Consider the following 55,538-nt stretch of genomic DNA (forward strand, 5'->3'; position numbering starts at 1 on the left):
CAAATCCAAATTTGTGGTTTGACCATGACTTTAATTCCATTTTCTTTGAGGACTTTGATATACTGAGTAGCACCTTCACGAGTCTCTCCAAACCACTGTCGCTCCGTATTGTGAATGATATTTGGATTGTCCAAAGACCGTATAAACCCAAAAGGCATCACCGCGGCAAAGTTTGCGTTGACATTCAGCACATGTTGTACCTCTGTATTGTCTGTCGGATTCCTGGCAGCGACATAACTCACACCATTGATCAACTGCTTTTGCTGTTGGGCGCAACTCCAAGTCACCGCGCCAAGCAATCCAACAATAAAAATCTTTAGGGTAGCCTTCATCTGCAATTTTATTTGCAGATGAATTTACAAAATACCCACGGTTAAAACACCGCTCTTAACCCAATATTAAAGGTTTCTCCAAGTCCTGTATCGTTCCCACGAACAAAGTTGGTATACAGCCCTTCTATATTGAGTTCTTTGGTCAATTGGTATTTTACACCACCTCCAACGGCAGTAAAGTCTTGTGAAAAATCACTTCCCAGATCGATCAACTGAGAATGTTGTGCCAAAGCAAGTACCGTAAACTTGCTGCTCGGGAAGTAACTCAAGAATACTCCTGGAGTTAGCCTCAAACTGTTATTGGCAAAACTGGCATCCTTATCTCCAAAGTTCAATTCAGAATTCAGCTCCGTAAATAACTGCCAGTCTCCTCCAGGGAATGTATAGTCATAAAAGAAGCGGTTCTGCCAAATGAATCCGTCCTGATCCAAAAAGACACCGTCTTCTACCTCATTATCTACTAAAGGAATAAAGAACGAACTCTGGATGGAGAAGTTGTTCACGTTCTTAAGCGGAACAAATTTTACCGAGGGAGCAATAGAAGTTAATCCCGAACGGGCCGTTCCGCGTTCTCCGTCAAATTGAAACACCTCTAAAGCGCCGCGATCTGCAATCACATTACTTCTAAATTCTAAGATCACACCCAGGTTCCAACGGCGATTTTCACCAGCACCGGTATAGGCTTCTAAGGTTGATGTGAAGAAGGTTTCACGGGGCTCAGTACCATCTGTAAAGGTACTTTCTGTTTGGGTGTATAGGTTGTTAAACCATTTGAGGTCGTACTGACCTTTACCAATCAATTTAGAAGGGGTTAAGGTTTGAATTACGGAACCCTCTGTTTGATCGTCATCTTGGGCGCTTAGCCCTAAGCTAATCAGTCCTAAGAAGAACGTTAGCAATATTTTCTTTTGCATAGTTGTTTTTTTAGTTTGTGCTTCTTGTGGTTCAAGAGTTATCGTATCAAACTCTTGAACACACAGAAGACTTTGGATATGTATTATTGAGCGTTCAGACGCCAGTCATAGCTGTAATAGCTGATCTTGGCTCCATCCGCGATGGGTGTAGTTCGGTACTTGTTCAAAAACCCAACTAGGGTTTGATCCTTCGTCACAAAATCTTCCTTGTACCACTTAAAAATCTCAGAAACTCCAACCTTCTTGCCCTTCACTTTGATAAAGTTTGGGTTGTTGACCGCCAGTTTGGTTTGTTGCTCCAAAAGCGAGTCTACATTGGCTGGAGTATAGGCCTGACTGATGAGCGGGGGGCATCCTTGCGCACCACAGACCAAGACAAAATGCACACGCGCGTCATTAAATACGGCGCGTAGCTTTTTATTTTCAATATCAGTTAAGGTGATCTTTTCTCCTCCGACGGCGTATTTGGTCTTATCAAAAAAGCCGGCTTTATCTAGTGGAGAATTGATCGGGTAGTTGTCAATGATCCCTTTGATCACTACCAAGTTGTAGGTATTGATCCAAAAGGCACGATACGTATCGGCATCTGAGGCATTAACCTTAATATCTCGGGCTTGATCCAAGAGCGCATTCAAGGCAGATGGATCGGCATTGATTCCTTTATAATCTACTTTTCCGTCCGTGACATGAGCAGCAAAAAAACGCTCCGATCCACTAAAGAAATCTTCTGTAGATTGAGCTACAGCCATCCCTGGAAGCAGCAACCATAGTAATGTTATATAGATTAAACTTTTCATAGTTCTTTTTGGTTTTGATGCCTTTTAGGTCGAAGGGTACAAACCATTACTTACAACATATTTTGAAAAATTTTGCGTAGTAATAAATCTCAATTCCTTACAAGGCTTCCAAAATTTAAAGCCATTCTAAATTGCTGATCTGTGTAATGTTACTAACTTTAAGTACGACTGATCGCTCAACTAACTCTCCAAAAATGGAACACATTGTAATCATTGGCAACGGTATTTCCGGCATAACTACAGCGCGTCATATCCGCAAGTTATCCGACCATAAAATAACCGTCATCTCTGCCGAAACCGACCATTTCTTTTCACGTACTGCCCTGATGTATATCTATATGGGACATATGAAATACGAACACACCAAACCCTATGAGGATTGGTTTTGGAAGGAAAACAGAATCGATCTTAAACGCGGATTCGTGGAATCTGTAAACACTGCTCAAAAAAGCCTGCAATTTGCAGACGGCAGCAGTATGAACTATGATAAACTGGTATTGGCTACCGGCTCTAAACCGAATAAGTTCGGCTGGCCCGGCCAAGATTTGGATGGCGTACAAGGATTGTATTCCAAACAAGACTTAGATGCTTTAGAAGTCAATGCTCCTAATAATAAAGTCTGCCAGCGTGCGGTGATCGTAGGTGGTGGACTTATTGGTATTGAATTGGCAGAAATGCTCAGTACTCGTGGAATTCCAGTGACCTTTTTAGTTCGAGAAGAGAGTTTTTGGAACGGCGTATTGCCCAGCGGAGAAAGCGCTATGATCAACCGACATATTGTAAGCCATCACATTGATTTGAGATTGGGCAGCAACCTGCGTGAAATCCTCGCTGATGAAAACGGCCGTGCACGCGCAGTTGTGATCGATGAAACTGGTGAGGAACTGGCCTGTGACCTTGTTGGACTGACTGCAGGAGTATCCCCAAATATTGACTTCTTAAAGGACAGCGGCATTGAATTAGGCCGCGGAATCAAGGTAAACCGTTTGTTGGAGACCTCAGCAAAAGACGTTTATGCTATTGGAGATTGCGCTGAGCAACGAGAAGCTATTGGCAACAGACGCCCCATTGAAGCCGTGTGGTACACTGGGCGTATGATGGGAGAAACGCTGGCCCAGACCCTCTGCGGAAATCCTACGGAGTACAAGCCCGGCCATTGGTTCAATTCTGCCAAGTTCTTTGATATTGAATACCAAACTTACGGTTGGGTTTTTAGTGATCGCAACAAAGCAGACCACGAACAACACTTCCACTGGGCCCATGAAGACGATACCAAATGCATCACCGTGGCCTATCACAAAGACTCGCGCTTGTTTTTAGGGATCAACACTTTTGGGATCCGCATGCGTCATGAAGTCTTTGACCGCTGGCTCACAGAAGGCCGCGATGTGGACTACGTCATGTCCCACTTAAAGCAAGCGAACTTTGACCCCGAGTTCTTTGCACATTTTGAAAACAATATTAATCAGGCATTCGCCGCACAATTACAAACCGCATAATCATGAGTAGAGTTGATAAATCGATGAGCTTGGCTGGAGGACCTCCAGTAGCTATGAAAACAGGTCAAAAAGTTGGAACCCTGCTCGGTTTGTTCGGTTTGGGCATTCTCACCTTAGCAACGTTCAATGTAAGCCTTCCCAACCAAGGATTGTGGCTCGCGCTAGCCTTATTGTCTATAGGCGGAGGTATTTTAGTCTACAGCAAATCCTTATATAAAGACACCCTTCCGGGGATAAAGAATCACGGAGTTTGGTTAAAGTCGGTTTCAAGCCGAGGCTTTTGGGCCTGGGTGGCCGGAATTGCCTTAACCGGCTTCTATATTGTCCTTTACTTTTTTGCTGAGCTTTTGGGACAAGGCAGCGGAGGCGCTGAAAATACAGGACTCATCGGTCTTTTTGATCCTTTGAGTTACGCCTTGAAAGGACAACCTGCTAGCCAGTGGTTTGTTTACGGAACGCTATATACGCTGGCCATTCTTGCCTTCGGAATCAAATTTATCTGGAAATATCGCCACAACAGTTATGAAAAGATACGTACCGGGAGTGTAATGTTCTTTCAAACCGTCTTTGCCTTTTTGATTCCAGAGATCATGGCGCGATTGAATGGCGATCTACCCTATTACGACCTCAAGAACGTATGGCCTTTAAACTACTACCTTTTTGACCAGTGGAATGTAGACGGGCTATTGATCAATGGTAGTTTTGGATTGACCTTACTGATCTGGGGAATCGCTTCTATTTTGGTGATCACACCTATACTAACCTACCGTTACGGAAAGCGTTGGTATTGCAGTTGGGTATGTGGTTGTGGAGGTTTGGCAGAAACTGCTGGAGACTCCTTCAGACAGCTCAGTGACAAATCCAGATCTGCTTGGCGTGTGGAACGCTGGGTGGTACATTCTGTATTGGTGTTCGCCGTAGTGACCACAACTGGTGTTATTCACTCGTATTTAGGCGATGGCAGCCAGTACTGGTTTAGCCGTGGTACTTTCTTAATCGCCGTAGGAGTGGTGCTTACCCTTCTCTTTGGATTGATTTGGAAGTACAAAAGACACGAACTTAAAAAAGACGCTCGTTACGGCGCAATAGGATATTTAGTCATCATTTTAGCACTTATTGGACTGCACTTCAGTGCTGCGTCAGACAACTTATTGATCTTCCAAACCCATGAGGTGCGATCTACCTACGGTTTCTTGATTGGATCTGTATTCAGTGGTGTAATCGGAACTGGGTTCTATCCTATCTTCGGGAATCGCGTTTGGTGCCGAATGGGTTGTCCAATGGCTGCCATTCTAGGTTTGCAACAACGTTTATTCTCTAAATTTAGAATCACCACTAACGGCGGTCAATGTATTTCCTGCGGAAACTGTTCTACCTATTGTGAAATGGGAATCGACGTTCGCGCTTACGCGCAAAAAGGTGCCAATATTGTACGTGCCAGTTGTGTTGGCTGCGGAATCTGTTCGGCAGTATGTCCACGCGGTGTGCTAAAATTAGAGAACACCGATACCCAAGGACGTATCAATTCTAATGATGTATTGTTAGGAAATGATGTGGATCTTATGGACTTAGTAAATCAACGTTAAAAAAGTTGAAAATTTATTGAAGAAAATCGTTAGGGTCAACCCGAGGCTTCGTCTAAGGTTGTGTAATGAAACTTCAAAAAACCATAATCTTTTGCAGCTTGCTTTTCCTTCTGGGAATGCAAGCTGCATTTGGTATGGAGAAGTCCTACCACAAAAGCTATTATCCCGATGGAACCATCAAAGCAGAAGGCTGGTTGATGGACACTCAAAAAGTTGACTTTTGGATCTATTACCATCCCAACGGAAAGGTAGCCTCAAAAGGACATTATAAAGCCGATATCATGCACGGTTACTGGCACTTCTATTATCCGCAGGGAAAATTGAAAAAAGAGGGGCACTTTGTCTTGGGAAGCATAGAGAATTGGTGGATTTTTTACGAACTTGGCAGCCGTAAAAAGAGCAAGTTTCAATTCAAAAACAACCAAAAAAACGGGTTTTGCCTGCGATATGAAGGCAGTAAACTCATTTTAGCCGAGAAGTATATTGCCGACAAAAAGTAGGACAATGGACTTCAGTTCGTGCTTTTAAATGAGATAATCCCGACGTTTCGTTTCGATGAATCCCCGTATTAAAGTCATTATTCCCGCCTATAATGAAGAAGATTCCATAGGCAAAGTCATTGCAGACATCCCTGAGCTGGTTCAAGAGGTGATCGTGGTAAGCAACAATTCCACAGACCAAACTGAAGCCAATGCCGCTGAGGCCGGCGCGACAGTGCTTAAAGAAACGCGCAAAGGTTATGGTTATGCCTGTTTAAAAGGAATGCACTATATCGCAGAATCTGAAACCTTGCCGGATATCGTTGTGTTTTTAGATGGAGATTACAGTGATTACCCTGAGGAACTCACTAATCTTGTGGCTCCAATTATTGAGGACGATATTGATTTTGTCATTGGCGCTCGGGTTCCAGAATTACGGGAAGCTGGTTCCATGACTGGACCTCAAGTCTTTGGGAATTGGTTGGCCACTTCTTTAATGAAGCTGTTTTTTAGATCGAGCTTTACAGATTTAGGCCCATTTAGAGCGATCAAATACGAAAAGCTCTTGGCTTTGAACATGGAAGACAAAACCTACGGCTGGACCGTGGAAATGCAACTCAAAGCCTTAAAAAAGAAATACAGTTATCGCGAACTTCCAGTGAAGTATCGCAACAGAATAGGGGTTTCCAAGGTTTCCGGAACGGTAAAAGGTGCTATCTTTGCTGGCGTAAAAATCTTGGGTTGGATTTTTAAATACAGTCTTAAAGGATGATACTTGAAACGCTAATATTGATTGTCTATTCGGCAGCCTTGATCATGATCTTCATGTACGCCTTGGCACAGCTGAATCTGCTTTTCAATTATCTGCGTGCTCGCAAAACTCAAAAGGACTCTCCCAAGTTTGACCTCAATAAAAGTGATGAAGTTCCCTACGTCACTGTTCAGCTTCCTGTGTACAACGAGATGTACGTGATGGAACGACTACTGAGCAATATTGCCAAATTAGAATATCCGAAAGACAAACTGGAAATTCAGGTTTTGGACGACTCCACCGATGAGTCCTTTGCCAAAACTGCAGCCCAAGTTGCCGAACTACAAAAAACTGGTTTAGATATCATTCACCTGAGTCGTGAAGATCGGGTTGGCTTTAAGGCAGGGGCCCTCAAAGAAGGTCTAAAAACCGCCAAAGGGGAATACATCGCGATTTTTGATGCGGATTTCCTACCACAACCGGATTGGCTTAAAAAGACGATACCTTACTTTAAAGACGAGCAAGTTGGTGTTGTGCAAACCCGTTGGGGGCACCTCAATAGAGATTACTCATTACTCACTCGTGTACAAGCCTTTGCTTTGGATGCGCACTTTACCCTGGAACAGGTGGGGCGTAATTCTCAAGGACATTTTATAAACTTCAACGGCACGGCCGGTGTTTGGCGCAAGCAATGCATCATTGACGCCGGAAACTGGGAAGGCGATACCTTAACGGAAGACCTTGACCTTTCTTACCGCGCGCAACTCAAAGACTGGAAGTTCAAATATTTGGAGGAAGTGGAAACACCGGCAGAATTGCCCGTGGTTATTTCTGCAGCCCGCTCACAACAATTCCGTTGGAACAAGGGAGGCGCAGAGAACTTTAGAAAAATGCTTTCGCGTCTTTTAAAAAGCCAAAACATCTCAGCCAAAACTAAAGTACATGGCATACTGCATCTGTTGAACAGTACCATGTTCTTAAACGTTTTGATCGTAGCCATTTTGAGTATTCCTATCCTCTACATAAAAAATGAATATGAACACCTCAAGGTATACTTTGTGGTGATGAGTTTCTTTGTGATCAGTACGGTGATCTTCTTTATTTGTTATTGGTTCACCTATCGGAATATTTACGGTGGTGGTTGGAAGAACTTCCTGGAATACGTCGGGATGTTCTTTACATTCTTCTCCGTAGCCATGGGCTTTTCCCTGCACAATTCAATCGCTGTGCTGGAAGGGCATTTGGGTAAAAAGAGCGAGTTTATCAGAACGCCAAAGTTCAACATCAGCAGTTTAAAAGACAGCTGGAAAGGCAATAAATACCTTAGAAAGAACCTGTCTCCAAACATCATCATTGAAGGCTTGTTGATGCTCTATTTTGGATTTGGAATGTACCTGGCCTTTGTTGTGGGCGACCAAGGTGGTGATTTTGGACTCTTTCCCTTCCACCTGATGCTTTTTATTGGCTTCGGATATGTATTCTTTAAAAGCTTGTTTAGTCGGGCTTAGAACTCTACATCTACGGTGACTTCTTCACCTTCGCGTTGTACAGTAACCTTAGTGGATTGTCCTTTTTCAAAAGACGATAGTGCGCGCATATAACTCATCATATCCGTCACTAAGGAATCTCCCATTTTAATAACGATGTCTCCTTTGATTAGTCCGGCTTTCTGTGCTGGACGATCTTCTGAAACCCCGTCAATGCACATCCCTGTTCCGCTGTAGAGGTAATCAGGCACGACACCAAGACCAACCTTGAAACGAGGCACTTCCTCACTTTCATTCTTGGTTTTTCTAAAGGCTAGATCTCCCTGCGTACTGAGGTCTTTGATCAGATCCAAAATAAAACCAGAGATGCTTTCCATGCCTTCATAATTGAGCTTTTCAGCGTCATCACCAGGTTTGTGATAATCTTCATGCTGCCCGGTAAAGAAATGCAATACAGGAATATCTTGCAGATAGAAGGAAGTATGATCTGACGGCCCTACACCTGATTCGTGTTCTGAGATCTGAAAACGGTCGTTATTATTGACAAAAATTGTTTGCTTGAAAATAGGTGAAGTTCCAACACCATGTACAGCCAGTTGCTTGTCTTCATTCAATCGACCAACCATATCCATATTGATCATATAGGTGACCTTTTCGAGATCAATGGTTGGATTCTTCACAAAGAAGTTAGAGCCCAATAGGCCCAATTCCTCTCCGGAGAAAGCAATGAACAAATAATTATTCTTGGTCATAGCGCTGTCTTGAACCTTCTTGGCGAGATTAAGCATAATTGCAACTCCACTGGCATTATCATCAGCGCCATTGTGAATAGCAGCCTCACCACGGTGCAACGAGCCTTCACCTCCCATACCTAAATGATCGTAATGCGCTCCAATTACTACAGTAGTTTCTGCTTGATTGTCCAAATAACCAATTACGTTGGTCCCAGTAATGGTCCCATCTGAGGCAATGGTATCAAAAGTGGCCTCGCGATGCGGATCGTTGGAAGGAGTAAAACTGAAGGTCTGGTAATATCCGCCGGCTCCTTTTGGTTCTAAACCAAGGGCTCCATAGCGCATTTGAATATAACCCGCAGCCATGAGCTCATAGGGAGTTCCAGTATCTCTTCCCTTTAAAGAATCCGAAGCTAAAAAAGCCACATCATCTTTCATGCTCACAGGAGTTTCAACCTCATTTTTACAACCGATCAAGGCGATTGCTGCTAGGATGCCAATAATTGCCCTCATATCCTTATTTTTACACAAAATTAGTTCAAAAATGATCCGTATCCCAATCTTTGCTTTACTATTATTACTGATTGGTTGTAAGCAAAATACAAGCGAAACCCCTGCTGAGAATCTCAGTGACGCTACTCCAAAAACTGAGGAGCGCCCAAACATGATGGAAATGAGTTCTGATACCCTCATTTACCCAGAAGAGAAATACTTTAAAAGCATCAAACAGGTGACCTTTGGTGGAAACAATGCCGAAGCTTACTGGAGTTTTGACGACAAGCAAATGGTGTTTCAAGCAGATTTCGGCAAATGGGGTGTGGAATGCGACCAAATGTTCTTATTGAATGTAGGGGAAGATTTGATGGACAAACAACCACCAATGGTTTCTACAGGAAATGGACGTACCACCTGTTCGTATTTCTTACCCGACAACGAACACATCATTTATGCTTCTACGCATTTAGTGGATGAAAATTGCCCGGAAGTTCCATTGCGAGAGAATGGAAAATACGTTTGGCCCGTTTACGATTCCTTTGACATTTTTGTGGCCGATTTAGAAGGAAACATCACGGCACAGCTTACCAACGAGCCTGGTTATGATGCAGAACCAACGGTATCACCTCAGGGAGATCGTATAGTATTCACTTCAACGCGTTCTGGAGACCTGGAGCTTTACACCATGAATTTAGACGGAAGCGATGTAGTGCAGATCACCGACGAACTCGGTTATGACGGAGGCGCCATCTTCTCTCCTGACGGAACCAAACTTAATTTCAGATCCAGCCGACCAAAAACAGAGGCGGAGATCAAAGAATACAAGGACTTATTAGCTCGCGGATTGGTGCAACCTACCGAGATGGAGCTTTACATTTGTAATGCAGACGGTTCTGATCTGCGTCAGTTGACCAACTTAGGAAATGCCAACTGGAGTCCGTTCTTCCACCCTTCTGGGGAAAAGATCATCTTTTCCAGTAATCATGAAAACGCCGGTGGATTTCCTTTCAATTTATACATGATTGATCTGGACGGACGCAACTTAGAGCGCATCACACACGGAAAGACTTTTGACGCCTTCCCAGTTTTCTCTAACGACGGACGCTACTTGGCTTTCTCGTCTAACAGAAACAATGGCGGAACACGAGACACCAACTTGTTCATTGCTGAGTGGAAAGACTAATTCTTGAACGCGCTTAAAACATATCTACAAGGGTCGCCTGCAGCCGTGCTGGCGATCCTTTTTAGTTTAGTAGCCTATTATTTCATGGGCTATGAATTAGACCGCTCCGACTTTGGCCAATTGATGGGGGGCGTAGTCATTTTATTTGCAGCCGCAGGGCTTTTGATCTATAATCCCAAGCTTAAGTTTTGGCATTTGGTTTTGATCGGTTTGGCCTTTAGGTTGATTCTGATTGTGGTCACGCCTAATTTATCACAGGACTTTTACCGCTTTATTTGGGACGGAAGAATCATATTGGCTGGTCTCAATCCTTACGATTTTACTGTTTTTGAAATTCTAACGGAGCAATACATCAGTAGCTTTCAAGACCCTGTAAGCATCCCAGATGCGCAAACGCTATTTAACGGAATGGGAGATCTCAATGCGAGCCATTACAGCAACTATCCGCCTCTAAACCAAGGATTCTTTGTGCTGGCAGCGTGGTTAGGAGGAAACTCTATCTTGGGTACAGCAGTAGCCATGCGGGTCTTGCTTATTCTTGCAGACTTGGGGATTCTCTGGATCGGCAAAAAGGCTTTGGAATACCTCAAAATGGACAGCAAGCGCATCTTTTGGTATTTTTTAAATCCCTACATCATCATTGAACTCACTGGCAACCTTCATTTTGAAGGCAGCATGTTGTTCTTTCTATTAGCTGGGATCTATCTGCTACTGCGCAAACACTATGTTTTGGCAGGTTGTATGATTGGCTTTTCTATTTCTGTTAAGCTGATTCCGCTGATGCTGTTGCCGCTGTTCTTCCGCTATTTCATTCCCAAAAAGACTTTTCAAGGTGGTTTTAAAAATCTCTTTGAGTTCTACGGCTTTGCTTTGATCGTTGCAGCCGGGAGCTTTTTGGCCTTTTTGTCAATGGACTTCTTGGATAACTTTTCCAAGTCCATTGGTCTTTGGTTCCAAACCTTTGAATTCAATGCGAGTGTGTATTATATCATTCGATGGATAGGCTATCAAACTGTAGGTTGGAATATTATTGCCGATGTGGGCAAGATCCTACCGTTGATCATTATTGGCGTGTTGTGTTTGCTCGGCTTGTTTAGAAAGATCAGCAGTCCAAAAGACCTGTTTAGCGGTCTTCTGTTGGCGATTAGCTTTTACTTCTTGCTCTCTACTACCGTGCATCCTTGGTATGTGGCTACTCCACTGTTACTCTCCATCTTTACGCGCTACCGATTTGCCTTGGTTTGGTCCTTGATGATCTTCTTATCCTACAGCGCATACGGCCATCTAGGCTTTGATGAAAAGCTGTCTATGGTCGCGATAGAATACCTGGTAGTACTCGCGGTATTTATCTGGGATTTAAAGCGGATTGGGTTTAGAGCATCTTCAAGTACGCCACTTCCTGCTCGGTCAAATGACGCCAACGGCCTCGAGGTAGATCCTTCTTAGTTAAACTCCCAATGGTCACACAATCCATACGCACCACTTGATATCCGAAGTGCTCAAAAATGGTACGCACAATGCTGGTTCCGGTATGTTTGATCTTTAAACCAACCTCTTTCTTTGGTGCTTTATCCACATAAGAGATGTCTTCTACCATCACCTCTTTGTTGTCGATCTTAAAACCTTCTTTGATCTTACGCAGATCTTCTGCTTTTAAGTTCTTGTCCAACTCAATATGAAACAAGCGTCCTGGTGCTTTAGGTGAATTGGTGAATTTAGTATTGATGCTCGCGTCGTTAGTAAAGAGTAACAAACCTGTTGCATTACGTCCTAAACGTCCAATGGGCTTGATGTTAGCCTTAGTGCTATTCCCGACCAAATCCATAACAGTATTACCCTTTTCTTCACTAGTGGTAGTCGCAAAGCCTTTAGGTTTGTTCAACAAGACATAGGCATTGGGTTCTGGTTGAATACGCGCACCGTCAAAACGCACTTCGTCTCCCGGTTGTACGCGGAATCCCATTTGATCAATTACTTTTCCATTGACCATGACCTGACCCGTGGCAATATACATATCGGCCTCACGGCGGGAACAAACTCCGCTGTTAGCGATATACTTATTCAAACGAATCCCCGATTGCTCTTTGGACTCCGCTTTTTTAGCTGGTGACTTTTTAAAGTTACCGCCTTTGTTTTTGGGATTGCCTTTTCTACCTCCGCGCTGCATGTCTTAAATTTTGCCGCAAAGATAGTATAAAGGGCAATGCAAAAATTTTTAATCGTTAAAACTTGCTGTAGACTGTCTGGCTCTATTGACTTGAAGCTGAGTCACGTCAGGACGCGAATAATGACCAACTGGATCAAAATTCTGTCGCTCTTGCAAAACCCGCTCATAGTCAAGTTCTGCGTAAATATTACCCTCTTCATGCAAAACGGGAGGAATGATCCACTCGCCATCGGGACCGGCAATAGCGCTTCCGCCATTGGCCATAACATCCGGGGCATTTTTAAGCAACTCTTCTAAATAAGGGGTATCCTTTGGAAAATCCGAAGGGCGCATCAAAGCAGAAACTGAGATCACAAAACTGCGGCCTTCACGCGCCATGAATCTAGTGATGTCTTTGGTGTTGTGATCACTTCCCGGCCACACGGCTATATGCAGGTCTTCTCCTTGCGCATAGAGAGACGCACGCGGCAGAGGCATCCAATTCTCCCAGCAATTCAAGCCTCCGGCCGTGAAACGCTTTAAAGGATGTACTCGCAAACCATGGCCATCTCCTGGTGACCAAGTGAGTCGCTCATCGTAGGTAGGTTGTAATTTTCTATGTACCGATTGGATTTTTCCTTGTTGATCAATGTAGACCAGTGAAGCATAAATACTCTTCCCTCCTCGATCTAATGGACGCTCAATGATTCCTAGATAAACGGCTATTTGATGTTTGGCAGCTAAAGCGCATACAGCATCGAGTTCTCCTTTTTCAATACAAATTGCATTATTCACATAATGGGCATGCAGGGTTTTGTTGATGTCTAAATTCCAGCCAGCACCATGAGTCAAGGCCAACCAAAAAGGGTAACCAGGAACCACGCCTTCTCCAAACACGATCAGCTCTGTGCCTTCCTTAGCGGCCTGATTCATATGGTCCATGACCTTATCTAGGGTTGCTGATTTATTCAACCAAACCGGCGCAATCTGCGCCATGGCTACTTTTAGGGTGTTTGAATTGCTCATTATAAAAATCGTTTCAGAATCAGATCGACATTGATCAGTACTATACTAAAGACGCCCAGGACTATGATTCCTTTCAAAAGGCCGTGTAAAATTAAGTAATGTAATTTTTGCTTGGAGCGCCAAAGGACAATCAAAAATAAGATCAAAGCCAGTGCGCTTGCGTAAAAGTAATAGTCCATATAACCCACCTCAAAATACCTCAACAGTAAGGCAATGGGTATTAGCGTAGTCAAACAAAGAGCTGAGATCAGGCCTTTTGCAACACGCTCTCCATAAACCACAGGGACTGTTTTATAGTTCAAGGTGAGGTCTCCAGTTAAGTTTTCAAGGTCTTTGACAACCTCCCGCATCCACAGTAATAAAAACAAAAAGGTCGCGTGCACAAAGATCACCGTATCAAAATTGCTGTAATAGATAAACACGGCAAAGAATGGAGTCACAGAAAGCATAGCGGCAATGATATTGCCCAGTCCTGTAATTCTCTTAAACTTATGCGAGTACAGCCAAATCCCAAAAATATAGGCCGAAAAGAAGATCACCGCTCTAAAGGACACATAACTGGCAAAGATCACCGAGAAGAAGTTCAGCACAAAGTACACGCCGAGTTTGGTACGCTGACTTACCAGACGATCCAGCATAGACTTTCGCGGTCGGTTGATCAGATCCTTTTCACTGTCGTAAAAATTATTGATAATATATCCAGACGCTATCGCTACCGATGAGGCCAAGACCAACATTAGCAAATTGGGATCAAAAACCACCTCCTTTAAAGGTAATTGAGGGGCCAAAATGTAAATGGAAGTCAAGTATTGAGCGAGGATTAATACGAGAACATTATAGCCGCGTACCACAGAAAACAAACTCAGTGCCTTGGTAATAAGCAGTTTGTTTTTGCGAGACAACATCCTGTTGTGAACTATTGAAAGTTGGGGGTATTTCTTTTAAAAGGTATAGACTACCTCTAGCTTATGGCCTTGCAAAGCTTTGCGTGCCTTATCCATGTCTTGAGTGAACCCTAACATATAGCCTCCACCTCCAGAACCACAAAGTTTGAGGTAATAAGCATTGGTTTCAATTCCTTTCTTCCAAAGGGTATGAAACTCCTTAGGGATCATCGGCTTGAAGTTATCCAAAACAACTTTTGAAAGGTCTTTTACATTTCTGAATAAAGAACTCACATCACCTTTTAAGAAGTCTTCAACACAGGCATCAGTATGCTTGACAAACTGATCCTTAAGCATTTTTCTAAAGCCTTCTTGCTTCATGTTTTCCATAAAGATCTGCACCATAGGAGCAGTTTCTCCGGTGGTTCCGCTGTCTAATAAGAAAACGGCTCCTTGACCTTGCTGGTCTTGAGAAGGGATGCCCGCAGGCTCAATGCTGTCTTTGGAATTGATTAAAATAGGCAGGCTCAAATAGCTGTTCAATGGATCCAAACCAGATGATTTGCCGTGGAAAAAGGATTCCATAGCACCAAAGATCTGCTTGAGTTGTAAAAGCTTCTCTCTGGTTAGGTTTTCCAATACAGTGATCTTCTCACTGGCGTATTTATCATAGACCGCAGCTACTAATGCACCGCTACTTCCAACTCCGTATCCCTCTGGGATGCTTGAATCAAAATACAAGCCGTTGGCAACGTCTGCTTCTAAAGCTTCTATATCAAATTGAACCAATTCCGGCTGCTGTTGCTGCAAGTCTTTGAGATGTGCTGCAAAGCGCTCTAAGCTTTGATTGGATCTACGTGTAGCCACAGTTTTGTGCGCGTCAATCTTTAAAGCTCCGTTATAAAAGTTATACGGAATAGATAGTCCTTTCGAATCCTTGATGATGCCATATTCACCAAAGAGCAAGATTTTAGAATAAAAGAGCGGTCCTCTCATGATATAGTATTGGGCGAAGATTAGCTCAAAACGTTACAACTAACCTCTTATTACAAAAATACAATATGATTTTGACATTAACAGTAAAATACTGACAATTTAAATCGCTGAGGACTATAGTCTTACCGCGCCTTGACCTACTTGATCGTGGATATATGCACCTTCTTTACAATGGGCTTTAAGCTCATTTTCAATCAAATCTTGAACCTGCTGTTTGTGCTGAGCTGGATACAAAAGATGCACATTAGCACCTGCATCTAGCGTAAAGCAAGCAGGAATACCAGTCTCTTTCCTAAAGCTCCAGATCCTATTGATTATGGCCAGAGTGGCCGGTTTCATCAGAATGAAATAAGGCGAAGACGTCAACATCATTGCATGAAGACTCAATGCTTCAGATTCCACCAAAGCAATAAAGGCGTCAAGATCTCCTGAAGCTAAAATTGGCTTAATCGTTTGCATATTGGTATTTGCTTGATCAAATCGTTGTTCGGCAAATGGGTGGCCGTGCATCAAACCGTGACCTACGGTACTACTCACTACTTTCTCACCAGTATCTACCAAAAGGACCGTGTCACAGAAATCGTGAAAGACTTCGTGCACAGCTTCAGGGTAAGGAATCGCGAAGAGATCGCTAGAACCTGCAATTTCTTGATGTTCACCCCAGACTGCCAAACCGCCGTCTATACTTCGCGCGGCACTTCCGGAACCCAATCGAGCTAAAAAGGAAGCCTTCTTTTTAAAATCTTCCTCGGAAGGACCATTTCCACTGAGTTGAGCTTCCAAGTCTAATAAACATAATGCGAGAGCGCTCATTCCGCTGGCAGAAGAGGCTATTCCACTACTATGAGGAAAACTGTTACTGGTGTGCACGGTGAAGCTGTAATCCTCCAAAAAAGGAAGATAGGGCATAGCTATGGTGAAGAACTTTTCAATTTTAGGAACAAAATCTGCTTGCGCTTTACCATCTAAGAGGACCGTGATGTCAAAGCCCTTCCCTTGTTTAGATTGAAATTCCAAACGCGTAGACGTAGCGCAATGGTCCAAGGTAAAACTGATTGAAGTATTCTTAGGCAATTGTTGTCCGTATTTACCCCAATACTTGATCAAGGCGATGTTACTCGGAGATTTCCAGGCCACAGAACCTGATTCAACAAAATTGGTATAGGGTTTTGGAACGAATTCCTGATGCAATGCTGACATGGCACAAAGATACTGATATTGGAAGGAATCGGTGGAGGTTGAAAAAAGGAGAAATTTGATTGAAATTCTTTTTTGTACATTTATAAAATGAACGTTCATTCATAAATGAAAAAAGATCGCTTACTTAACACCGCTACTTCACTTGCTGCCCAACAGGGACTGCATGCAACTTCCATGAAGTCCATTGCGAGGCAAGCCAATATAGCCGTGGGGACCATTTACCAATTCTACACCTCCAAGGATGAGCTTTACGGGAACCTGCTTGATCAGTTCTATCAGAAATTGAACAATAGCATGGAAATCTTAGATTTGGAACTGGACTTTATCCCTTTAATGGAGCAAGCATACCAGAGTTTATTTGATGCCTTAAAGGAAGATCCAACCGCCTTTGAGCTCTTTCTGCAATTACGCACCTTAAACAACTATACTCCCTTTGCCAGAGCACAGCAAGAACAACTGGAGCAGCATTTGGCCAAAATTGCGGAAGTAGGAAAGTCGGCGGTGCTGATCAAGAACTTTTCAAATAAAACAGCAGGTAAATTATTCTTTGAACAAATTTGCACGCATGCCAAGTTGGCCATAGACCAACCTCATGAACAGGCCTGGAACACACCACAACTCTTTACTAAGGCTGCAATATCGAGTTTGCTTAAAGACTAGTTGCGATTCCTTGGGCGATCAAGTAACCACCCGTCCAAGCATTTTGAAAATTAAAGCCACCCGTAAGCGCATCCACATCAATTACTTCACCTGCTAAGTGTAACCCAGGGACAATACGACTTTCAAAAGATTTGAAATTGATCTCATTAAGTGCCACTCCTCCTGCGGTCACAAACTCATCTTTATAGGTGCTTTTTCCAATTACAGCATAGGTATCACCAAGAATGGTGTTACTGAGTTCTTCCAATTTTTTGTTGGATTGATCACTCCAAAGACCCTTGGAATCCAGTCCAGAACGCTCTAAAAGGTAGTTCCAGAGTCGTTTGGGCATCTCCAAGGTATTGCCATTGCTTAATTGTTGTTTAGCTCGATCCAAACGCAGCTTTTTAAAGACTTCTTGCAATTGCTCCGGATGCATATCTACCCATCTAACCTTGATGCTGAAGTTATATCCACAGGCTGACAGCTCTCTGGCCGCAACCGCAGAAAGCTTCAAGATTCCAGGGCCGCTCAATCCCCAATGGGTTACCAAGACTGGGCCGCTTTGAGAAAGCCAAGGTTTCTGATTTGCATCCAACAGTTGTACCTCTGCAGGCTGACTCAGCCCTTGCAGGGCCAACAAATCAGGCTCGTTTATATTGAAGGTAAACAAAGATGGAACTGGAGAAACTATTGTATGTCCTTTCTTGGAAAGCAGTTGCCAGATCTTTTTGGAACTTCCAGCCGTGATTACCAAGCGTTTTGTAGTATACTTAGCTAGCGCCGTGTTTACTTGAAATCCAGTTTCGACAGTTTCAAAATCGACTACATTCTGAGAAAGTTTTACTTCAATATTGAACCGATTTGCTTCGGATTCCAAGCAGTCAATAATGGTTTGAGAACTATCGGTTACAGGAAACATTCGGCCGTCCTCCTCAATTTTAAGCGGCACCCCTCGCTCTTCAAACCAAGCGACAGTATCGCCAGTCATAAACTTGTGAAAGGGACCTAGTAATTCCTTTTCTCCTCTCGGGTAATAGGTCGTTAAGGTTTTTGGATCAAATTCTGCATGGGTTACATTGCAACGTCCGCCGCCTGAAATTCTAACTTTTTGCAGAACCGCTTTTGATTTTTCCAAGATCATGATCTTGAGCTCTGGACGGGCTTCTGCCAAATTGATCGCGGTGAAAAAGCCGGCTGCTCCACCTCCAACAATCACAACATCGTAGGTGAAATTTTCCATTGCTTAAAGATTGAGAACGGTGTGTAGCATACTCGCATAATCAGGGATACGCCCTACATTCTGCAACTTTATGGCGGCAGTTTTAAGACCTGTACTCATACATTCTCTCGGCGCCATTTCCTTGAGATGTGCAAACAAGAATCCGCTCCAAAAAGCATCTCCTGCACCGGTTGCATCCATGATTTTCTCCACTTTCATTGCGGGTAGCTCTATCGGATCTTCCTCCGGTTGTGAAAGCATAGCTCCCTTTTTTCCCAAAGTCAAACAGATCATTTTGGCACCCCAATCATGCAGGGTTTTAAACAGCTCATCAGGTGCCATGGCATAACCAAAAATTCGCTCCACATCGTCTAAACTGGCTTTGATCAATGGATTCATGGCGCAGTAATTCTTGACAACTTCTAAGGCCTCCGCACGGTCTGGCCAAATGGAAGGCGCATAATTGATATCAATACTCAAGGTAGCACCAGCAGCATGAGCCTGGGCCGCTGCAGCAAGGATACTGGATCTTGCAGGTTGTCTACTCAATCCAAAGCAGCTGCAGTGGAACAAACGAGTATTTTTAAGGTTTTCCGTTGGAAGTTGATCTTCACTGATTTGGAAATCTGCTCCACGCATCGGGATAAACTCCGGACTGCCCTCAGTTCGGGAGACAAAGATCACCGTGGTTGGATGGGCGTCCACCTCTTGCAATCCATCTAGGTTGATCTCAGCTTCCTCAAAACGAGCTTTGATATAGGTGCCAAAACCGTCTTTACCAATAGCAGCGATCAAGCCTACATTCAATCCGAATCGGGCCAAATTCATCGCAACATTGGTAGGCGAACCTCCCAAATATCTGTGATAATCTTTGATTTCTGAGATGGGTTTTTCCTTTTGGTTTCCGATGAAATCAATCAAAGTCTCACCGGCACAAATGATATCTAGTTGTTGGTTCTGTGACATCTTAAAATAAATGTTCAGGAGGAGTTAAGGCGTTGAGCTCCTCGCGTAATTGGTCTGTTAAAAAAGTAAGGCCGTATTGGAAAGAAGCATTCATCCATCCAAAGCCTTCGGTTGTAATGTATTCAAATTCTGTCCCCACGTTTCCGTATTCAGCAAAGACTAAATGGGTGGCTTGGACCACGTCATATTTCTCCGGAATGGTTCCGTTATAATCGGTCGCATTGCGGACAATCATGTATAGCCAGCGATACACCACTTCATGCAATTGCCCAGTGTATCCATAGTCATCAAGGCCTTTCCAGATCATCATCTGATGCGGTGCCCAACCGTTGGGATAATCCCACTGACGCTGTGGCCTTTCAGGACCAACAGCTCCTCGACTTTCACCATCACAAGAGGCAATTCCGCCTTTCTCCAAGAGCTTGGGCAATAGATTTGCAACCAAAGATCTCGCTTGCTGCTCAGAGGCCATTCCACACCAAAGAGGTGTTAATGCGGTGGCAGAATTAAAGACGACCTGCTCTTGTTTCTGAACATCATAATCGTAATAAACTCCGTCTGATTCGTTCCACAGATACTGATCCACCAGATCTCTGCGTTTTACTGCTGCCTGTTCAAATTGCTTGCTGTGATAGACTTTATCTCCAACCACAAAATGATCATCAAAGACGGATTTGATCAGCTCGGCAAAGTCAGTCTCATACTTATACAAAAAGGCATTGAGCTCTACCAAGGCCATATCAGCGCAGCGGCCTTCTATTCTGTAGGAAGTATCGTGGCCAGACTCACGAACGGTCCGATCATGAATAAAATAGGCATCCAACTCAGAGTTGATTATGGAACCATTTGCATAGGCTTCTATAAAAGCTTCAATACTCAAACCAGCTTGGTCTGCATAGGGTTTTAGAACGGCGTCGTAATGTCCAAATTCTGCCTCGGGCGTGATCCCGATTCCTTCGGCCAAAAATCGATTCAAACCAATTGCAGTAAGGCGCTTTCCTGGAGCCATCCAAACAGTTTCGTATTCCTTTATGGCCGTTGCCAAATGTGAGGCTAGCCATTGTACATCCTTGTTTTTCTCAAAGACCTCTCTAATCTGACTGGAATAAAATGGCGGTTGTGTTCGAGTTAAATAATAAGAACGGTTGGCATTGAGAATCTTGCCGTAATGTTCAATTTGGTATTGGAAATTATCTGCCATGGACTGTGCTAAATGGGACTTCCCATCCAAGTGCAAACCAATACTTTCAAAATAGGAATCCCAACCGTACATTTCATTAAAACGACCCCCGGGTACTACAAATGGAGCTCCGAGAACAACATCGCCCTCTTGGCACAAGCGCAAGGCCAGAATCCCGGGTTTGTCGTTTAGATCTGCCACATAACGCGCAGAAATATCTTCTGGTAGGCGAACCACTTCAATAGGATGAGCCGCTTCTAATGCCTTGTAATAATCATAGGCCATCTGATCTTGATAGGGCACATATACTTTGAGTTGCTGTTCCGCTAAAAATTCGTTCTTAGTATCTGAGACAAGAGCCGCTATTCCATCGGCATCTATACTGCGTGTGAGGCCATCCCAAAAATAATTTCGAATCATTCTAGAAACTCGATCTGCTGGTGGTTCCTCTAATTTGCTTAAAGGAATTGTTGCCACTGATTGATCACCGCGCCCGGCAATGACCAATTCTTGCAACAGATTGGACAGGGCATAAGTGCCTTTTAGGGTATGGATAGTGCCTGAAGTGCTGGTCAAGGCAAAGGACTTGGGTCCTTGATCATTGATGGTGATCTTTTTGTCGCCATCAGTATCTTCTTGAGTCAAAAGCTCCTTAAGCGTTTGCGCAATATTGACTTTGAATTCCATGAAACTTTCGTCTGATTTAAGCCGTTAAGGCTTTTTGTTTTTGAATCATGCGGTAAAATATCCAGATCGCAATCAAGATCAAAGTCACCGGAACCAGCGCAAAATAGAAAGCAGTAGCTCCGTCATAAGCCTCAAAAACGTGCCCTGTGATAATAGAACCTGTGGTGCCTCCTAAAGCAGAGAAGATCACTATAAGCCCAGAGACCGAACTGTGCATATGCTTGGGTTGCGAACTGAGTATTGTGGAATTGATCGTTGGATAGATCGGCGCCAAAAAGAAGCCCAATAAAGGCATCAAATAGACTACCAAAGGTGCATTGGTCCAACTGATGTCTCCACTCACCTCGCTGTTTCCTGCCAAAGGTAAAGCCAGTAATATGATCGCAGCTACGGCAATTAAACAGACCGATAATACATAGATCCATTTGATTCGAGCCAATACCGCACCCGAGGCGAATCGACCGATCATCGTTGCGCCTCCTAATACGGCTCCAGCTTGTATGGCCATAGAAGAAGGCGTGTTTAGAATATCTTGATAAAAGGTAGGGAACCAAGTTTGGAAGCTCTGCTCGATTAGCACATACAAGAATACGCTCACAATAAACACCAACACCAATGGCTTAGCAATAGTTGCGAACATCTCGTAGAAATCCTCAGATAAACTTCTGGATTCGATCTTTGCTTCACTTTCATCCAATTTAGAGAACCACAGCACCACTAAGGCCAAAAGTGACAATGCGCCTAGGAACCAATACATATTGTACCATTCTTGTGACTTCGGATTGGCATCGTCAACAAACAAACTAAAGGCGACGTTTCCAACCAGGATTCCAGCCATAAAAAAGGCCTCCAAAACGCTCATAAAACTAGCGTGTTGTTTGGCATCATCAGTAACCAAACCAATGGTTGCAAAAACTGAAACTTTAATCAGTGCGAAGGAAATTCCAATGGCCATAAAGAGGACTTTGAAATACCAAAAAGCATCTGTAAAAGGCATCAAACAGCAACATCCTGCAACTAGAATGAGTCCAATGACCATGGAGCGTTTTAGTCCAATCTTAGGCAAAAAGGAAGCCAGCAAAAAAGATGTTATTGCAATTGGCAGATCTTTAAAACCCTCTAAGACACTCGCGGCATCTTTGGTGATTTCATAATTGCGTTGCACTTGAAGGATCACCGTTCCCACGCTGTTCAATAGGATCGCAAAAACGAAATAATTGAGCAGTAATGCGACTTTAATTCCCAGTCCTTTCATTAGGCTTCGTTTTGAGCTTTTTTCACATTGAGTCGCATGGCTAATGCCGCGGAAATGATAAAGAACACTCCAGCAAACAATATGGCATTAACCGCGTTTCCACCCATCAAATGCTCCAAGATTGGTCCGAAGGTCAAGGTTTGAATTCCCATCGGGATTACAATCATCATGTTCAAAATACCCATATACACCCCACGTCTGTCTTGAGGAACAATTTTAGAAACCATGGAATAGGGTATCCCCATCATGGCCGCCCAACCAATACCGAACAGGATCATTGGGAATAATACCGTGACAGAATCATTGATATGCGGAATGGCCAGCAGAGCCAAACCGGTTCCTAACAAACTCAAGGCGTAAATCTTCTTGCCACCAAATCGAACCATAAGCGGCACTAAGGCTAAGGCAACGATCATGGTGGTAATATTGTACGTACTGCTCATTTTTGCAGCCTGCGCAAGGGCCTCAGACTTATCAAAGCCCATAGTTTTTTCAAACATCGGCGCAATCATCTGCCAGTAACAGAACAAAGCATACCACTGGAATAGATAGACTCCAGAGAGCTTCCACATGAACTTAGGCATGTCTTTTACGGCTTCTTTAATCTCTAAGAAAGGCTGCCGCACTTTTTGCATAAAAGGCAGCTTTTTCTGCCGTTTAATTTCTTCGTATTCTTCGTCGGATGGAGGTATTTCTGGAGTGGTATAAACCGACCAGCCAATGGTTATCACAGAGAGCGCCGCTCCTATAAAGAAGGAGTAATACAACCAGGTAGGTATGGTCCCTGCAGTTTCCACAGCATCACCGCCAAACCAGTCTTGGAAGAGAAAGATCGATAGATTCGCAATTACAATTCCCGCTCCCACAAAAAGACTCTGCATTTGATACCCCAGACTCAGTTGCTTTTCTGGTAATTTATCTCCCACAAAGGCGCGGTAAGGCTCCATAGCCATATTGTTTCCAACATCAAGGATCCAAAGCAATCCAACAGCGAACCACAATTCTGGACTGTACGGGAACAAGAAAAGACAAATACTACCTAAAAGCGCACCAATCAAAAAGAAGGGTTTACGCCTTCCCCATTTGGGAGACCAGGTTTTATCAGAAATAGCACCAATAATGGGCTGTACGATCAGACCAGTAACAGGACCGGCAATATTGAGCAAGGGCAGGTCTTCTGGCTGCGCTCCCAAGAAAGAAAAGATGGGATTGATCGCGGTTTGCTGCAATCCAAAACTGAATTGGATGCCCAAAAAACCAACATTCATATTAAAGATCTGCCAAAAAGATAGTTGCGGCTTCGGAATCTTAGAAATGATACTCATACCTGTTTATTTAGTTGCCAATGAGTACCTAATATCTGCAATTTTTTAGGCATTTCTAAGAATACCTCCCACAAATTGAGATATAGGCAACGAAAACGTTATCGAAAGGGCGAATTGTTAATTTTAGTGGAAGACTGTTGTGCGCTCTTTGGCCTGTATCATTCGGAGCGCTTCTTGCATAAAGATCACACCCGATGCGCTGTAGCCCATTTGAGTTTTACCACCTAGAGTTTTGCTGATGGGATTGTAGTATTCCTGATACGCCCAGTCTGATTTTGTAAGCAACTCTTGCTCAAAAGCACCAATGATCTCGGAAACTAATTCTGATTCACCTTGTGCCGCCAATCCTAGGGTAAATAAGCCCATCCACACGGGCCAAACACCTCCATTGTGAAAATCCCCCGGATGGTTTTTAAAACTATAGGAGTAATTGGTCTTAAGCATATTCCAGTCGTAAGAATCTTTATTGATCACCGGCCAGAACGCTGGAATTAAACAGGCGCCTGTCTCTTGCTTAAACCCGCTAACACCTACGCGCAAAGCTTCTTTTTGAGCCTCACTTAAATCCCAATACAACAAAGCTAAGGCATTGCCTCCAGCATCAAAGCGGAGGTCGTATAAGCCGGGTAAAACAAAGGCTGCGAAATTCTGAACGCCTTTATTAAGGGCATCCTCAAATCCTGCTTTATGGTGGGCTAAGTCGCTATTTTTAGCCTCTGGCCAAAAATTGATCAGACTCTTTCTGTCAACGTCAAAACCACGATCATAACCCAAATCGGCGAGGGCCTTTTCCCCTATCATCCGCAGTAAATTATCATAAAGCGTATAACCATGAACGGGGTATTCGTCTGCCCAATTCCCGCTCAAAGGCGTATAGAGCCAACCCTTGTTGTTGAATTCTAAGTTGACCAAATATGATCTGGTTTTAAGCACATTTGATTTAATGCGATTCCAGGTAGTCTCGTCTCCAGTATGTTTGAAATACAAACAAGCCCCGAGAATAAACCAAGTATTGGCATCAATACGTCCAACCAGTGAGCCATAAGAGACCTTGCCATTTCTGGGATCTACATTCGAGGGAATGATTCCTTCTTCGGACTGATTTTCCGCCAGGGTTAAAAGAGAGTTCTTAAATGCTTCTAGGTGTTTAGGAGCCTTAGTGATCAAAGCAGCCATACCACAAACCATTGAGTCACGTGACCAAATACGTTTGTAATTGTCCTCATCCAGGGTGCTAGCCAAAAACCCATTAGGCGTAGAAAGGTTATCTAGAAGTTGCCAAGCAATGGTTTTCTGGGCTGAGATCATCGCACAGTTATTTTGTCATCACACTAATCGCGAAGCCACCACCGGCAGCCATAGGAATAGTTACTTTTGAGTTTTTGGTTACTTCCATAGTCTCAATCGCATAGGCTGTTGGATTGTCATCCCAATGCGCGCCATCACCGTCTTTGTAAATGGTAGCTGTATAGGTTTTGCCTTCTGGCAAAAAGTCAAAGTTTACTTCTTGAGCCCGTACGGTTTCACCTGTAATTCCACCGACAAACCAGTTGTCAGATCCTCTTTCTTGTCTGGCAATTACCACGTAATCTCCAACTTCTCCGTCAAGAACTACGGACTGTTCCCAGTCTACAGCAACATCACGGATGAATTGGAAGGCTGGATGAATTTCTCCATCCACCATATAGTGCTCAGGCAGGTCTGCTACCATTTGAATTGGGCTGTAGATCACCACATATAATGCAAGCTGTTGCGCTAAGGTTGTATTGAGTTGGTTGGTTGTTTTGTACTCGTCAAACTTGATGTTGAATACTCCAGGAGTGAAATCAATGGGGCCCGAAAGCATACGGGTAAAAGCTACCGTTGGCAAGTGGCTTGGCGGATTTCCTCCGTCTGGAGACCAGGCGTTAAACTCCTGTCCGCGCAGTCCTTCTCTAGAAATTGCATTTGGATAGGTTCTGCGTTTCCCAGTACCTTTAATAGGCTCGTGGGCGTTAATAGCGATCTTCTTTTTAGCTGCTTCTGTTAATACTTTGTGGTAGTGATTGACCATCCACTGTCCGTGGTGATACTCCCCTTCTGGAATGATCTTCCCGACATAACCCGTCTTTACGGAATTCATCCCGTTCTCCTTCATAAAATTGTACGCCACCTCCATTTGCTTCTCATAAGTACGCGGCGCCGCAGAAGTCTCGTGGTGCATGATCACCTCAACGCCTTTTTCTTTAGCGTAGGCCATTACAGCATCAAAATCATAATCTGGATAAGGGGTCATAAAGTCAAACACTCCTTCTCTATCGGTAGTATTGATCCACTGATCCCAGCCGGTATTCCAACCTTCAACCAAGAGGCCTTTGACACCGTTTTCTGAAGCAAAATCGATATAACGCATAGCATTTTCCGTAGTTGCTCCATGACGAGAAGAATTCTTAGCCCCTTCAATATAAGTGTTCATGTCTTGGCTGCCTTCCATATCCCAGGTCGATTTACCAATGTGCATCTCCCACCAGATCCCAACGTACTTCATCGGGGTAAAATAGCTCACATCTCCGATCTCGTTAGGCTCATTGAGGTTGACAATCAAATTGGATTCGATAAGGTCTCCAGCAGATTCTCCGATCTGCATGGTTCGCCATGGCGTAGTGAAAGGAACAGTCAATTTGGCTTTCCCGCCTAGTCTTTCCGAACCTACCAACTCCGAAGTCATTTTGAAGTTTTGCGTGTCTACCTTCAGCGTCATTCCAGCATAGTTGGTCAAGTCTGCCTCGTGGAAGCTCAAATAAAGCCCCTCATCCGTTTTCATGGTTACAGGCGTATTCACAGCGTTCTCGGGAATATAAGTAGCTACCAGCGCCGGATGGTCTCGCATTGCAATGGCATCAATAGCGCTGAACTTACTATTGCTGTACAGCTGTTCGTAAATGTCCCAATCTCCAGGCAACCACCACACATTATGATCGCCAGTAAGGGCAAATTCCGTATGCTCGTCCAAGAGCAATATATCCGTCATATATTCCTGTTCCGGGAATTCAAATCGCAGACCAAAACCGTCGTTAAATACGCGAATAAAAATATTGAACTTTCTTGGGGAATCCCCTTGTTCACTATAACTCATTTTGAGCTCGTTATAGTTGTTTTCAACCTCACGCTGCTCCCCCCAGGGCATTTCCCAAGTCTCTTCCTTGGAACTGGTGGTAGCACCTTCAATAATCATATTCTTTCCAAGATACTCTTGCCCTTCAAACTCAAAACCAACAGCAGAGGTATCGATAATAGTCTTTCCCTTATAGCTCACAGTGTATATAGGCGTACCTTCCGCATTTAAGGCAGTGTTAACCATCAAATTGCCATCCGGAGAGGTAATACTACTTAGGGTTTGTTCTTTTGAACAAGAAATTGAAAAAATCACCAGAGTAATTAATGCGATCATCACACTAGTAAAAGTTCTCATAGATTATTGGTTTTTAAAAGGGAGATAGATCTCGGCTTCCCATTTAAGTGCATCACCACCCATATGCGGGTCACTCTTGTACACTTCAAAAGGCAAAGCTTCTACCTCAAGATTCCTATTTTCCGCAGCTCTTAGTAGCCAATACCATGACTTTTCAGAGATGCTGTAGTTTCCATTAAAAATAGTCTTTATTCCGCTAAAAGCCTGAACCTCTTTAAATTTCACGATCGGAGAGGCTACCAAACTATCACTTGGTTTTATCGGAAAACAAAAGTCAAAGGAAATACTGTCTGTCTTTTGGTCCCAACGCGTCACTTGTAAAAAAGGATCTCCTTGCAGTTCAAGTTCGTTGGTGTTGATATAACCCATGACATCGGCAATATTGCCCATCATGGTGCGTGCCTTTTGTTTGGCCGTGGTCTTCACAGAAACATAGGCACAAAAACGAGCGTCCACCTGTCCCTCAGTAATCTCATTGACTCGGTAGCGTTCCCGGTAGTTCACCCATTCGGTTGCGAGGTCCTCAACGGTCTTTATACTGCGCTTGACAAAATCCGTTTTATAAACTGGCGCATAAAAGTTCTGAACCCAAGTATTCTTGAGATCAGTGATATAAGCAGTTACCTTGGTCGTGCTATCACTCTGTGGTTCTATTTCCCAACGATATTCAAAAAGAGAGTCTTTTAGGCGGACCTTCTGCTGATAGGACTCGTAAGGAACTCTTGAGATCAGTTCTACACTGGAACTATCGGTCTCACCAGGAATAGCAAGCCAAGCACCCAAGTTGCTGTACACCAAGCCCGCAGGATCTTTAGTGACAAAACTGATGCGGTAATTGTACGGCTTGATCAAAAAGTGCCAGGACAAAAGCAGCACTAAAGCCAGCGCCAATACCGTCCAAAATCCACTTTTTTTACTCATTGGTCCAGTTTAGTTTTTCAATAACTAAACCACCTACACTTTTTCCTTGGTCGATGCCATTCTCCACCGCTGCGCGATAGTGAATTCCGCCGTACATGCGACTAATGGCCGCTTCCTTGGCCGCAGCATCAAATGAGGCAAAGGAACGAGCTGGCAGACCATAGGCCATTTCTGTATCGTCTAAAAAGGCGAATTCATCTCCAAAAACATCGGTCAAAACAGTTGCCGCAGCATTAGAAACCACAGAGTGTCCACTGGTGTACTCCGGGAACGGAGGCGTTTGCAAAATAGGCTCCCAGTTCTCATCAATGTGTTTGTTGATCAAAGTTTCTGGACGCACTAAATTAGAGCGGTACTTTTCTGCCCAGCAGTTTATAAAACCGTCAAACAAGGCGATTGAGGTTTTAGTATAAGCATAGATCGTTTTATTGAGATCTGCATCAGCTTGCTTACAAGCAATCTTGGCAATTCCCATCCAGTGGGCGCCAGGAGTGATCTTTTTAGTGGCGAACATCAAGTGGCCACGAGTTACCGAAACATAAGGATTACAATCCCAGTATTGCGCGATCTCCACCTCTTCTGATTTGTCACCAGAGGCCGTGATCTCCTCACTGATATCATAAACTTCCTTGAGCTCTTTGTAGAACGCACTACCCGGTTCCAAGGAGAACTTCGGGTGGTTTTTAGGCTTGAACTGAGCAGCCGAATCCAAAACCATTGGACGGATCTTATTCCAATGCGGTTCAATACCTTCCATATAGGCTGGAGGCGTTGGTTGCCAACGCGCAGGATCGTCAATATCTACGGTGAATTTAGGCATGGTACGCGTTTGCTTGTACATATCCCCATCCAGCCATGCTTTGATGTGATCGGCCACGGCCAATCCGTATTCTTTTGAACGCGCAAACTGCTTTGGATTCTTAGCTTCCCATTGAGCGTAAATACTGTCTGCATAAGTCTGCATCATATCCTCAGAAAAGATGAGTGATTTACTGATCTCCATATGCGCCACTAAAGCAGCTACCCCTGGAACGATCGTATCGTTGTTGATTCTTGGAACCGGAGTTAGCCCTGGCAATTGGAGCGCTAATGATTTATACTTTGGATCCGCTTGAGCCATGATCTCATAAGCTGCTACATTTGGATAGGCATAGATTCTACTCGCCACAGGAGGAGAAAAGATATCGTGAACCATGACCTGCGTAACTTGATCTGCAGCACTTTGGAAATCTGCAGCCTCAACCGTCAAAGGTTCGTAGATCACAGGGGTATCTTCTACTTTATCACCACCATTATCCTTACAAGCCACAAGACTTAAAAACAGGAAACTGGCAAAAAAAGCAAGGCTAAGGGTTCTGTTCATAAGATTCAATTTCATAAATCTGTGTTTTATCATTATTGAAGACTGCTAGTAAATACGGCTGACTGCCTATTTTTATAATCCGTAAATGTCGCAACGATTTTCTTAAAAACGCTAATTCTTGCGACCAAATTAGCTGCGGATCTTCCCCAGGAACAATCAAGGTTCCCGGCTGCGAATCATAGCGCCCGTGAAACGGAATTACACCATCGTAATTTCCGCCTAAAAGAAGCTGCTCAGAACCGTCATTGAAGAAGTCAAAGACCACTCCTGCCATTAAGGGTGCTAATTGCAGTTTTGAGCCGAATGCTACAAAATTATAACCTCCACCGTCATTTCGCAAATAACCAGAGGCTAACTCGTGCACTTTAAAGGTTTGAGCTTGAGCCAAGGCTTCTTCCCCCATCACCTCAGCGATGGATTTTCCAGCAAAATCTGAGAAATTAGGAAACTTCTTTTTCAGGCTAACCATTTGCCCTGCGAGTTCATCCAAAGACAGTAATGGGTAATACGTAATGCCGGTTTTTTGCGCCAAGACAGTCTCTGTGGCTCCATTAGCATCAAAATCCGCGTAATACATCAGTAGCGGATCGTCAGCACTAGCTTTAAACTTCGCGTTGAGTCCCCAGTTGCCCAATACCAAATCTTGATCACCATCCGCGTCTATATCAAAGGGAATCACGAACTGCCATAGGCCGTTTAAGTTTTTATCCGTAAGCGGATCCGCTTCAGTAAAAGCTCCGTCTTTAAACCTAAAGAAACGCGGACGCATCCACTCGCCTACTACAATCAGATCTTGAGTTCCATCGGCATCAAAATCATGCCAGAGGGCATCGGTTACCATTCCCAAATCTGCAAAGACCTCCGGAACCGAACGCTCTAACTTGCCGTTATTATTGATCAATAAATACGATTGCGGTTGACTCCCGAAATCATTAGTCACGGCATAATCTCCAACAAAGACATCCACATCTCCATCGGCATCAAAATCATAAGGAGCTATTACGCTAGCATTGGAATAAGTCTCTGGCAATACGATGGCAGCATCTGGCTGGGTTGATGAAATCAAACGCTCCTTTAATGGATCAGCTTTACCGCTAAAATCAGCACCTGCCGAACCTAAAAGCAATGCAGAAGTGCCGTCACCATTTATATCTATAAAACTGGCAGCTACTTCTTCATAGACCTTGTCCGCCTCCAGTTGTGGAAGTTCAATAGCAGTGATCCCAGATTCTTCAAGGCGATACATACCTGCCTTTTCAAATTTGGAACTCCCTATAAAAAGTTCTGTGATTCCGTCCTTATCCCAATCCCCAAGGGCAAGCGCTGGGCCTTTATCTGAAAGCCTGTAGGGTAAGAGTTTTTGACGGTTAAAATCGAGGTAATTGTCTTCTTTATGCGTGTGATTGAGCCCTAAGTCATCAGGCACCAAAGTGAAAACGGATTGGTTTACCGTTTTTGTTTCGATACGATCCGATGACGTAGATTGATCGTTTGAATTAAACCGAAGTCGTTGACCTAAAGCCACACTGCGTTGGATTTGTCTTTTTCCACCAGGCCAGATCACCACTAAAGAGTCCAAGGCGGTACTGTCCGATAGCCCAAATTCTATCAAAGGTTCGCTGCTTGCTTGGAATCCACGAGCAGTATAAAGTTCTTTGTAATACATTTTCCCTTGCTGATACGCAAAGGCTTTAGCACCAATAGCGAAAGGATTCTCCCCGCTTCCTTGCAATTCTAATTGTATATAGTTGCCTGTGGATTCGATATCATTGCGATACACCAAAAGTGGCGCGTTCAGCACATTACTAACCACGTCCATATCTCCATCAGCGTCTAGATCTGCAAGCACGGTGGCACCCGCAATCTGCGCATCCTTTCCGATCCAAGCTTCTGATTGATCGGAAAATTTGAGCTCTGCACTCCCACGAAATACCTTATTGGAAATGGCTCCAGAAGGCATCATCTCCAAGGCCTTTTGATCCATCAACTTGGCATTGTCTCTGCTCTCATCAATGGCTCCGGAAGACACAAATCGAATGAAATCCAAGTCATTCGGTCGCTTGGGAATGCCGTTAGAGATCCAAAGGTCTTGATAGCCGTCTTGGTCAAAATCGTGAAACAAAGCTGCCCAACTCCAATCAGTTGCAGCGACTCCACTCATTAGTGCGGTCTCAACAAAATTACCGTCCGGTTGGTTGAGAAAGAGCATGTTTCGGCTAAATTGATAGTGGTATCCGTATTGCAGCAGGCGCATACGTTGGGTTTGAAAATTCTCATCACCCTCAGAGGCTTTTACCACAGCTTCTTCTTCGGGAAGCATGTCTAAGGTGATCAAATCCGGACGACCGTCGTTGTTGATGTCAGCAGCGTCATTCCCCATAGAGAACCGCGAGACGTGGCCAAAGGCTTCACGCAGTTGTTCGCTAAAGGTCCCGTCGGTATTGTTGATGTAGTAGTAATCGTCTTCGTGAAAATCGTTTCCGATGTAAAGGTCAGGATAACCGTCATTATTGAAGTCGGCCACAGCGACACCCAAGCCATAACTGCTGATCCCGCCATAAATTCCTGCCTCCTCACTGACATCCGTAAAGACACCACCGTCATTGCGCATCAAACGATCTCCGGTCTTCTCGTTGCGCTTTTCTCGCTGACTGGAACGCCCAAAAGAGCCTTGTGTATGCACCGCATGATTGAGTAAATACAGATCGAGGTCTCCATCTAAATCATAATCCAGAAAGGCCGCAGAGGTGCCGTAAGTTTGAGCGTCCAAACCGTATTTGGCCGCTTCTTCTTTAAAAGTGCCATCGCCTTGGTTGACAAAAAGTTCGTGATGACCAGTGAATCCATTGATGCCTACAACCGCACAGACATAGATGTCCAAAAGTCCATCGGCATTGATGTCTACCATGATAGCTCCGGTATTCCAACTGCTGCTTCCCGCAACGCCAGCAGACTCAGGAGCTTCTTCAAACTGAAAATTACCTTTGTTGAAATACAATTTATTGGGCCCCATATTAGCCGACGCATAGAGATCCGGAAGGCCGTCACCGTTGACATCGCCTACAGCTAGTCCTCCGCCGTTATAGAAATAGAGATAATCCAGAATATTAAGACTATCGGTTTCTACTAAGGTGTTGGCAAAAGAGATACCCGTGCTATCCGCAGGAAGCTGTTTAAAGGCCAAAGAAGGTGCTTGGTCTCGCTCCGTGCAGGACCACAAAAAGAAGAGTCCAGCAAGCAAGCTCCATTTACTCATTCAAACGATGAATTATAGGTTCCGAGTCGTTAATAGCGGTGATCATAAATCGATTGCCATTGGCGTCAGAGAAGATTTGCATATGTTTAACCTCGTCCTTCACAAAGAATCCAGAATCCTCATACTCTTGCCAAGCAAAGTTACCTGCTCCATCATTGAGTAAGACGCTACCGTAATTGGCATCCAATCGGGAATACTGAGGTTTGAATTCATAGTTGTTCCCTCCGAGCAGTAAATCCAAAGTTCCGTCTTTGTTCAAGTCTGTACATTGAATTCCACAAACACAAGAAAGCTGAGCGCGTGCTGGTAAAGCAACGAATTTGAATTTTCCATCTCCTTCATTGATCGCCACCATGTTTTGAGAAGTCACCACCTCTTTCACCAAAGCACGACCCAATACCGCTGGAGTAAAGAGTTCTTGGATGCTCTTCTTGGCGTATTCTGAGGCGCGAAGGTTTTCCTTTTTAAGCGATACCATTTGGTTCACAATTTCCTTCTTTTGGTGGATCGGCATATCACGACCGTCCAAGGTTTGTGTAACCAGCTGTTCAATGGTTCCGTTATTGTCAAAGTCACTGATCCAGATCTTCATTGGACTCTCTGCCGTTGGCTTGTAGTGGATGTTCTCTCCTTGGTTTCCTAACACAAGGTCAAGATCTCCATCACCGTCCAGGTCTGCCGCCTCAACTGCGTTCCACCAACCGGTTTGCTGCTCCAAGTCTGTAGTGACCATATTGAGCACACCATCTTGCAACTGATAAACCATAGGTGCTCCCCAATCAGAAACGGTTAAAAGTTCTTTGGTTTCATCGCCCAAAAGATCGATCCACACGGCATCCGTGATCATCCCGCTCAAGCGAGAAAGGTTCTTCAATACCTTAGCGCTGGCTAATTGAAATTGTCCTCCCCCTGTATTCTCTAAGAAGACAGAAGATGGATCAATACCGTAAATCCCGATCACAGAACGAGCTGCTAGGAATACGTCCATATCGCCATCACCGTCGTAATCATAAGGAGCTATAGCCGAGATATTCGTAGTTCCCGGCGGTAAATTCAAGGCTGCTTTTTGAAAAACACCATTACCGTTATTGATATATATTCTAGCGGTCAAAGAAGTGTTCTCGTCACGCTGATTACCTCCAGAACCAACCATGAGGTCAAGATCACCGTCTCCATCCATATCAAAGAAACTCGCTGCCGTGTCCTCAAACTCCGCATCTGCCGCTAGACCAGGCTGTTTTAAAGCACGCATATTTCCATTTCCACTGTGGAGATAGATCATGCCCGCTTGCCCTTTGGCTCCTCCGATGAAAACATCCTCATGCCCGTCGGCATTAATATCTGCAACGGCTAAGGCTGGGCCTTCTTGAGACACCTTTTTATAGATCATCCCTTCATAGTCAAAGTCCTCGTAGTTATTCTCTTCGTGCGCCGCCAGGCTAGTTTCCATTTCACTGATAAAGGTGGTCTTTGCCTCTGGCTTTGAAGGATTATAGGTAACAGTGGCCGCTTCCATATCGAAATCATAAGTCGAATTGGCAGCCAAATTAGTACGTACATCCGTACGGTCGTCTGGCCAGATCACGCGTAGTGAATCTATTGTAGTCGCCTTACCCAATCCAATGGTCATTGGATGTTCCATAGAAGATTGGAATCCTCTGGACGGAACCAATTCTTGAAGTACCTCTTGTCCGTCATAGTACATGCGTACTCGTGTACCAATAGCAAAGCGGTTTGCCGCTGTCCCTTTGAATCGAAGCTTAATATAGTTGTTATCTAACTGCTCCGAATTGTTGCGGTAGAGGAAGGAAGCCATATTCACATTGTTGACCACCAAATCCAAGTCACCGTCATTATCTAAATCTCCATAGGCAGCACCGTTAGACAATCCAGGCTCACCCAAGCCCCATTTAACGGCCTTGTTGTCAAAGGTCAGATCACGTTGGTTGTGGTAAGCGTAGTTAGGTACAGGCACAACCGGCATCTTATCAATGATACTATCGATAGCTTCTTTTTTACCCGTCAGAGCCATTTTCTGAATGATCTCATTGGCAAAGAAATCCACGAAGTCCAAGTCTGTAAGGTCATGATTCACCCCGTTGGTCACAAAAATATCGCGGTAACCGTCGTTGTCCATATCAAACATCAAACCAGACCAACTCCAGTCCGTAGCCGAAACACCGCTGTAATAAGCGATCTCAGAAAAGCTCCCGTTACCGTTGTTGAGCTGTAAGGTGTTCTGTATGTACTGCTGATAGAAATCTTTACTCTGCTTGAGTTTAAAGACGTTGTAGCCCTCAAATTCCATAACAGATTTTACGCGCTGATCGCCATCGGGCAACATATCGGTAATGAAGATGTCTTGATTTCCATCGTTGTTGATGTCTGCCATATCAATACCCATAGCAGAAAGGCAAAGGTGGTTCATCCAATTCTTGATGTCTTCTGTAAAAGTTCCATCTTGATTATTGATGTAGAGGTAATCACGCTCGTAGAAGTCATTGGAAACATAAATGTCAGGCCAAAGGTCATTGTTGATGTCGGTGACCATAACTCCCAATCCAAAACCGATCAAACTTCCGTAGATACCAGCCTCTTCACTGACCTCCGTGAAAGTGCCGCCATCATTACGCAAAAGCATATCTCCAACTCCGCGGAACATTTTAGGCACGTCCCAATCTTGAGCGCGAACATCACGTTGGTGCGCAAATCCTAAGGAAGTCACCGGAATATTACTGTTGATGAGAATATAGGCGTCCAGCTCTCCGTCTTTCTCGTACTCAAAGAAAGTCGCGTGGGTAGAAAAGCCCGTCTCTGCCAAATTGAATTCTGCCGCTTTCTCTGTAAAGGTTAGATCGCCATTGTTGATGTAAAGATCGTTGTCGTGATTATCGCCTTCCATGTTTCCGGCATTACTCACGTAAATATCCAAAAGACCGTCCTGGTTAATGTCTACCATATTTACTCCTGTAGACCAAGGTTTGTTCCCGGCAACACCAGCAGTCTCTGTAATGTCTTTGAATTTAAAATTCCCTTCATTGAGGAAGAGTTTGTTCGGACCCATATTGGCGGTCATATAGATATCCGCCAGTCCATCGTTGTTGATGTCGCCAATAGCGACACCGCCACCGTTGTAAAAGTTTCGGTATTTGAAGATGTTGAAATCCTTTTGATTCACCACAGTATTGGTGAAATCAAATCCGGTCTCCGCTGGGTCTGTCTTGGTAAAAAGGGTGTCACTAACAATAGCGGCGTCCTTTTCTTGGGGATTGTCCTCACAAGAGGTAAAGATTAGCCCTAAAAGGCCAAAAGTCAATAAGTATTTATTCATTGGGTACTTGAATAACATCATTTGATATTTCTAAAACAACCGCTTTGCCATTGTTACGGGTAACAATCACATGCGGTCGGTCATTTATAGTTATTGGTTGTATTGCTCTGTAGCTCCCTGCCAAATTTAAATTCGGATCGTTGACAGCTGTAAAGCCTGTTTTAGGATCAAAGAGCAATAGTGCACCTTTCAGGGCGTCTAAACGTCCTATTTGCGTGCTGACCTCAGTGCGGTTCCCTACGAGGAAAACATCGGGAAAACCGTCTGAGTTAAAGTCATTTACAAAGATATCATTCACTGCGGATATTTGCGCAGCAAATGGTAGTATAGTTGTGTTAAAATTACCGTTTCCGAGGTTTTCAAAGTAAGTAGAGGCAAGGGTTTCTACAGATTTTGTCGTTGCAGCACTCCAAAGGGCTTCTGGGAGGATGTCTTTGGTTTTCGCTCCGGCAAAATCAGCATAGGACAAATAGTTCTTATTGATCTGCGGAATTTGTTTGGCAAGCTCATCTTTAGAAGGCAAAAGGGTCTCTTGGCCTTGATAATTATAGGTGATGAGTGTTTCTTCGGATCCATTGCCGTTAAAGTCACCACGATAGAGTTTTAAAGGATCTTGAACGCTCGCAGTAAGTCTGGAATTAAGTCCCCAATTCCCTGCGACGATATCTAAATCCCCGTCCGCATCAAAATCAGCAACAACGGCAGTTTCCCACAGCCCGGAACTGATAGAGAAAACGGAAGGACTTTGATCCTCCAGCACGCCTTTATTGTTGATATAGAGTTGTGGAGCCATCCAATGACCTATCACTAAAGCATCGGGCCAATCGTCTCCATTAAAATCATCCCAAACAATTTCTTTCACCTTTCCGAGGTCTGCCCAATCAGGCGCCCTCTGAGCGGTGACGTCAATAAATTTCCCATCACCTTCATTGGACAACAATACTTGAGTAGCGCTCGCTCCAAAATCTTTTGCCTTTCCATCCACAGCAATGCTGAGATCTAAGTCACCATCCAGGTCAAAATCAATTGCCGCAACACTTGCTGCATTGAAGGAAAGACCTGCGAAGGCGGTGTCATCCTTTAACATTCCATCATCAGTATTCCAATAAAGCCTAGGTTGAATGGCTTTCCCATCTGTGAATTCATTTCCTCCACTGACCACGACCAAATCGGGACGGCCATCGCTATTGAAATCGGCAAAAACAGCCGCAACGTCTTCTGATAGTCTATCTGAAGAAAGGTCCATTCGAGAATCTGCTATAAAACTGCCATCGGATTGTTGCAATTGAAGCTCAGATGCCTGTCCTTTAGCGCCGCAGAAAAAAACGTCTTCAAGACCGTCACCATTGACATCTGCAACAGCTACTCCAGGCCCTTCATTGGTACTTGCATAGGCGATGAGCGGATCCAAGTTGAACTCTAATGAAGCATTTTCCTTGTGGGTGAAGAGTTCGATAGCTGTATTCTCGAGATAGGACTCGTCTCCAGTCCACGAAACGCCTGCATGCATAAACTTGTCATATCTCGAAACCCTGAGTTTAGTATTTATTTTAGGGTCGTAGAATGCTGTATTCCCTGGAATTTCTCCTGTCCAGGATATAATGACAGAATCAATTTTGGTATCTCTGCCCAAGCCAAAATGCAAGTTCGTATCCATGGCGCTTTGATATCCACGCGTTGGAAACACTTCCTGATATTGAATCCCCGATGCTGTATATACACGAACTCGAGCACCAATAGCCCGCCCATTGTTGTTTGGAAGGCTATCTTTCGCATTCAAGTGACCATAATCGTAAAGGCGTAGCTGCCAATAATTGGTAGAATCTTTCTCTCTAGTAAGATTCCTATAAACCGTTGCCGGTTGATTCACGTTGTTGGAAACTATATCTAGATCTCCATCATTGTCTAAATCCGCATAAATACTACCATTGCTAAAGGTCGGCACTCCGGCCACCCAATCTTTGGATTGATCCGAGAATTGTTGCCCATTTTCATTTTTATAGAAGTAGTTGAGCGTGTTCTTTTCTGGGATCTTTGCTACAAAGGCCATGTCTTCTTGCGTCATACCTTTACCCAGACGCTTCTGAATGGCCTCATCTGCAATGAAATTGATGAAATCCATATCGTTAGTAGCACCAACAATTCCGTTGCTAATAAAAATATCCTTGAGCCCGTCATTATCAAAATCTGCAATAAGTGGCGCCCAGGACCATTCAGTCGCAGAAATACCACTCAAAAATGCGGTCTCATTAAAACGCATATTACCTTGATTGAAGTGCAAGGCATTTTGCATGTACTGCGGCGCATAACCGTTACGCAGGTAGTTGTTATAGGTGGAATACCCGAATTCAACCCCAGAGGACTTATAGGTTTGCAGATCTTCTGGCAGCATGTCCACAGAGAGAATATCCGTGAGGCCGTCGTTGTTGAGATCGGCGAGATCTACTCCCATAGTGTAGTGAGAGGTATGCCCTAGTGGGTTTTGATCACTGCTGATATGCTCTTGAAAGACATGATCAAAATTATTCAAATAGAGGTAGTCGTTCTCAAAGAAATCGTTGCCAACATAGATATCTGGCAGTCGGTCATAATTCAAATAACCTATACCCAGCCCTAGTCCATATCCAATAGGGCTTTGGTAGATTCCCGCCTCCTGTGAAATATTGCGGTAAACACCGTTTTCATTGACATAAAGTCGATCCCCAGAAAGCGAATCGATTTGCTTGCGTTTACTGCCTCGTCCATAATTACTGTTTGGATTGACGGTATGGTTCATTAAAAACACATCCAAATCGCCATCTTGGTCGTAATCAAAAAAGGAAGCCTGAGTGGAATAACCTTTGAAGTCAAGGCCATATTCTGCCGCCTGTTCTTTAAAGCTTGGTATGCCGTCATCAGACACCCCTTGATTGACAAACAGTTTATTACCACCCGATTCTGGATCCAAGGGAGCCACTTTGCACACATAGAGATCCAAGAAGCCATCATTGTTTATGTCTACCGTGGTTACTCCTGTGCTCCAACCGGTTCCATCTAAGACTCCTGCAGTCTTGGCTATTTCTTTGAACTTAAAATTCCCTTGATTTAGATAGAGTGCATTTGGACCTTCATTGGCAGTGAAGTATAAATCAACAAGACCATCATTATTGAAATCTCCTGCTGCCAAACCGCCACCATTGTAGTAATAGATATAATTGAGGATGTTTCGCTCGGGACGATTCAGCAGTTTATTCTCAAATTCGATTCCACTGCTGTCTGCAGCAACGATCTCAAAACGGTAATCTTTAGCTACTTCTGGTTTTGAATCACAAGCCACAATCAGCAACAAAAAAAGACCTGTAAAGACAGGTAAGAAGTGAAGATATTTAGAGGATAGTCGCTTCATTCGAAAGTGACCGAAATGTACGTAATCGCCAAGAAATATGCGAAAAATCAACCCGGATAATGGAGGAGAATTTTTAGAATGAGCCTTAACAATGCAAGAAAATATTGCTTTTTGGAGATTCTATCGTAGTTGGGCTACTTTAGGATCGAAAGAAGCAGTGAAACAAATATTTTAAAGCAGTTTGAAGGCGTAATGAAAATTCAAATTCATTATCCGGGTATAAAAAAACAGGCTCCCAAAAGGAGCCTGTTTCTATCTTGAAAAAGGAAAATTCTAGTATCCTTCGTTCTGAACCAAGTTAGGGTTAGAAAGAAGTGCGTTAATTGGAATAGGATACAAGTTTCTGAAGGTCGCCCCTACAGAAGCAGCATCTTTGAATTCCCAGTCACGAGTAAATTGTCCGAAACGCAACAAGTCATTACGTCTCCAGAACTCGTACCATAGCTCACGTCCACGCTCAGCTAACATATCAGCTTCTGATACACTTCCAAGTGGAGAAGCTCCACGAAGTGCTCTAAGCTCGTTAACCATAGCAGTAGCGTCTCCGCCCATACGCATCATAGCCTCAGCTTTCATCAAGTGAGCATCTGCGTAACGGAATACGATCTCGTGAGAAGTAAACGATCCGTTTACTGGGTGATACTTGATCATACGTACACCAGTAGCTTCACCGTTACCTTGAAGACCAGGAAGCTCCTTAGTAAATACTAGGTTGTTTCCAGGACGGTCTTTAAGTGGAGTTCCGTCTTCGTTGTACTGTTGGTTGATCAAGAATCCATATCCAATACCTAAGTTAGTATCGTCTGCATTAGATGCATCTGGCACCCATCCACGACGCTCTTCTTGACCGTCACCTACGTAGTTAGATGTTGGGTTTCCTTCAAAGGCATCGTAGAACTCAGCCAAAGTAGTAAATCCGTTCCATCCACCACCAGCGTTGTCTGGAGCGTTGATGTTGTAGTGCATACCATTCCAGATACGGTTACCTACAGAGGTAACAGCCCACCAGATGGTTTCGTTATCTACATCTTGCTTAAATAGATCAAAATATCCAGCTTGCAATGCAAATCCATCAGCAGCGATAGCATCAACAGCGTCGATTACCGCTTGATAGTCTGAATTGTCAATAGAACCTTTGTGACGCTCAGCGTTAAGTCGCAACTTAGCCAACATAAAGTTAGCCGCAGCTTGAGAAGCACGGTTGGTCTCTGCACTTGGTCCTGTAGCAGGAAGATCTGGCAATGCAGTTGTCAAATCATTCAAGATGAAATCGTAAGCTTCAGCAGCTGAAAGAACAACAGGGTCTACCTCTGGTCCATCATCTACGTTTCTGAAAGGAGCAACTCCCCAGAAGTCTAATACGAAATACATACTAAATGCACGTAGGAACTTCGCTTCCGCAGCTTGTTGAGCTGTCGGGCTTGAACGAGAATCGATAACTTCCGAAGCACGGAATACGTTCTGGTTCAAGTTGTTCCAAGTGTTCAAAATGTACTGGTGTGTTGGAGACCAAGTGTGCGCGTGAAGCGTACGCCAGATTCCGTTATCACCCCAGTCAGTACCACGAGTTGGTACTAAGGTCTCATCAGTTGATACTTCGTTCAAAGCGAAGAAGTTCGCCTGATCACCAAGTTGCCCGTAAACATCGTTATATACGTTGTTAAGAGCTGCCTCAGCGTTTACCCCGTCAAAACCAACAGATTCGTCAGTAAGTACAGAGTCAGTTGCCTCAATCTCTAAGTCGGTACAAGAAATTGCCAAAAGAGAAACGAGGGCCATCGCTAGTAGCGATCTTGTGTTCATCAAAATGTTTCTTTTCATAATAATTTTAGAATTTAGCATTTATACCAAATGAAATTGTTCTCGGTCTTGGGAACGCCGTGTAATCGATACCGTATACTGGGAATCCGTTCAATAGATCTCCACCACCTGGTGATACAGAAACTTCAGGATCAAGACCAGAGTAGTCAGTGATCACGAACAAGTTCTGTCCGATTAGCGACAGTTGTAAAGCGTCAAACAATCCATCTTCTTCCATCGGCACGTTGTATGACAACGTTGCGTTCTGAAGTCTTACAAAATCCCCAGCTTCTAGGAATCTTGTTGAAACATCTGCAGCAGCATCAAACGACTCACCAGAAGTCAATGTCTCTGGCAATACGTTACGACCCCCTCTAAATGCACCAGCCGTAAAGAATGCGTTTGCTGTGTTGTTGTAGATGTAGTGTCCGAACTGACCGTTAAAGAATGCCGATAACGTCCAGTTTTTATAGTTAAATGTAGTAGAGAGACCAGCAGTAATGTCTGGCAAAGCGCTCTTTCCTACGAACTTTTGTACGTCTCCTTCAGGATACAAAGGTTGTCCTGTAGTAGCGTCGAATCCACCAAACTCTCTCAAGAAGTATGAGAAAAGTGGCTGTCCTTCTTGCAGCTGCTGAGCAAATGCAAGAGATAGACCTTGACCACGGATAGTACCCGCTGGGAACTGTCCTTGTAGGCTGGTGATTTCGTTTTCGTTATAAGTCAATTGGAAGTTAGCGTTCCAGCTAAAGTCCTCTTGATCAATAATGTCATATCCTAACGCGATTTCAATACCTTGGTTGATTACCTCTGAATCTGGTAAGTTCAAGAATACGAATGGCTGAGCAGCTGGCTGCGCAGAGATGGTACGTAGCAATAGGTCAGTAGTAGACTTGCGGTATACATCAACAGTAGCTGTGAAGCGGTCGTTGTTTACACCAAAGTCGATACCAGCACCGAATTGCATTGTTTCCTCCCACTTCAAGTCTGGGTTAGCAAAAGACTGAGAAGAAGTACCAGGGATGTTAATATCACCACCGTCGTTGATCACGTCTCCACCTCCGAAGCGCTCACGCTGAAGGAAGTTACCGTATCCTAGACCATCTTGGTTACCAGTGATACCCCAGTTCAAACGAAGTTTTAAAGTAGATACATTGTCACCAATGAAATCTTCTTCGTTGATCTTCCAAGCAACAGCAGCTGATGGGAAGTATCCGTACTTGTTGTCATCACCAAAAGTTGATGAACCATCCGCACGCATTGTAGCGGTGAATAAGTACTTATCTGCAAGCGTGTAGTTCACACGAGCAAAGTAAGACTGTAGCTCGTCAAAGCTATCGAAAGTATCTCCGAACAAGGAACGAGTACGTGCACCTGAAGTAGACCCAATGTTATCCTGAAGGATCTCTGGGAATAGACGGTTCACGAAAGTACCGTTGATGTTTGGAGCGTATCCATACTGTTGGTAAGAACCAGTGATTTGGCTCTCTACAGCATCAGCAGAAGAAACAAGATCGTCGATCATGTCTCCCATCTGCGTAGTAAAGAATCCGAAACCACTCAAGTTACGACCGTTACGATCGAACTTTTGGTAAGAGTAACCAGCAAGTACGTCCAAAGAGCTGTTTTCAAACTCTTTCTTATAGTTAACAGTTGCTTCCAAAAGCGTGTTAGTTGCTTCGCGCTCGCTAACTCCAGCAACACCGTTTCCGAATGCACCTTGGTCAACGTTAAGAGCGCGTGCACTTGTAGCACTGCTTAAGAAAGTATCAGAATAGTCATAACCTAAGTTAACTTTTGCAGAAAATTCCGATGTGATATCGTACTCTGCAGAAGCGTTAATAAGGATACGGTCTGTGTTACCTAAGTTCTCAGTGTACGCCAATAACGCAGCAGGAGAAGTTAGACCACCAGTTCCCGTAAAGTCAGGATTGTTTGGCCAAGTTGGGTTTGCTGAGTAAGCAGAACCAAGTAAGTCACCTCTAAATCCGGCAGAACCAGAAAGTGGAGCGAACTCATCGTTAGTACGACCGTAAGAAGCCTGTAATCCTAATTTCAGTTTATCTTCCAAGAAACGGTGCTGTGCGTTCAAACGCGCAGTAACACGCTCAAGAGACGAGTTCTCTACGATACCGAAGTTCTTAGAGTAACTGAAACTCGCACGTACATTACCATCACCGTAGTTGTTGGTATAAGACAAGTTGTTTGTTGTAGAAGTAGCTCTTCTAAATACTACATCTTGCCAGTCAGTTTTGGCACCGAAGTCACGCTCCGCGATGTCAAAACCGTTAGCAGCAGAAGCAGCAAGGTAAGCGTCAGCATCAAGTAGGTCGTACTCGTTTGCAGCCTCAGCTACAGAGAAAGTAGAACTCAACTCGAAAGATCCTCCGCGACCACTACGACCAGACTTGGTAGTAATGATTACAACCCCGTTCGCACCACGAGAACCATAGATAGCCGTTGCAGATGCATCCTTCAAAATAGAGATGCTCTCGATATCATTCGGGTTCAAGAAGTTTAACGGGTTACGAGGAGCAGCAGAACCGAAAGAAGTTCCACTCAATTCCTGACTTGTGTCATTGGCTAATGGCACACCGTCAACAACGAATAGCGGGTTGTTGTTCGAACGAATCGAGTTCGAACCACGAATTCTAAACGCTACAGCAGAACCTGGTTCCCCAGAATCCTGAGAAATCTGAACCCCGGCAGTTTTACCTTGGATCAATTGTTCCGGAGAAGCGATTACCCCTTGGTTAAAGTCGTCTGACGTAACCGCCGTAACTGCACCAGTTGCGTCTTTCACGGTCGTAGAACCATAACCAATAATAACTACCTCTTCTAGCGCTTCAGTGTCTTCCTGCATCACGAAGTTGATGGTAGTCTGTCCGTTTACTGAAACTTCAGATGTCACAAATCCAACATAACTAAACACAAGTGTGGCGTTGGAATCAACATCACTCAAAGAATAGTTACCGTCAAAATCTGTTTGTGCTCCGTTAGAAGTACCTTTTACAAGTACATTCACCCCTGGAAGCGGGCCTGTAGCATCAGACACCGTACCCGAGACGCTAATCTGAGCGTAAACTGTACTCCCAAGTAGCGCAAACATCGGAAGTAGAAAAAGTCTCATTAGTAATTTGTTTTTCATACAGTTATTTGGTTTAGATTAATTAAAATTTCAAATTGTTTTTAAGGATTTGACAACACCACTGATTACTCAGGCTGCCGTCATTATTTTTAGTCTATTACGCTTTAAGGTGATAAGATACGACTTTTTCACCAAAAAGGCAGTACTCTTTTCTATGCTTTGAGCTTCAGTTAAAGAAAAATCAATTCCCCTCCAGTGATGGCTAATTCGCTGCCGCCGCTGAGAGTGTTCACCTGCTGTATTGTCGTGTACTTTTACCGCTGTGGCCGTTGCATTTTCCCGAGGGGATTGATCTCCAAAATTAACTGTACTGTTTCGATGGTTGAAAGGATGAACATGAGCCCAAATGTGCATTTCAGGCATGCAAAAAGGGCTCGCGTATTGCGGTTTTGCACCATAAGCGGCCTTAACAGTTCTTCGGTCTGAGCTTTTCTTCTGCACTATCATGTTCATTAACTTCCTGAAAACGAGGGACTTTGGTTGAGATCTCTCGCTCTGAAGTCAGACAACAATTAAGCGTACTTTTCTTAACGTTGTCTTAATTTAAGGGCTAATATTTACTTTTTTTTTGATTATTAAAAATAAACACTCTTAAAATCTCGGTTTTCATAACCGAAAACGTTTTCGTATTTTCGACTCCTGAATTTAGCAATCAACGAAAAATTAACGAAAACGTGTGAGCTATAGTCTTGGCTACATTTTTTGTTTAACGTTTTCAAGTGTATTTTTGGCCGGATTTTTTCCGGTTTTCGTAAAACAGTTTCGGAATAAAATCGAAGGATATTCGTCAAGGCTTGAAATTACTCGTGCTTCGCTAACATCAGAATCAAAAACTAACCTATACCCCCGAGCCACAGGCTGATTATATGGAACAAGTTACGCTTAAACAAATTGCAGAATACCTCGGAATATCTATTGCGACGGTCTCTAAAGCTCTAAAAGACTATCCTGACGTTAGCCAGAAGACCAAGGCTTTGGTCAAAGCTGAGGCAGAACGACTCAACTACCAACCCAACAGTTTTGCCGTGAATCTGAGGACCAAAGAGTCTCGAACTATTGGTTTGATCATTCCGGAGGTAGTTCACTTCTTTTTCGGCAATATTGTACGTGCCATCATCACCGAAGCAGAGAAAAAAGGCTATTTGGTAATTATCCTTCAGTCTGACGACAATCCAGAACTCGAGAAAAAGCAGATCGATCTGTTGATCAGTAAGCGCGTAGATGGTATTATGATCTCGCTAGCAAACAATACCGTAGACACCTCACATTTACAAAAAGTGATGCGATTGGGGATTCCTTTGGTGATGTTTGACAAGATCTCCAAGCTGGTGCCCTGTTCCAAAATAATCATCGATGATCGCAAAGCAGCCTATGAAGCTACCAAACACCTCATTGAGCAAGGTTGTACCAAGATCGCGCATTTTAGAGGTCCTTTACTGCCTCAAAATTCTATTGATCGATTCCTCGGATATAAAAAGGCGTTAGAAGACCATGGATTAGAATATAATTCCAAGCATGTTTTTCTATGCGACCCGATCATTTATGAAAAGGGGCGGGAACACGCAAATGCTGTCCTAGATGAAGGTATGGATATTGACGGCATCTTTGCCAACACCGACATGGTAGCCATTGGCGCCCTTTCTGTATTTAATGAACGTGGTATTAAAGTTCCTCAAGACCTCAAGATCATAGGTTTTAGTAACTGGTTCATCTCATCGGCGATGACACCCACCTTGAGCACCGTAGATCAAGACGGGATCAAAATGGGCAAAAAAGTATTCAAAAGACTCTTCAAAGAGTTACAGGCTAAAAAGAATGGGCAACTGCTCCCTCCAGAAACCATAGCTATGCCTACTAAGGTGATAGGAAGAGGCTCTTCTATGGTAAGTAAAGCCGCCCTTACCGCCAAGTCTTAATCCTTCATAAGGGAATCCAGTTGAGTCATTGAGATTTCTGTAGTGGCTCCTGGTGTTGCAGCTACTAAAGAACCCAAAGCACAGCCGCGCTTTAAAGCAGCTTGTGGAACTTCTTGCAATAAATAAAATCCGTAGACAAAAGCAGCCAAAAAAGCATCGCCTGCCCCAACGGTATCAGCAACGGTAGTTGGAAAACCTGCTTGTCGATAAAAATCACCCTCATGCCATAAGGCAGCTCCTTCACTCCCCAGAGTTACGCAGAGGGTTTTGGCCTCAGTCGCCTCAGCCAGAGCTGCTAATTGCGATTCAAGATCTTGGTGGATAATTGACAACTCCGATAGAACGAGTGGCAATTCCTCTTCATTAAATTTGATACAATCAGCAATCTTCATTAGATCAATCAAAGCAGACATCTCATAATGCGGAGGCCTGAGGTTAATATCAAAAATGACGGTATCGCAGCGCTGAACTAATTTATGGAGTTGACTCACATTGAAGGCTTCACGTAGGGCCAAGCTACCAAAAACCAAGATATTATTTCCAATTGGAATTTCAGGTGCCGGAATATGATCCCAAGCAACAGGCTGGCCTATGGTATAAATAGCTGCGCCTGCTTGGTCAAGTTCTACGTTGACATATCCCGTAGCTAACTCTTTATGCGGATAGATACAAGTCGTGTCTAGCCCGAGCTCTTCAAGATCAAAATAGGTATCATGCCCTCTGGCATCATTTCCCACAGCACTGATAAGTTGTACCTCTGCACCTAGCCTATGAAGACGAAAAGCGACATTAAACGGAGCTCCTCCCAAGACCTCTCGATCCGGAAAACAATCCCAAAGGATCTCTCCGTAGCAAATAACCCTAGGGGCATCAGGCGTCTTCATCAACGAGTTTTTTCTCTAAATCTTCTAACGACACCCCTTTGGTTTCTGGCATTTTAAAGATGGCCCACAACAACTGCAAGACCATCATACCGGCAAAAAAGTAATAGATATACCAGAGCGAATCTCTGAGGATTCCTTCTTGCTCATCGATAAAGAAAGGTGTGATCAAAGTGATCAAGGCAGCAAATACCCAGTGGGTACTGGTCCCCCAACTTTGGCCATAAGCTCGAACACGATTCGGGAAGATCTCAGAAATGAACACCCAGATCACCGCACCTTGTCCAATGGCATGAGAAGCGATGAAAATACAGATAAAGGTCAACAGCATGGCCGGAGACGCATCCGCATAGAAACACCAACCTACCATAATAAGACTCACGATATATCCAATGGAACCAATAATGATGAGTTGCCTGCGTCCTAATTTGTCAATTAATCGCACTCCAATGAGTGTGAATACCAAATTCACAATCCCAATGGCAATAGAATTAAACAGCGATTCTTCTCCTCCCAAACCAGCTTGCTCCAAGATTTGCGGCGCGTAATACAGCACAAAGTTGATTCCACTGAGCTGATTGAAAAAGGCGATCAAAAAGCCCAACCACAGCACGCGGTTGTACTTCTTTTGAAATAACTTTTCACTGGTTTTGGGTTGTAAAAGATCTTTTTTGATTTCTTGCAAAACGTTTTTAGCCTTTTCCGCTCCGAGGTAAATAGTCTCTAAAACTCCAAGCGCTGCTTCATCGTCCTTTTTAACAATGGCCAGCCAACGTGGACTGTTAGGCACTTTCAATACCATGATGGTGTAGAGCAAGGCAGGAATGGCCTCTACTCCGAGCATCCAGCGCCAATCATTGGCTCCATCAAAACCTTTGAGCAGCCAATTGGAAATAAAGGCGATCAAAATTCCGAAGACTAAACAAAATTGATATAAGGCCACCATTTTTCCGCGATTTTGCGCGGAGGTGATCTCAGAAATGTAGATCGGTGCGGCGACTGAGGAAACTCCAACTCCTACTCCACCAATGAATCTAAAAAAGGAGAATGAATAAGGATCTGGTGCCAATGCGCTTCCAACTGCGGAGACAAAAAAGAGCACTCCAATCCAAAACAAGGTCTTCTTTCTTCCCAAGCGTTTGGTTGGAATTCCACCGGTCAGAGAACCTAAAACAGTTCCCCAGAGCGCCATGGACATAATAAAGGTCCCGTGAAATAAGGGTGAAGTATCCCAAAGAGCTTGAATGGGTTTATTGGCTCCACTGATCACTACGGTATCAAATCCGAAGAGAAAACCGGCCAGCGCAACAGTGACTGACCACATTACGATTTTGTTCATCTAGTATTAGTTAGTTGGTTTGTTCCAAATAGAAGGTATTGAATCGATCCTGAACCAGCGAACGCCTGCTGCGTCTGCGGGCACTACTTGGACCTCATCAAAGGGTTCGTTTGGAAATATTTGATTGGTAAAGACATATCGTCCCCAATCTACAAAAATCTCAATTGAGGAGGCATCAATATAGGCAGTGACATAGATATCCACCGTCTGGATTAAAAGGCTGTTCTTGATGCTGGGCCCCAAAAGAGGGCTCAAAATCAACCTTCCCGCTCTGGCTTCTATCAAAGGTCATTATACCAGCCTCTGGGAAGAAGCCGATCTCGATCTCCTCACGCAGATTGTTGCTCAAAATAAAATAGGTATCCGTTTTTGCATAAGTTTTGAATTGAATTCTGTGCTGATTGAGATTTACAGAGTCAAAGTAAACCTGCCCAGGACCTTCTGTGTAGTACACAGGCTCCCGGTCATAGACCAAGGTATCTACTTTTTCGTAGGGATAGTTGGTCAATCGTACCCCCTCATTAAAGCGTTTTAGTTGCAAAGTTCTCGGTAGGGTCATGGAGCTTCGCCAAGCTTCTGTGGGGGTGTTTCTCGCATAATTCCAATTGCTCATCCAACCTATAAAGATTCGCTCTCCATAAGGTTCATTGTTTTAAGTAACACCGGCGTAATTATCCATACCGTAGTCTAACCAAAGAGGCTCTTTTTGATCTGTGGTGAACTTTTCCCCATCCCAATCTCCAATGAAATATTGCGTCCCAGAACCTCCATTTGGAGCCCCTGGATTCATGCTGATGAGCAGCACCCATTTTTTGGCATAATGGTCCGGATCAGGATGATTTAATGGAAAAAGATCCGGACATTCCCAAACTCCTCCGTGAGCACCTTGGTCTTTGCCAAATTCACTCATCAATTCCCAATCTTTGAGGTTAGGAGATTTATAGAACTTCGCATGATCGCCAGCGACCAAGATCATCACCCATTGCTTGGTATCCTTATCCCAAAAGACCTTAGGGTCCCTAAAATCTTTTATGCCCTCATTACCAATGACCGGATTGCCTTCATATTTAGTCCACGAGTCTCCATTGTCCAAACTGTAGGCAATGCCTTGGGTTTGGAAGTCGGTGCGTCCGGCTTTTTCTCCCTCCATTAAATGATAGGTGAAAATTGCAACCAAAGGTGCAACTCCGTCTTTCCCAAATCCCGAGGTATTGTCTTTATCAACCACTGCGCTGCCTGAGAAAATGAGACCGTGCTCATCAGGATATAATGCAATAGGCTTGTTTTCCCAATGAACCATATCTGTACTTGTGGCATGTCCCCAGTGCATAGGTCCCCATACAATATCCTCCGGATAATACTGATAGAACAAATGGTAAACCCCATCATTGTAAACCAAGCCGTTCGGGTCATTCATCCATTTAGCGGGTGGTGAAAAATGATATTGCAAACGGTAGGGTTCGTCGTAGTTGGAACTGAATTCTTGAGCTACAGGAGTCTGCTGGGTTGTAGTTTCCTTGCATCCTATCAGCACCAAGAGCGTTAAAAAAAGAAGGTATCGCATGTTTCCCAAATTAGCCGTGCCACTAAGATAAGAGAATTGTAGAAGTCGAATAAAAACAAAAAAAGCAGCCCGTAGGCTGCTTCTTCGCTTTAAGTGTAAAATGATCCCTAATGGGCAAAACGGTAGGCCATTTTTGGCTTTACCTTTCCTAAAATGCGGTGCTTTAACCAGCGCGTGATTCCTAAGAAACTATAGGCTGAGAAATTGAACTGCAGGCGCAACTCTTGAGCTTGTTGATTAGTTACTCGATATCCTCCTTGAATCTCAAAATCCAAATACGGAGTATCAAAAACCTCCTTTTTGGTGTAATCGTTTAAGATAAAGGAGTTGTCCCAAGCCTTTAGGTAAAAACGAACCTTGGTAAAGTAGGCAGCAGGCAAAGCGACAGCTTCACGGGTTTTAATGAATAGTCCAGTGTGTTGTCCTTTAAGTTGCAAAGGCGTTTGCTGCTGAAAGGATTCAATGGTTGTGGCCTGGCCATGATCATCAATTAAGGCAAAACCGCTTATGTTCAAAGACATTTCTACCACTTTTAGCGGCTCAATCTCTTTTTGTGTCAAACTTAGGTTAAGGGTGCGCGCAGCTTGCGACTCCCAATGGGCAGCCAGGTCCAAACTGTTTGGAAAGGTCTGCCAAATACTCGGATAGAATTTGGTGTTCTTCATAAGTGTACGTATTAACAATTAAATACACTGCAAATTTCAGGCAGAATTGCAATCTGCCGCACAACAAAATCCTCCGATTTATATACTATTTAAACCGTACTTATGTAGTTTAATACGCTGTTTTTCAGCTGATAAACCTTTTATAAGGGATAAGGCTTATACTCATTTGGCAAAGCGAAATCGCTATCAACTATTCTCCACAATAGCAATCTCCTCCTCCGTTAAGCCATAAAGCTCGTAAACCATTTGGTCTATCTCTTTTTCTAGTTGAAATATTTGGGTTTGAAGTTCTTGGGCTTTTTTCTTGTTCTCTTCAAAGAGTTCTAGCCATTCAAATTCGTCTTTTTTGGTAAGTGATGGGACTAACTCTAAATTTTCTTTTTTTCTTTCTTTGTTAGTCGTTGTTATGGCCTGATGGAGTTCCTTTATAAAAATATCATATTCCAATTGATACCATAATTGAAGTTTTCTAATAATCGATATAGAATATCTACTTTGAATGTAATTAAGCAAACTGCTTATAATTGCATCTTTTTTATGATTCAGTTCGAGTAATTCTTCTACTTTCTTCTCGATTTTTTCATCTGCAAATTCTGAAGGTAGGGGTATCTTAGAAATATATTGTGATTTAAGTCGTAAATAACCCCCTCTTGCTTTGACACATACTGAATGAAGGTACACTTCGATTAATTTAGAATTTAATATTCCTAAAATACTCATCGAATCAGATGGTATTCCAAAACATGTCATATCAAAAAGAACATCATTTGCAAAAGTAAAATTAACTGAGTCTGAGATGTCTGGATATACGATGAACTTCTGATGAAAGGGAAAGTCTAACTTTATTTGTTGATATTCATACCAAGTCTTTTTACCACTAATAATGCCTTTGTCAATAATTGCCCTCGAAGATAATTGTTCCTTACTCATCTTTAAGAAATCTAAAGTTTCCTGATGCTCATTGAAGTTTTCAATTAGGCTATAAATACCGTCATTGCTCAATCTGTAAGGAAATACAATCATATTAGAAGTATTGGCTGGAGAATACTTTTTGACCTCTCTTCCCAACAGATACTCTTTTAACATTTTTGAATTATTTAAATCTGATGGAATCTCTTCCTTCCTTATTATATAAGACCTGTTAGAGCCTGTTTTAATTCCAACTTGTGGCTTATCAATTAAATCAGACAATTTTTCATTTTTCTTTTCAAGCTTTTTAATTAAATCAAATAAATCGTTGTTTAATGTACCAGATGTCCAGGAACCTAACCTTCTAAATAATTCATCCTGCGAAACCTCTATTGAATTGACAAAGTTGTTCTCTATTTCATTATAATTAGCTTCAGAGACCACCAAAAGGTCAGACATTTTAGATTTATTACTTTTTGTAGCTTTCTCAAATAGGATGATTGACGGATATGCTATAATTCCTTTAAAAACATCAAGATCTCTGAAGTCTATAAATGACCTTATCTTGGAGTTATCTTGTAAATATTTAATAAGTACTTTACCATATTTAGTCTTTGTATATTTACTGGAGACTATAAATCCACAACGACCCATTTGATTTAGTAAGTCAAGAGATTTTTCAAAAAAGAAAACGTATAAATCAGACTTTCCTGTGAAAACATTATAAGTCTTACGAAAGTACTCTTTTGACTCAATATCAATAAACTCATTTCTAACATAAGGCGGATTCCCGATCACCACATCAAACCCACCTTTTGCAAAGATCTCTGGGAACTCTTCCTGCCAGTTAAAAGCTTTATCTCCGGCAACGGCTTTGCTGTCAATTAAGCTATTACCACATTTTATATTGTTTGATAGATCATTAAGTTTTCTTCTTGGTTGTGCCGTACGCAACCACAAAGAAAGCTTGGCTATCTCTACAGACTCCTCGTTTAGGTCTACTCCAAAAATGTTCTTCTCTAATACCGTGTTCTCTATATCCGGGAACTGCAAGCCGCCACCTAAAAGCCTAGTTTTAAGTTCATCTATATAATTATGCTCGCTTATCAGAAAGTCTAAAGCCTGGTTTAAAAATGCCCCAGAGCCACAGGCAGGGTCACAAATAGTTATTTGTAAAAGCCAATCACGGTAATCATCCAGTATGTCACGCAGGCGCTCTAAGGTAGCTTTTTGCCGGCCCTTGCGGCTTTTGTAGTACTCCTCTTCTTTAAAACCTAGCTCTTGTTTCTTTTCTTCACAGAGCTTGCCAACGGTATTCTCTACTATATATTTGGTTATGTATTTCGGGGTATAGAATACACCGTCCTTTTTTCGCTTGCTCTTTTGCTTATCGAACTCCCCGCCTTCTATCTCGGCATTAACGCTCTCTATCTCGTTCAAAGAGTTCTCAAAAATATGCCCCAGTATGTTTACATCTACCTGGCTCTCAAAGTCATAATTAGCCAGTTTAAGGTGTGTTTGTAGAGCAGCTCATCGTCTAGCTCAATAGTGTCCAGAACAGTATCAGGCTTAAATAACCCTCCATTATAGGCATAGATCTCTGCCTTCTTGTCCGTGCCTTCTCTACCTTCATCCAAGTATTTAAAATAGAGCTTAAAACGCTCGTACAGCGGCACGTTCACATCTAGGTCTTTAAGCTTGTTCCATTCTTCCAATATCAATAGGGTAGAGTTAGGTGGTAGCAAGCCTCTGTCCTCAGCAAAGAAAATAAAAAGCAACCTATCTATTAACTTCTGTGATTTTTTAAAGAGCGACAGCTTTACGTTCTTCTCTATACGCTGTAACTCGGCCTTAACCACATCATCGGTAGCATGATCGCTGAGCATACTTCTGGCCTCTTCTTTCAAGCGTTTGCCGTTGCGTTTGACAAGATCGCGGTAAAGCTCTCTTTTAAAGACAGAATAGTCTTTGTAGAACTCTTTGGTAATAGCCTCCTCTTGAGCCAAAGAGTCTTCTTTGATTTTTAATGGGAGGTTAGAGAATATATTTTCCTTGGCCAAACACAAATACAGTAATTCAAATTGGTCATGGCTGAGGTTAAAAAGGTCAAACTCAATGAACTCCGTGGCATCGTTTATATAGAAACGAAGCTTCTCAAAGTTTGAGGTAACAACATAAACACAGCCTTTTTGGTTAGCCTTATAATCAAAAGCCTGCTTGCGTATACTCTCTAAGTCTTTGGTCTTGGTACTTTTTAATTCTACAACACCAATAGCGCTATCATTCTTTAAAATGGCTCCATCAGCCTTTCTGGCATTGGTCTCATTCTTGTACTCGGCGACAAGGTTAAATGGTTCCTTAGGCTTTAAAGTGTAACCAAGAACATTAACGAAAAGTTCTGTCAAGAAAATACCCTGGTACTCTTCTTCTTTTGAGTTCTTAATATTCTCCTGGATCTTGGCATTTAGAAAATACTTACTGAACCGCTTGAATTGCCGTTCTAAAAGTGCTTTATCTTGTAGGTTTAGGTATTTCTTTAGAACAGAAGCTTGAAATAAGGGCATAAAAGAGACCTGAGTTGTTAGTTTAATTAACCTATTTACCGGGGAGTAAGTAAAAATAACAAATACCTTAAAAAAGCTTCTAAGAATTAAAAAGTAATTCCAAAACCGCCCCTTCAAGCGAAGCGTCTGTATATTCCCAAAGATCGGTTCGATGTCGCAATAATGCTGCGTAGCAGCTTGCGACTCAGATTTTGGGAATGGTTCGGCGCGACTTCGTATTTTTTGTTAACGAAGGAGCGGTGAAACAGACTTGGAAGGGGCTAGCGCTTTTGGGTACTTTTGCCGCGATGGGAAAAGTACCATAATAAAAAAACCTCCAACTTTCGTTGAAGGTTTTTTTGTGCGGATGAAGGGAGTCGAACCCCCACGCCTTGCGGCACTAGATCCTAAGTCTAGCATGTCTACCAGTTCCATCACATCCGCTTAGGGCTGCAAATATAATTAATATTGCTAAATCCAAAAGGACTTAATAGAAATTTTTAGCCGTGGATTGATTGCTGATTTTTAGCCGTAAACTCAGGCTGATCTCTAGCCCGACCACTCCTATGTCATATACACATTTTTTGATACCTTAGTGAGCCTTAAAAATTTGAGATGAAAAGTGCCAAAGACTACATAGAACAAAACAAAGACCGATTCCTCTCGGAACTCATTGATCTTTTAAAAATTCCTTCCATTAGCGCAGACTCAGCTTATGAGAAAGATGTGATCGCGACGGCCAAAGTGATCGAGCAGCGCTTACTGGAAGCCGGTTGTGAAACCGTGGAGATCTGTGAGACGCCAGGGTATCCTATTGTCTTTGGAGAAAAAATTATTGACCCGGCCTTACCCACTGTTTTGGTTTACGGACATTACGACGTACAACCACCAGACCCTTTAGATCTTTGGGACAGCCCTCCTTTTGAGCCGGTGATCAAAAACACGGAATTGCACCCAGAGGGCGCAATCTTCGCGCGTGGAGCATGTGATGACAAAGGACAAATGTATATGCACGTCAAGGCTTTAGAGTATATGACCAAGACCGATCAATTGCCTTGTAACGTCAAATTCATGATAGAAGGTGAAGAAGAAGTGGGCAGTGAAAGTTTGAGTTGGTTTGTAAAACGCAATCAGCAAAAGCTGGCTAACGATGTTATTTTGATCAGCGATACGGGAATGATCGCAAACGATATTCCTTCTATCACCACAGGGCTTAGAGGATTGAGTTATGTAGAGGTGGAAGTGACCGGGCCTAATCGCGATTTGCCCTCCGGCCTTTACGG

General features: G+C 43.4%; 40 protein-coding genes, 1 tRNA gene and 2 pseudogenes. 10 read left to right on the forward strand and 33 right to left on the reverse strand.

Translation table 11 applies throughout. From position 1 onward, the window contains the following. The 3 genes and pseudogenes from HRT75_RS04495 to HRT75_RS04505 form a co-directional block, all read right to left on the reverse strand. A pseudogene (locus tag HRT75_RS04495) lies at nt 1-332 on the reverse strand (glycoside hydrolase); the annotation flags it as partial. Between the two features lie 41 nt (nt 333-373). Further along, on the reverse strand, nt 374-1,246 hold the full coding sequence (locus tag HRT75_RS04500) for a hypothetical protein (RefSeq protein ID WP_291183118.1): 873 nt from the start codon (nt 1,244-1,246) through the stop codon (nt 374-376). Nucleotides 1,247-1,329: 83 nt separating this feature from the next. Continuing rightward, nucleotides 1,330-2,043 (reverse strand): DUF547 domain-containing protein, encoded by a 714-nt coding sequence (locus HRT75_RS04505; protein WP_291183120.1) that lies wholly within the window; start codon nt 2,041-2,043, stop codon nt 1,330-1,332. A 194-nt stretch (nt 2,044-2,237) separates the two neighbouring features. Here HRT75_RS04505 and HRT75_RS04510 point away from each other — a divergent pair, with 194 nt between their 5' ends. The 5 genes from HRT75_RS04510 to HRT75_RS04530 all read left to right on the forward strand — a co-directional run bounded on the left by HRT75_RS04510 (nt 2,238) and on the right by HRT75_RS04530 (nt 7,866). Then, nucleotides 2,238-3,542 carry an FAD-dependent oxidoreductase gene (locus HRT75_RS04510; protein WP_291183122.1) on the forward strand — a complete coding sequence of 435 codons (1,305 nt, stop codon included), beginning with the start codon at nt 2,238-2,240 and terminating at the stop codon, nt 3,540-3,542. Between the two features lie 2 nt (nt 3,543-3,544). After that, nucleotides 3,545-5,128 (forward strand): 4Fe-4S dicluster domain-containing protein, encoded by a 1,584-nt coding sequence (locus HRT75_RS04515; protein WP_291183124.1) that lies wholly within the window; start codon nt 3,545-3,547, stop codon nt 5,126-5,128. Between the two features lie 65 nt (nt 5,129-5,193). Then, nucleotides 5,194-5,628, forward strand: a complete 435-nt coding sequence (locus tag HRT75_RS04520; protein WP_291183125.1) for a hypothetical protein — start codon at nt 5,194-5,196, stop codon at nt 5,626-5,628. A 55-nt stretch (nt 5,629-5,683) separates the two neighbouring features. Next, complete coding sequence (locus tag HRT75_RS04525; RefSeq protein WP_291183126.1) at nt 5,684-6,379, forward strand: glycosyltransferase family 2 protein; 696 nt, start codon at nt 5,684-5,686, stop codon at nt 6,377-6,379. After that, nucleotides 6,376-7,866 (forward strand): cellulose synthase family protein, encoded by a 1,491-nt coding sequence (locus HRT75_RS04530; RefSeq protein ID WP_291183128.1) that lies wholly within the window; start codon nt 6,376-6,378, stop codon nt 7,864-7,866. Before HRT75_RS04525 ends, HRT75_RS04530 begins: the two co-directional genes overlap by 4 nt. On the opposite strand, the gene HRT75_RS04535 is transcribed toward HRT75_RS04530, so the two are convergent. After that, nucleotides 7,863-9,092, reverse strand: a complete 1,230-nt coding sequence (locus tag HRT75_RS04535) for a M28 family peptidase (protein ID WP_291183129.1) — start codon at nt 9,090-9,092, stop codon at nt 7,863-7,865. The two genes, HRT75_RS04530 and HRT75_RS04535, sit on opposite strands and share 4 nt — an antisense overlap. 31 nt (nt 9,093-9,123) lie before the next feature. Here HRT75_RS04535 and HRT75_RS04540 point away from each other — a divergent pair, with 31 nt between their 5' ends. After that, nucleotides 9,124-10,257, forward strand: coding sequence for a hypothetical protein (locus HRT75_RS04540; RefSeq protein ID WP_291183131.1), 1,134 nt, complete (start codon nt 9,124-9,126; stop codon nt 10,255-10,257). 3 nt (nt 10,258-10,260) lie between these two features. After that, a complete protein-coding gene (locus tag HRT75_RS04545; RefSeq protein ID WP_291183133.1) occupies nt 10,261-11,703 on the forward strand; it encodes a glycosyltransferase family 87 protein in 1,443 nt (480 codons plus the stop codon). On the opposite strand, the gene HRT75_RS04550 is transcribed toward HRT75_RS04545, so the two are convergent. The 5 genes from HRT75_RS04550 to HRT75_RS04570 all read right to left on the reverse strand — a co-directional run bounded on the left by HRT75_RS04550 (nt 11,630) and on the right by HRT75_RS04570 (nt 16,509). Further along, nucleotides 11,630-12,424 carry a S4 domain-containing protein gene (locus HRT75_RS04550; protein ID WP_291183135.1) on the reverse strand — a complete coding sequence of 265 codons (795 nt, stop codon included), beginning with the start codon at nt 12,422-12,424 and terminating at the stop codon, nt 11,630-11,632. The genes HRT75_RS04545 and HRT75_RS04550 overlap by 74 nt on opposite strands. Before the next feature lie 48 nt (nt 12,425-12,472). Continuing rightward, the gene (locus HRT75_RS04555) at nt 12,473-13,429 is read right to left on the reverse strand and encodes a carbon-nitrogen hydrolase family protein (protein ID WP_291183137.1); all 957 of its coding nucleotides are present in this window, start codon (nt 13,427-13,429) and stop codon (nt 12,473-12,475) included. Then, the gene (locus HRT75_RS04560) at nt 13,429-14,334 is read right to left on the reverse strand and encodes a geranylgeranylglycerol-phosphate geranylgeranyltransferase (RefSeq protein WP_291183139.1); all 906 of its coding nucleotides are present in this window, start codon (nt 14,332-14,334) and stop codon (nt 13,429-13,431) included. Before HRT75_RS04560 ends, HRT75_RS04555 begins: the two co-directional genes overlap by 1 nt. Nucleotides 14,335-14,370: 36 nt before the next feature. After that, nucleotides 14,371-15,309, reverse strand: coding sequence for a mevalonate kinase (locus tag HRT75_RS04565; RefSeq protein WP_291183141.1), 939 nt, complete (start codon nt 15,307-15,309; stop codon nt 14,371-14,373). Nucleotides 15,310-15,423: 114 nt separating this feature from the next. Next, nucleotides 15,424-16,509 carry a diphosphomevalonate decarboxylase gene (locus HRT75_RS04570; protein WP_291183143.1) on the reverse strand — a complete coding sequence of 362 codons (1,086 nt, stop codon included), beginning with the start codon at nt 16,507-16,509 and terminating at the stop codon, nt 15,424-15,426. 105 nt (nt 16,510-16,614) lie between these two features. On the opposite strand from HRT75_RS04570, the gene HRT75_RS04575 reads away from it, so the two are divergent. Next, complete coding sequence (locus HRT75_RS04575) at nt 16,615-17,169, forward strand: TetR/AcrR family transcriptional regulator (protein ID WP_291183145.1); 555 nt, start codon at nt 16,615-16,617, stop codon at nt 17,167-17,169. Here the strand turns inward: HRT75_RS04575 and HRT75_RS04580 are convergent. From HRT75_RS04580 to HRT75_RS04650, 15 genes are all read right to left on the reverse strand, one after another. Continuing rightward, nucleotides 17,159-18,391 (reverse strand): NAD(P)/FAD-dependent oxidoreductase, encoded by a 1,233-nt coding sequence (locus HRT75_RS04580; protein WP_291183147.1) that lies wholly within the window; start codon nt 18,389-18,391, stop codon nt 17,159-17,161. The genes HRT75_RS04575 and HRT75_RS04580 overlap by 11 nt on opposite strands. A gap of 3 nt (nt 18,392-18,394) precedes the next feature. Beyond that, a complete protein-coding gene (locus tag HRT75_RS04585; protein WP_291183149.1) occupies nt 18,395-19,336 on the reverse strand; it encodes a PfkB family carbohydrate kinase in 942 nt (313 codons plus the stop codon). Between the two features lies 1 nt (nt 19,337). Then, on the reverse strand, nt 19,338-21,203 hold the full coding sequence (locus HRT75_RS04590) for an alpha,alpha-trehalase (protein WP_291183151.1): 1,866 nt from the start codon (nt 21,201-21,203) through the stop codon (nt 19,338-19,340). A 16-nt stretch (nt 21,204-21,219) separates the two neighbouring features. Next, nucleotides 21,220-22,458 (reverse strand): MFS transporter, encoded by a 1,239-nt coding sequence (locus HRT75_RS04595; RefSeq protein WP_291183153.1) that lies wholly within the window; start codon nt 22,456-22,458, stop codon nt 21,220-21,222. Next, nucleotides 22,458-23,783: an MFS transporter gene (locus HRT75_RS04600; RefSeq protein ID WP_291183155.1), complete on the reverse strand. Its 1,326-nt coding sequence runs from the start codon at nt 23,781-23,783 to the stop codon at nt 22,458-22,460. Before HRT75_RS04600 ends, HRT75_RS04595 begins: the two co-directional genes overlap by 1 nt. Before the next feature lie 123 nt (nt 23,784-23,906). Next, the gene (locus HRT75_RS04605; RefSeq protein ID WP_291183157.1) at nt 23,907-25,091 is read right to left on the reverse strand and encodes a glycoside hydrolase 100 family protein; all 1,185 of its coding nucleotides are present in this window, start codon (nt 25,089-25,091) and stop codon (nt 23,907-23,909) included. A gap of 7 nt (nt 25,092-25,098) precedes the next feature. Then, complete coding sequence (locus tag HRT75_RS04610; RefSeq protein WP_291183159.1) at nt 25,099-27,234, reverse strand: glycoside hydrolase family 97 protein; 2,136 nt, start codon at nt 27,232-27,234, stop codon at nt 25,099-25,101. 3 nt (nt 27,235-27,237) lie between these two features. Next, nucleotides 27,238-28,155, reverse strand: a complete 918-nt coding sequence (locus tag HRT75_RS04615; RefSeq protein WP_291183161.1) for a hypothetical protein — start codon at nt 28,153-28,155, stop codon at nt 27,238-27,240. Continuing rightward, nucleotides 28,148-29,533, reverse strand: a complete 1,386-nt coding sequence (locus tag HRT75_RS04620) for a vanadium-dependent haloperoxidase (RefSeq protein WP_291183163.1) — start codon at nt 29,531-29,533, stop codon at nt 28,148-28,150. Before HRT75_RS04620 ends, HRT75_RS04615 begins: the two co-directional genes overlap by 8 nt. Then, complete coding sequence (locus HRT75_RS04625) at nt 29,502-32,774, reverse strand: VCBS repeat-containing protein (RefSeq protein WP_291183165.1); 3,273 nt, start codon at nt 32,772-32,774, stop codon at nt 29,502-29,504. Before HRT75_RS04625 ends, HRT75_RS04620 begins: the two co-directional genes overlap by 32 nt. Continuing rightward, the gene (locus HRT75_RS04630; RefSeq protein WP_291183167.1) at nt 32,767-36,105 is read right to left on the reverse strand and encodes an FG-GAP-like repeat-containing protein; all 3,339 of its coding nucleotides are present in this window, start codon (nt 36,103-36,105) and stop codon (nt 32,767-32,769) included. Before HRT75_RS04630 ends, HRT75_RS04625 begins: the two co-directional genes overlap by 8 nt. After that, entirely contained in the window at nt 36,098-39,490 is a 3,393-nt protein-coding gene (locus HRT75_RS04635; RefSeq protein ID WP_291183169.1) for a VCBS repeat-containing protein, read from the reverse strand. Before HRT75_RS04635 ends, HRT75_RS04630 begins: the two co-directional genes overlap by 8 nt. A gap of 273 nt (nt 39,491-39,763) precedes the next feature. Further along, nucleotides 39,764-41,311: a RagB/SusD family nutrient uptake outer membrane protein gene (locus tag HRT75_RS04640; protein WP_291183171.1), complete on the reverse strand. Its 1,548-nt coding sequence runs from the start codon at nt 41,309-41,311 to the stop codon at nt 39,764-39,766. Between the two features lie 7 nt (nt 41,312-41,318). Then, entirely contained in the window at nt 41,319-44,420 is a 3,102-nt protein-coding gene (locus HRT75_RS04645) for a SusC/RagA family TonB-linked outer membrane protein (RefSeq protein WP_291183173.1), read from the reverse strand. Nucleotides 44,421-44,507: 87 nt separating this feature from the next. Further along, nucleotides 44,508-44,885 (reverse strand): hypothetical protein, encoded by a 378-nt coding sequence (locus HRT75_RS04650; protein ID WP_291183175.1) that lies wholly within the window; start codon nt 44,883-44,885, stop codon nt 44,508-44,510. 419 nt (nt 44,886-45,304) lie between these two features. On the opposite strand from HRT75_RS04650, the gene HRT75_RS04655 reads away from it, so the two are divergent. Next, nucleotides 45,305-46,354, forward strand: coding sequence for a LacI family DNA-binding transcriptional regulator (locus HRT75_RS04655; RefSeq protein ID WP_291183177.1), 1,050 nt, complete (start codon nt 45,305-45,307; stop codon nt 46,352-46,354). Here HRT75_RS04655 and HRT75_RS04660 read toward each other — a convergent pair. From HRT75_RS04660 to HRT75_RS04700, 9 genes and pseudogenes are all read right to left on the reverse strand, one after another. Next, a complete protein-coding gene (locus HRT75_RS04660; RefSeq protein ID WP_291183179.1) occupies nt 46,351-47,238 on the reverse strand; it encodes a PfkB family carbohydrate kinase in 888 nt (295 codons plus the stop codon). The genes HRT75_RS04655 and HRT75_RS04660 overlap by 4 nt on opposite strands. Continuing rightward, the gene (locus tag HRT75_RS04665) at nt 47,225-48,574 is read right to left on the reverse strand and encodes a sugar porter family MFS transporter (protein WP_291183181.1); all 1,350 of its coding nucleotides are present in this window, start codon (nt 48,572-48,574) and stop codon (nt 47,225-47,227) included. Before HRT75_RS04665 ends, HRT75_RS04660 begins: the two co-directional genes overlap by 14 nt. Nucleotides 48,575-48,580: 6 nt before the next feature. Then, nucleotides 48,581-48,778, reverse strand: coding sequence for a GH32 C-terminal domain-containing protein (locus tag HRT75_RS04670; protein WP_291183182.1), 198 nt, complete (start codon nt 48,776-48,778; stop codon nt 48,581-48,583). Further along, nucleotides 48,750-49,133, reverse strand: coding sequence for a GH32 C-terminal domain-containing protein (locus HRT75_RS14765; RefSeq protein WP_366665022.1), 384 nt, complete (start codon nt 49,131-49,133; stop codon nt 48,750-48,752). The genes HRT75_RS04670 and HRT75_RS14765 overlap by 29 nt, the downstream gene beginning before the upstream one ends. Continuing rightward, nucleotides 49,134-50,138 (reverse strand): annotated as a pseudogene (locus tag HRT75_RS04680) (glycoside hydrolase family 32 protein); the annotation flags it as partial. Between the two features lie 107 nt (nt 50,139-50,245). Continuing rightward, on the reverse strand, nt 50,246-50,803 hold the full coding sequence (locus HRT75_RS04685) for a hypothetical protein (protein ID WP_291183184.1): 558 nt from the start codon (nt 50,801-50,803) through the stop codon (nt 50,246-50,248). Between the two features lie 186 nt (nt 50,804-50,989). Beyond that, entirely contained in the window at nt 50,990-53,152 is a 2,163-nt protein-coding gene (locus HRT75_RS04690; RefSeq protein WP_291183186.1) for an N-6 DNA methylase, read from the reverse strand. Between the two features lie 35 nt (nt 53,153-53,187). Next, nucleotides 53,188-54,276, reverse strand: a complete 1,089-nt coding sequence (locus HRT75_RS04695; RefSeq protein ID WP_291183188.1) for a hypothetical protein — start codon at nt 54,274-54,276, stop codon at nt 53,188-53,190. Nucleotides 54,277-54,617: 341 nt separating this feature from the next. Beyond that, a tRNA-Leu gene (locus tag HRT75_RS04700) sits at nt 54,618-54,699 on the reverse strand. Between the two features lie 171 nt (nt 54,700-54,870). Between HRT75_RS04700 and HRT75_RS04705 the strand changes: the two genes are divergently transcribed. Then, the coding region (locus HRT75_RS04705) for a M20/M25/M40 family metallo-hydrolase (RefSeq protein WP_291183190.1) at nt 54,871-55,538 on the forward strand (668 nt) is incomplete at its 3' end.

It is taken from the genome of Gilvibacter sp. (genome assembly GCF_013214815.1).
Lineage (GTDB): Bacteria > Bacteroidota > Bacteroidia > Flavobacteriales > Flavobacteriaceae > Gilvibacter.

What these genes read in the sequence shown, in the direction of transcription:
- HRT75_RS04695 (WP_291183188.1), bottom strand. Translation starts at nt 54,276, where the DNA reads ATGCCCTTATTTCAAGCTTCTGTTCTAAAGAAATACCTAAACCTACAA.
- HRT75_RS04590 (WP_291183151.1), bottom strand. Translation starts at nt 21,203, where the DNA reads ATGGAATTCAAAGTCAATATTGCGCAAACGCTTAAGGAGCTTTTGACT.
- HRT75_RS04645 (WP_291183173.1), bottom strand. Translation starts at nt 44,420, where the DNA reads ATGAGACTTTTTCTACTTCCGATGTTTGCGCTACTTGGGAGTACAGTT.
- HRT75_RS04565 (WP_291183141.1), bottom strand. Translation starts at nt 15,309, where the DNA reads ATGAGAGGACCGCTCTTTTATTCTAAAATCTTGCTCTTTGGTGAATAT.
- HRT75_RS04610 (WP_291183159.1), bottom strand. Translation starts at nt 27,234, where the DNA reads ATGAGAACTTTTACTAGTGTGATGATCGCATTAATTACTCTGGTGATT.
- HRT75_RS04650 (WP_291183175.1), bottom strand. Translation starts at nt 44,885, where the DNA reads ATGATAGTGCAGAAGAAAAGCTCAGACCGAAGAACTGTTAAGGCCGCT.
- HRT75_RS04575 (WP_291183145.1), top strand. Translation starts at nt 16,615, where the DNA reads ATGAAAAAAGATCGCTTACTTAACACCGCTACTTCACTTGCTGCCCAA.
- HRT75_RS04520 (WP_291183125.1), top strand. Translation starts at nt 5,194, where the DNA reads ATGAAACTTCAAAAAACCATAATCTTTTGCAGCTTGCTTTTCCTTCTG.
- HRT75_RS04625 (WP_291183165.1), bottom strand. Translation starts at nt 32,774, where the DNA reads ATGAGTAAATGGAGCTTGCTTGCTGGACTCTTCTTTTTGTGGTCCTGC.
- HRT75_RS04570 (WP_291183143.1), bottom strand. Translation starts at nt 16,509, where the DNA reads ATGTCAGCATTGCATCAGGAATTCGTTCCAAAACCCTATACCAATTTT.
- HRT75_RS04500 (WP_291183118.1), bottom strand. Translation starts at nt 1,246, where the DNA reads ATGCAAAAGAAAATATTGCTAACGTTCTTCTTAGGACTGATTAGCTTA.
- HRT75_RS04655 (WP_291183177.1), top strand. Translation starts at nt 45,305, where the DNA reads ATGGAACAAGTTACGCTTAAACAAATTGCAGAATACCTCGGAATATCT.
- HRT75_RS04605 (WP_291183157.1), bottom strand. Translation starts at nt 25,091, where the DNA reads ATGATCTCAGCCCAGAAAACCATTGCTTGGCAACTTCTAGATAACCTT.
- HRT75_RS04615 (WP_291183161.1), bottom strand. Translation starts at nt 28,155, where the DNA reads ATGAGTAAAAAAAGTGGATTTTGGACGGTATTGGCGCTGGCTTTAGTG.
- HRT75_RS04665 (WP_291183181.1), bottom strand. Translation starts at nt 48,574, where the DNA reads ATGAACAAAATCGTAATGTGGTCAGTCACTGTTGCGCTGGCCGGTTTT.
- HRT75_RS04555 (WP_291183137.1), bottom strand. Translation starts at nt 13,429, where the DNA reads ATGAGCAATTCAAACACCCTAAAAGTAGCCATGGCGCAGATTGCGCCG.
- HRT75_RS04600 (WP_291183155.1), bottom strand. Translation starts at nt 23,783, where the DNA reads ATGAGTATCATTTCTAAGATTCCGAAGCCGCAACTATCTTTTTGGCAG.
- HRT75_RS04660 (WP_291183179.1), bottom strand. Translation starts at nt 47,238, where the DNA reads ATGAAGACGCCTGATGCCCCTAGGGTTATTTGCTACGGAGAGATCCTT.
- HRT75_RS04640 (WP_291183171.1), bottom strand. Translation starts at nt 41,311, where the DNA reads ATGAAAAGAAACATTTTGATGAACACAAGATCGCTACTAGCGATGGCC.
- HRT75_RS04535 (WP_291183129.1), bottom strand. Translation starts at nt 9,092, where the DNA reads ATGAGGGCAATTATTGGCATCCTAGCAGCAATCGCCTTGATCGGTTGT.
- HRT75_RS04515 (WP_291183124.1), top strand. Translation starts at nt 3,545, where the DNA reads ATGAGTAGAGTTGATAAATCGATGAGCTTGGCTGGAGGACCTCCAGTA.
- HRT75_RS04510 (WP_291183122.1), top strand. Translation starts at nt 2,238, where the DNA reads ATGGAACACATTGTAATCATTGGCAACGGTATTTCCGGCATAACTACA.
- HRT75_RS04530 (WP_291183128.1), top strand. Translation starts at nt 6,376, where the DNA reads ATGATACTTGAAACGCTAATATTGATTGTCTATTCGGCAGCCTTGATC.
- HRT75_RS04635 (WP_291183169.1), bottom strand. Translation starts at nt 39,490, where the DNA reads ATGAAGCGACTATCCTCTAAATATCTTCACTTCTTACCTGTCTTTACA.
- HRT75_RS04505 (WP_291183120.1), bottom strand. Translation starts at nt 2,043, where the DNA reads ATGAAAAGTTTAATCTATATAACATTACTATGGTTGCTGCTTCCAGGG.
- HRT75_RS04525 (WP_291183126.1), top strand. Translation starts at nt 5,684, where the DNA reads ATGAATCCCCGTATTAAAGTCATTATTCCCGCCTATAATGAAGAAGAT.
- HRT75_RS04560 (WP_291183139.1), bottom strand. Translation starts at nt 14,334, where the DNA reads ATGTTGTCTCGCAAAAACAAACTGCTTATTACCAAGGCACTGAGTTTG.
- HRT75_RS04685 (WP_291183184.1), bottom strand. Translation starts at nt 50,803, where the DNA reads ATGAAGAACACCAAATTCTATCCGAGTATTTGGCAGACCTTTCCAAAC.
- HRT75_RS04540 (WP_291183131.1), top strand. Translation starts at nt 9,124, where the DNA reads ATGATCCGTATCCCAATCTTTGCTTTACTATTATTACTGATTGGTTGT.
- HRT75_RS04620 (WP_291183163.1), bottom strand. Translation starts at nt 29,533, where the DNA reads ATGAAATTGAATCTTATGAACAGAACCCTTAGCCTTGCTTTTTTTGCC.
- HRT75_RS04550 (WP_291183135.1), bottom strand. Translation starts at nt 12,424, where the DNA reads ATGCAGCGCGGAGGTAGAAAAGGCAATCCCAAAAACAAAGGCGGTAAC.
- HRT75_RS04580 (WP_291183147.1), bottom strand. Translation starts at nt 18,391, where the DNA reads ATGGAAAATTTCACCTACGATGTTGTGATTGTTGGAGGTGGAGCAGCC.
- HRT75_RS04585 (WP_291183149.1), bottom strand. Translation starts at nt 19,336, where the DNA reads ATGTCACAGAACCAACAACTAGATATCATTTGTGCCGGTGAGACTTTG.
- HRT75_RS04630 (WP_291183167.1), bottom strand. Translation starts at nt 36,105, where the DNA reads ATGAATAAATACTTATTGACTTTTGGCCTTTTAGGGCTAATCTTTACC.
- HRT75_RS14765 (WP_366665022.1), bottom strand. Translation starts at nt 49,133, where the DNA reads ATGACCCTACCGAGAACTTTGCAACTAAAACGCTTTAATGAGGGGGTA.
- HRT75_RS04595 (WP_291183153.1), bottom strand. Translation starts at nt 22,458, where the DNA reads ATGAAAGGACTGGGAATTAAAGTCGCATTACTGCTCAATTATTTCGTT.